The sequence below is a fragment of the Rhodococcus sp. MT28 genome, from assembly GCF_058792695.1.
Genome location: NZ_JBXAFD010000012.1, coordinates 1 through 57,491, shown reverse-complemented (window position 1 = coordinate 57,491; position 57,491 = coordinate 1). Strand labels below are relative to the sequence as shown.

Annotated in this window: 48 protein-coding genes and 2 pseudogenes (1 of these 50 running past the window's edge); 21 read left to right on the top strand and 29 right to left on the bottom strand. The window is 63.6% G+C overall.

The features are described from left to right. The 5 genes from AC1Q6C_RS28970 to AC1Q6C_RS28950 form a co-directional block, all read right to left on the bottom strand. Window positions 1-1,205, bottom strand: the 5' portion of a protein-coding gene (locus tag AC1Q6C_RS28970) for an aldehyde dehydrogenase (protein WP_003945530.1). Its footprint begins 241 nt before the window's first position; the window shows 1,205 of its 1,446 coding nt (coding positions 1-1,205); it begins with the start codon at window positions 1,203-1,205; the stop codon falls past the left edge of the window. Between the two features lie 4 nt (window positions 1,206-1,209). Next, complete coding sequence (locus tag AC1Q6C_RS28965; protein ID WP_208689835.1) at window positions 1,210-2,379, bottom strand: Rv3169 family protein; 1,170 nt, start codon at window positions 2,377-2,379, stop codon at window positions 1,210-1,212. Between the two features lies 1 nt (window position 2,380). After that, window positions 2,381-3,568 (bottom strand): phosphotransferase family protein, encoded by a 1,188-nt coding sequence (locus AC1Q6C_RS28960; RefSeq protein ID WP_257237545.1) that lies wholly within the window; start codon window positions 3,566-3,568, stop codon window positions 2,381-2,383. Window positions 3,569-3,707: 139 nt separating this feature from the next. Continuing rightward, entirely contained in the window at window positions 3,708-4,595 is an 888-nt protein-coding gene (locus tag AC1Q6C_RS28955; RefSeq protein ID WP_208689833.1) for an ROK family protein, read from the bottom strand. 4 nt (window positions 4,596-4,599) lie between these two features. Then, window positions 4,600-5,370, bottom strand: a complete 771-nt coding sequence (locus tag AC1Q6C_RS28950; protein ID WP_003945692.1) for a class I SAM-dependent methyltransferase — start codon at window positions 5,368-5,370, stop codon at window positions 4,600-4,602. A 173-nt stretch (window positions 5,371-5,543) separates the two neighbouring features. Here AC1Q6C_RS28950 and AC1Q6C_RS28945 point away from each other — a divergent pair, with 173 nt between their 5' ends. Continuing rightward, window positions 5,544-6,758: a glycosyltransferase family 4 protein gene (locus tag AC1Q6C_RS28945; RefSeq protein ID WP_058227317.1), complete on the top strand. Its 1,215-nt coding sequence runs from the start codon at window positions 5,544-5,546 to the stop codon at window positions 6,756-6,758. Here the strand turns inward: AC1Q6C_RS28945 and AC1Q6C_RS28940 are convergent. After that, window positions 6,705-8,444 (bottom strand): MmpA family trehalose lipid delivery protein, encoded by a 1,740-nt coding sequence (locus tag AC1Q6C_RS28940; RefSeq protein ID WP_208689832.1) that lies wholly within the window; start codon window positions 8,442-8,444, stop codon window positions 6,705-6,707. The two genes, AC1Q6C_RS28945 and AC1Q6C_RS28940, sit on opposite strands and share 54 nt — an antisense overlap. A gap of 33 nt (window positions 8,445-8,477) precedes the next feature. Between AC1Q6C_RS28940 and AC1Q6C_RS28935 the strand changes: the two genes are divergently transcribed. Then, window positions 8,478-9,704: a polysaccharide biosynthesis protein gene (locus AC1Q6C_RS28935; RefSeq protein ID WP_322000328.1), complete on the top strand. Its 1,227-nt coding sequence runs from the start codon at window positions 8,478-8,480 to the stop codon at window positions 9,702-9,704. Here the strand turns inward: AC1Q6C_RS28935 and AC1Q6C_RS28930 are convergent. Further along, complete coding sequence (locus AC1Q6C_RS28930) at window positions 9,685-10,641, bottom strand: ABC transporter substrate-binding protein (RefSeq protein WP_064074119.1); 957 nt, start codon at window positions 10,639-10,641, stop codon at window positions 9,685-9,687. The genes AC1Q6C_RS28935 and AC1Q6C_RS28930 overlap by 20 nt on opposite strands. Window positions 10,642-10,810: 169 nt before the next feature. Beyond that, a complete protein-coding gene (gene pgfA / locus AC1Q6C_RS28925; RefSeq protein ID WP_064443181.1) occupies window positions 10,811-11,944 on the bottom strand; it encodes a cell envelope lipid trafficking protein PgfA in 1,134 nt (377 codons plus the stop codon). Window positions 11,945-12,160: 216 nt separating this feature from the next. Between pgfA and AC1Q6C_RS28920 the strand changes: the two are divergent. Continuing rightward, a pseudogene (locus AC1Q6C_RS28920) lies at window positions 12,161-13,210 on the top strand (acyltransferase family protein); the annotation flags it as partial. Window positions 13,211-13,233: 23 nt separating this feature from the next. Here the strand turns inward: AC1Q6C_RS28920 and AC1Q6C_RS28915 are convergent. The 4 genes from AC1Q6C_RS28915 to AC1Q6C_RS28900 form a co-directional block, all read right to left on the bottom strand. Continuing rightward, the gene (locus AC1Q6C_RS28915; protein ID WP_492666942.1) at window positions 13,234-17,568 is read right to left on the bottom strand and encodes an alpha-(1->3)-arabinofuranosyltransferase; all 4,335 of its coding nucleotides are present in this window, start codon (window positions 17,566-17,568) and stop codon (window positions 13,234-13,236) included. 43 nt (window positions 17,569-17,611) lie between these two features. Further along, window positions 17,612-17,785 (bottom strand): DUF2613 domain-containing protein, encoded by a 174-nt coding sequence (locus AC1Q6C_RS28910; protein WP_003945488.1) that lies wholly within the window; start codon window positions 17,783-17,785, stop codon window positions 17,612-17,614. Between the two features lie 129 nt (window positions 17,786-17,914). Then, complete coding sequence (locus AC1Q6C_RS28905; protein ID WP_492666941.1) at window positions 17,915-19,003, bottom strand: isochorismate synthase; 1,089 nt, start codon at window positions 19,001-19,003, stop codon at window positions 17,915-17,917. Between the two features lie 45 nt (window positions 19,004-19,048). Then, window positions 19,049-19,516, bottom strand: coding sequence for a universal stress protein (locus AC1Q6C_RS28900; RefSeq protein WP_003945900.1), 468 nt, complete (start codon window positions 19,514-19,516; stop codon window positions 19,049-19,051). Between the two features lie 101 nt (window positions 19,517-19,617). Between AC1Q6C_RS28900 and AC1Q6C_RS28895 the strand changes: the two genes are divergently transcribed. Together AC1Q6C_RS28895 and AC1Q6C_RS28890 are read left to right on the top strand one after the other, a co-directional pair. Beyond that, a complete protein-coding gene (locus AC1Q6C_RS28895; protein ID WP_492666940.1) occupies window positions 19,618-20,796 on the top strand; it encodes a glycoside hydrolase family 3 N-terminal domain-containing protein in 1,179 nt (392 codons plus the stop codon). 72 nt (window positions 20,797-20,868) lie between these two features. Then, window positions 20,869-21,468 carry a TetR/AcrR family transcriptional regulator gene (locus tag AC1Q6C_RS28890; protein WP_003945885.1) on the top strand — a complete coding sequence of 200 codons (600 nt, stop codon included), beginning with the start codon at window positions 20,869-20,871 and terminating at the stop codon, window positions 21,466-21,468. A 100-nt stretch (window positions 21,469-21,568) separates the two neighbouring features. On the opposite strand, the gene AC1Q6C_RS28885 is transcribed toward AC1Q6C_RS28890, so the two are convergent. Next, window positions 21,569-22,432, bottom strand: a complete 864-nt coding sequence (locus tag AC1Q6C_RS28885) for a MaoC/PaaZ C-terminal domain-containing protein (RefSeq protein WP_099696980.1) — start codon at window positions 22,430-22,432, stop codon at window positions 21,569-21,571. Then, entirely contained in the window at window positions 22,432-23,778 is a 1,347-nt protein-coding gene (locus AC1Q6C_RS28880) for a 3-oxoacyl-ACP reductase (RefSeq protein ID WP_003945596.1), read from the bottom strand. The genes AC1Q6C_RS28885 and AC1Q6C_RS28880 overlap by 1 nt, the downstream gene beginning before the upstream one ends. A 130-nt stretch (window positions 23,779-23,908) precedes the next feature. Between AC1Q6C_RS28880 and AC1Q6C_RS28875 the strand changes: the two genes are divergently transcribed. Together AC1Q6C_RS28875 and AC1Q6C_RS28870 are read left to right on the top strand one after the other, a co-directional pair. Beyond that, entirely contained in the window at window positions 23,909-25,264 is a 1,356-nt protein-coding gene (locus AC1Q6C_RS28875) for an acetyl-CoA C-acetyltransferase (protein WP_003945465.1), read from the top strand. A gap of 294 nt (window positions 25,265-25,558) precedes the next feature. Next, window positions 25,559-27,781 (top strand): VanW family protein, encoded by a 2,223-nt coding sequence (locus AC1Q6C_RS28870; protein WP_492666939.1) that lies wholly within the window; start codon window positions 25,559-25,561, stop codon window positions 27,779-27,781. A 4-nt stretch (window positions 27,782-27,785) separates the two neighbouring features. On the opposite strand, the gene AC1Q6C_RS28865 is transcribed toward AC1Q6C_RS28870, so the two are convergent. Both AC1Q6C_RS28865 and AC1Q6C_RS28860 read right to left on the bottom strand, forming a co-directional pair. Then, on the bottom strand, window positions 27,786-28,604 hold the full coding sequence (locus AC1Q6C_RS28865; protein WP_492666947.1) for an LLM class flavin-dependent oxidoreductase: 819 nt from the start codon (window positions 28,602-28,604) through the stop codon (window positions 27,786-27,788). Between the two features lie 59 nt (window positions 28,605-28,663). After that, window positions 28,664-29,386: an ATP-binding cassette domain-containing protein gene (locus AC1Q6C_RS28860; RefSeq protein ID WP_007734574.1), complete on the bottom strand. Its 723-nt coding sequence runs from the start codon at window positions 29,384-29,386 to the stop codon at window positions 28,664-28,666. Window positions 29,387-29,565: 179 nt separating this feature from the next. Here AC1Q6C_RS28860 and AC1Q6C_RS28855 point away from each other — a divergent pair, with 179 nt between their 5' ends. Further along, complete coding sequence (locus AC1Q6C_RS28855) at window positions 29,566-30,198, top strand: hypothetical protein (RefSeq protein ID WP_230359540.1); 633 nt, start codon at window positions 29,566-29,568, stop codon at window positions 30,196-30,198. A gap of 85 nt (window positions 30,199-30,283) precedes the next feature. Here AC1Q6C_RS28855 and AC1Q6C_RS28850 read toward each other — a convergent pair whose 3' ends face one another. The 4 genes from AC1Q6C_RS28850 to AC1Q6C_RS28835 all read right to left on the bottom strand — a co-directional run bounded on the left by AC1Q6C_RS28850 (window position 30,284) and on the right by AC1Q6C_RS28835 (window position 36,128). Continuing rightward, the gene (locus AC1Q6C_RS28850; protein ID WP_007734578.1) at window positions 30,284-32,119 is read right to left on the bottom strand and encodes an acyl-CoA dehydrogenase; all 1,836 of its coding nucleotides are present in this window, start codon (window positions 32,117-32,119) and stop codon (window positions 30,284-30,286) included. Between the two features lie 89 nt (window positions 32,120-32,208). Further along, window positions 32,209-32,841 carry a class I SAM-dependent methyltransferase gene (locus AC1Q6C_RS28845; RefSeq protein ID WP_058039137.1) on the bottom strand — a complete coding sequence of 211 codons (633 nt, stop codon included), beginning with the start codon at window positions 32,839-32,841 and terminating at the stop codon, window positions 32,209-32,211. A 21-nt stretch (window positions 32,842-32,862) separates the two neighbouring features. Then, window positions 32,863-35,346, bottom strand: a complete 2,484-nt coding sequence (locus AC1Q6C_RS28840; RefSeq protein WP_492666938.1) for an FtsX-like permease family protein — start codon at window positions 35,344-35,346, stop codon at window positions 32,863-32,865. Continuing rightward, on the bottom strand, window positions 35,346-36,128 hold the full coding sequence (locus AC1Q6C_RS28835) for an ABC transporter ATP-binding protein (RefSeq protein ID WP_492666937.1): 783 nt from the start codon (window positions 36,126-36,128) through the stop codon (window positions 35,346-35,348). Before AC1Q6C_RS28835 ends, AC1Q6C_RS28840 begins: the two co-directional genes overlap by 1 nt. Before the next feature lie 109 nt (window positions 36,129-36,237). On the opposite strand from AC1Q6C_RS28835, the gene AC1Q6C_RS28830 reads away from it, so the two are divergent. The 4 genes from AC1Q6C_RS28830 (at window position 36,238) to murJ (ending at window position 41,021) form a co-directional block, all read left to right on the top strand. Beyond that, window positions 36,238-37,476 carry a sensor histidine kinase gene (locus AC1Q6C_RS28830; protein ID WP_231917215.1) on the top strand — a complete coding sequence of 413 codons (1,239 nt, stop codon included), beginning with the start codon at window positions 36,238-36,240 and terminating at the stop codon, window positions 37,474-37,476. After that, window positions 37,464-38,105, top strand: a complete 642-nt coding sequence (locus tag AC1Q6C_RS28825) for a response regulator transcription factor (RefSeq protein WP_042452561.1) — start codon at window positions 37,464-37,466, stop codon at window positions 38,103-38,105. Before AC1Q6C_RS28830 ends, AC1Q6C_RS28825 begins: the two co-directional genes overlap by 13 nt. A 161-nt stretch (window positions 38,106-38,266) precedes the next feature. Further along, complete coding sequence (locus AC1Q6C_RS28820; protein WP_003945837.1) at window positions 38,267-39,295, top strand: beta-ketoacyl-ACP synthase III; 1,029 nt, start codon at window positions 38,267-38,269, stop codon at window positions 39,293-39,295. Window positions 39,296-39,392: 97 nt separating this feature from the next. Then, window positions 39,393-41,021 (top strand): murein biosynthesis integral membrane protein MurJ, encoded by a 1,629-nt coding sequence (murJ, locus tag AC1Q6C_RS28815; protein ID WP_492666936.1) that lies wholly within the window; start codon window positions 39,393-39,395, stop codon window positions 41,019-41,021. On the opposite strand, the gene AC1Q6C_RS28810 is transcribed toward murJ, so the two are convergent. The 3 genes from AC1Q6C_RS28810 to AC1Q6C_RS28800 all read right to left on the bottom strand — a co-directional run bounded on the left by AC1Q6C_RS28810 (window position 41,007) and on the right by AC1Q6C_RS28800 (window position 44,277). Next, complete coding sequence (locus tag AC1Q6C_RS28810) at window positions 41,007-42,161, bottom strand: alkaline phosphatase family protein (protein WP_042452555.1); 1,155 nt, start codon at window positions 42,159-42,161, stop codon at window positions 41,007-41,009. The genes murJ and AC1Q6C_RS28810 overlap by 15 nt on opposite strands. A 135-nt stretch (window positions 42,162-42,296) precedes the next feature. Next, window positions 42,297-43,070 (bottom strand): VOC family protein, encoded by a 774-nt coding sequence (locus tag AC1Q6C_RS28805; RefSeq protein WP_042920224.1) that lies wholly within the window; start codon window positions 43,068-43,070, stop codon window positions 42,297-42,299. 262 nt (window positions 43,071-43,332) lie between these two features. Continuing rightward, window positions 43,333-44,277 (bottom strand): alpha/beta fold hydrolase, encoded by a 945-nt coding sequence (locus tag AC1Q6C_RS28800; protein WP_042452549.1) that lies wholly within the window; start codon window positions 44,275-44,277, stop codon window positions 43,333-43,335. A gap of 219 nt (window positions 44,278-44,496) precedes the next feature. Here AC1Q6C_RS28800 and AC1Q6C_RS28795 point away from each other — a divergent pair, with 219 nt between their 5' ends. After that, a complete protein-coding gene (locus AC1Q6C_RS28795) occupies window positions 44,497-44,634 on the top strand; it encodes a hypothetical protein (RefSeq protein ID WP_003945592.1) in 138 nt (45 codons plus the stop codon). On the opposite strand, the gene AC1Q6C_RS28790 is transcribed toward AC1Q6C_RS28795, so the two are convergent. Continuing rightward, the gene (locus AC1Q6C_RS28790; protein WP_042452547.1) at window positions 44,616-45,377 is read right to left on the bottom strand and encodes an SDR family NAD(P)-dependent oxidoreductase; all 762 of its coding nucleotides are present in this window, start codon (window positions 45,375-45,377) and stop codon (window positions 44,616-44,618) included. The genes AC1Q6C_RS28795 and AC1Q6C_RS28790 overlap by 19 nt on opposite strands. Before the next feature lie 205 nt (window positions 45,378-45,582). Between AC1Q6C_RS28790 and AC1Q6C_RS28785 the strand changes: the two genes are divergently transcribed. Next, complete coding sequence (locus tag AC1Q6C_RS28785) at window positions 45,583-45,741, top strand: hypothetical protein (protein ID WP_156423205.1); 159 nt, start codon at window positions 45,583-45,585, stop codon at window positions 45,739-45,741. 113 nt (window positions 45,742-45,854) lie between these two features. On the opposite strand, the gene AC1Q6C_RS28780 is transcribed toward AC1Q6C_RS28785, so the two are convergent. Beyond that, window positions 45,855-46,700 carry a glycosyltransferase family 92 protein gene (locus tag AC1Q6C_RS28780; RefSeq protein ID WP_042920221.1) on the bottom strand — a complete coding sequence of 282 codons (846 nt, stop codon included), beginning with the start codon at window positions 46,698-46,700 and terminating at the stop codon, window positions 45,855-45,857. Between the two features lie 108 nt (window positions 46,701-46,808). Between AC1Q6C_RS28780 and AC1Q6C_RS28775 the strand changes: the two genes are divergently transcribed. The 3 genes from AC1Q6C_RS28775 to AC1Q6C_RS28765 all read left to right on the top strand — a co-directional run bounded on the left by AC1Q6C_RS28775 (window position 46,809) and on the right by AC1Q6C_RS28765 (window position 50,617). Further along, complete coding sequence (locus tag AC1Q6C_RS28775; protein WP_042920218.1) at window positions 46,809-48,044, top strand: cytochrome P450; 1,236 nt, start codon at window positions 46,809-46,811, stop codon at window positions 48,042-48,044. After that, on the top strand, window positions 48,041-48,604 hold the full coding sequence (locus AC1Q6C_RS28770; protein ID WP_003945891.1) for a TetR/AcrR family transcriptional regulator: 564 nt from the start codon (window positions 48,041-48,043) through the stop codon (window positions 48,602-48,604). The genes AC1Q6C_RS28775 and AC1Q6C_RS28770 overlap by 4 nt, the downstream gene beginning before the upstream one ends. Window positions 48,605-48,703: 99 nt before the next feature. Further along, window positions 48,704-50,617 carry an alkyl/aryl-sulfatase gene (locus AC1Q6C_RS28765; protein ID WP_003945738.1) on the top strand — a complete coding sequence of 638 codons (1,914 nt, stop codon included), beginning with the start codon at window positions 48,704-48,706 and terminating at the stop codon, window positions 50,615-50,617. Window positions 50,618-50,651: 34 nt separating this feature from the next. Here AC1Q6C_RS28765 and AC1Q6C_RS28760 read toward each other — a convergent pair whose 3' ends face one another. The 3 genes from AC1Q6C_RS28760 to AC1Q6C_RS28750 are packed head-to-tail and all read right to left on the bottom strand — an operon-like array spanning window position 50,652 to window position 53,259. Continuing rightward, window positions 50,652-51,272, bottom strand: a complete 621-nt coding sequence (locus AC1Q6C_RS28760; RefSeq protein ID WP_003945756.1) for an L-threonylcarbamoyladenylate synthase — start codon at window positions 51,270-51,272, stop codon at window positions 50,652-50,654. 26 nt (window positions 51,273-51,298) lie between these two features. Continuing rightward, on the bottom strand, window positions 51,299-51,724 hold the full coding sequence (locus AC1Q6C_RS28755; RefSeq protein WP_051649485.1) for a MerR family transcriptional regulator: 426 nt from the start codon (window positions 51,722-51,724) through the stop codon (window positions 51,299-51,301). A 35-nt stretch (window positions 51,725-51,759) separates the two neighbouring features. Continuing rightward, complete coding sequence (locus AC1Q6C_RS28750; protein ID WP_215515674.1) at window positions 51,760-53,259, bottom strand: SulP family inorganic anion transporter; 1,500 nt, start codon at window positions 53,257-53,259, stop codon at window positions 51,760-51,762. Window positions 53,260-53,556: 297 nt separating this feature from the next. Here AC1Q6C_RS28750 and AC1Q6C_RS28745 point away from each other — a divergent pair, with 297 nt between their 5' ends. From AC1Q6C_RS28745 to AC1Q6C_RS28730, 4 genes are all read left to right on the top strand, one after another. Next, window positions 53,557-54,771 (top strand): Ig-like domain-containing protein, encoded by a 1,215-nt coding sequence (locus AC1Q6C_RS28745; protein ID WP_042920340.1) that lies wholly within the window; start codon window positions 53,557-53,559, stop codon window positions 54,769-54,771. 55 nt (window positions 54,772-54,826) lie between these two features. Beyond that, window positions 54,827-55,945, top strand: coding sequence for an Ig-like domain-containing protein (locus tag AC1Q6C_RS28740; protein WP_042452525.1), 1,119 nt, complete (start codon window positions 54,827-54,829; stop codon window positions 55,943-55,945). Window positions 55,946-56,234: 289 nt separating this feature from the next. Then, the gene (locus AC1Q6C_RS28735; RefSeq protein ID WP_029537646.1) at window positions 56,235-56,603 is read left to right on the top strand and encodes an Rv1352/Rv1906c domain-containing protein; all 369 of its coding nucleotides are present in this window, start codon (window positions 56,235-56,237) and stop codon (window positions 56,601-56,603) included. A gap of 353 nt (window positions 56,604-56,956) precedes the next feature. After that, the gene (locus AC1Q6C_RS28730) at window positions 56,957-57,127 is read left to right on the top strand and encodes a hypothetical protein (protein WP_007734610.1); all 171 of its coding nucleotides are present in this window, start codon (window positions 56,957-56,959) and stop codon (window positions 57,125-57,127) included. 16 nt (window positions 57,128-57,143) lie between these two features. On the opposite strand, the pseudogene AC1Q6C_RS28725 reads toward AC1Q6C_RS28730, so the two are convergent. Then, a pseudogene (locus AC1Q6C_RS28725) lies at window positions 57,144-57,416 on the bottom strand (HNH endonuclease family protein); the annotation flags it as partial. Window positions 57,417-57,491 lie beyond the last annotated feature (75 nt).

Below are 57,491 nucleotides of genomic sequence, written 5' to 3'. Positions count from 1 at the left end.
ATCTTGATGGCCTCGTCCTCGGAGTCGTACGGGATCACCGAGAGAACGGGTCCGAAGATCTCCTCGCGTGCGATGGTCATCGAGTTGTCCACGTCGGCGAAGATGGTCGGCTCGACGTACCAGCCCTTGTCCAGGCCGGCGGGGCGTCCACCACCGAGTACGACGCGCGCGCCTTCTTCCTTACCCTTGGCGATGTAACCCTCGACGCGCTCGCGCTGCTTCTCGGAGATCAGCGGGCCGAGTTGTGCTGCGGGATCGGACGGATCGCCGACGGTCATGAAGCCTGCGGCGGTCTTCATTCCCTCGATGACCTCGTCGTAACGCGAACGGGGAGCGAGGATTCGGGTCTGAGCGACACAGGCCTGACCGGTGTTCATCAGGCCGGACATGACGAGCATCGGCATTCCGGCGGCGATGTCGGCGTCCTCGAGGATGATCGCGGCGGACTTGCCACCCAGTTCGAGGGAGCAGCGCTTGAGGTTCTGTGCGGCGATGGCACCGATCTTGCGGCCGACGGCACTGGATCCGGTGAACGTGATCTTGTCGATGCCCGCATGAGAGACCAGATATTCGCCGGTCTCGGCTCCGCCGGGGAGCACGGAGATGACGCCTTCGGGAACGCCTGCCTCGGTGAAGATCTCGGCGATCACGTGGACGGAGAGAGGGGATTCGGGTGCGGGCTTGAGCAGTACGGTGCAGCCGGCGAGCAGTGCGGGGGCCAGCTTGTTGATCGCCAGGAACAGCGGGACGTTCCAGGCCAGCACGGCGGCGACGACGCCGACGGGCTCACGGGTCACCTTGGTCTGCCCGAATGCGCCGGTGCGCTTCTCTTCCCACGCGAACTTGTCGGCCAGCTCGGCGTAGTAGCCCAGCGTCGCCATCGACGGGGTCTGCTGCATCATGCCGACCATGGCGGGCGGCTGGCCCATCTCGTTGGAGATGAGCTGGTTGATCTCCGCGCTGCGCTCTTCGATCAGCTTGGCGGCCTTGGCGAGGATCGCGCCGCGCTCGGCGGGGGTGGTGCGTGACCACGGTCCCTCGAACGCCGCGCGGGCTGCGGACACGGCCGCGTCGATGTCTGCCGGTGCTGCGATGGGACAGCTGCCGACGCGCTCCTCCGTTGCGGGAGAGAACACTTCGAGTACCTGGTCGGTGGCCGGGGCCACCCATGCTCCACCGATGTAGAGCTTGTCGTAGTCAGTCATCAATTCATTCCTCGGTGTTGTCGGTCGCCGCGAGGGCATACGCGTCGTCTGCCTGTGCGGTGTCGGTGAAACTGGTGAATCCGTATTTCTCGTGCGGTCCGATGGCGGCTACCTCGAAAAGACCGGTGCCGGTGTTGGTGTTCGTGCCTTCGGTGAGAGTGAAGGACGCGAGATTGTCGACGGGGGAGAACATGCGTTGGAACGGTTCGATCTCGTGGACCTTGTGGCGGAGCCCTTGTACGACGAGTTCGCCCTGCCACATTCCGTGACGCCAGTCCTGTTCGAGCCCGTAGCCGGTGCCGATTCCGATGTAGTTGGCCAGCAGCAGTTCGCAGGCGACGGTGAGGACTTCACCGCCTGGCCGGTGGAAGGTGATGGTCGCTCCGGTGACGTCGCGGGTGCCGGGGCAGAACGTCAGTTCGTGTTCGGGTCGGCCGAGCCATTCGTTGTCCCTGGCTTCGTCCGGCCACACTCGCATGGCTTCTTCGACGATGCGCCTGCCCTGCTCGTCTTCCTGCATGATCACCGAGATCGTGAACTCGTCGAACTGCATGACCGCGTAGATCCAGAAGAAGTTCTGGATTCCGTCGACGGCGCGTCTGCCTTGCGGTTCGGCTTCACCGACCGGACGCACACCCCACGAGCGGTCGCGGTTACCTCGCCACGTCTTCGGGTCGATCGCGAAGTCCTCCCCGTCGACGGTGAGCGATCCGGTCCACGTGCCGGTCTGCAGGAAGCGTGAGGTGTCGAACGTGACTCGTTCGAGTTGACGGCGAAAGTGCTTGGGCTCGAGCGCCGCGGGGATGGTGGCATCGAAGGTGATGTCGAAGGAGAGATCGTATTCGCTGCCCGGTTCGAGTACGACGCGGAGCTTCTGCAGCCCTTCGAGCACTTCGACGCGCAGAGGTCCGACGGTGGTGTCGGTACGGTCGGCACCCAGCGCCTTCGACATGCGAGCAACGATGTGGTCGTCACCGCGGCGAAGGACAGCGAATGCGTCCATGACGCCGAGGTTGGGGTACTGGCCGAGTCCGACGATGAGGAACACGTCGGGGGATTCGGTGGGGTAGCAGTTGAAGTAGTAGCGGTCGTAGAAGTTTCGATCCGAGGTGGCTACGTGACGGATCGGTTCGGCGATCTGGTGAACGGGATAGTCGTCCATCGGTGAGAGCATGTCAGGCCAACCTCTCCCAGTAGGTACCGTCGAGCATCGCGGCGAGCGAAGCGCGGTGCATGATCATGTCGTCGGGGTCTTCGGGTCGCTGTGACTGGCCGAAAGCTATGGCGCGGGCCTGGATTCGCCACATGATGACCGCCTGACGCAGTGCGGCATAGGTAACGTAGAACTCCAGATCGTGCGGGGTGTAGCCGGTGATCTCGGCGTAGGTCTGCGCGAGATCCGGCAGTCGAAGGAAGTCGGGAAGGCCGGGTAGGTTCGCCAGACCGGCGATGTCCTCGAAGAACCTGTGCAGGAATGCCATCCAGCCCAGATCCATCTCCCGCGGGCCGAGAGTTGCCATTTCCCAGTCCAGTACGGCTACCGGCGCGAAGTCCTGGTACATGACGTTGCCGATGCGCGAGTCGCCCCAACAGAGCACGGCCGGGGAATCGTCCGCGGGATTGTTCTCCTCGATCCAGTCGAGGGCACGTTCGATGAGCGGTGATCTGATCCCGTCGGAGACCACCCACTCGTAGTACGCGCGCTGCTCGGCGATGTGCGCCGTGAATGCTTCTCGTGCAGTCGTTCCCGAATTCGGGAGTCGGAGGAAGTCGAAACGCTCACCAGGTTTGTCGATGGCATGCAACTGAGTCAGGACGTCGACCGAGCTGCGCTGCAGGGTCTTTCGCTGCTCGGGAGACGCTTCGGTGACCCACGATCCGAAGTTGTACGGCATGACGTCCGGTGGCACGTCGCCGGAGATGCGTTCCATCACGAAGAACGGCGCACCCAACGCGTCCGGGTCGGATTCCGACCAGTACACCGCGGGTACGGGCACTGCCGAGTGCTCGCGCACCTGAGCCATGGTGCGGAACTGGGATTCGAGGTCGTAGGCAGGAAAGACCGGCATGGTCGATTCCGTCGGCGCCACCCGAGCGACCAAGGGATGATGTTCGCCGTCCCAGGTGGCGTCGAAGAGGATGGTTTCGCTGGACATGCCGTTGGCTGCGGGCAAGGTGACGTCGGCGACGGTCACAGTGGATCCGCTCGGCACCTTGCCGGCCATCCACCGTTCCAGGCGCTCACGGAGGTCTTCGGTGTCGCGGAGGGAATCGCTTGGTCGGGCGACCTGGGCGTGATGCTCGGTTTCATCGGTCGAAGAAGCAGTCGAGGCAACGTCAGATGAGGAAGCGTCTGGGCTCACGGTCACCTCCTTCCCGTAGGCGTCACGTGCAATGCCCGTAACGGTGTGAGTCAGAACACTAAAACACGTTACAGAAATTGGGAACAGGTGGCACCCGTTTAGTGGGACTCCCTGCGGATTTATCGGGGAAGAACGCGTGTCAGATAACGGCGGTGAGCGCGAGCAAGCCCGCACCGGTCAGAGTTCCGGCGCCACCCAGCTCGGCGGGAACGATCCGGAGCCCGGCGATGAACGACAAACGGGCATGTCGGGCAGCCGCGTCGAGCATCGGTTCCCACAGCGGTGTACCCGACTGGGCGAAACCGCCGCCGATCACCGCGAGGTCCACGTCCAGGAGGGCAGCCGCCGAGGCGATGGCACCACCGAGCGCCGTGCCTGCACGGTGAAGCGCGTCCACGGCGATCGCGTCGCCGCTGCGTGCACCCTCGGCTAGTTCACGGCCGGTGTTCCCCGACCAGCCCTGGCTACGAGCCCATCGCACCGCGGACGGTCCACTTGCCACCGTCTCGAGGCAGCCGACGCCCCCGCAGCTGCACGGTTCGGCAGATCCTGGAACGACGAGGTGGCCGATGTGACCGGCGTTCCCCGTGCGACCCCGAGCAATCTCACCGCCGAGAACGATTCCTCCGCCGATTCCCGTCGAGACGACCAGGTTCAGGAGGTTCGGGGTTCCGCGTCCGGCGCCGTGGTGGAACTCCGCCAATGCCGCTGCGGCTCCGTCCATGGCGAGGGCGGTTCCGGCATCGGGAAAGAGGCTGCGGACGCCCGCTACGAGCTCGAATCCCTGTGCCCACTCGGTGATGTTGATGGGAGCGACGACGCCGGCGACGGTGTCCACCGGCCCGGCGCACGCGATGCCGACACCGTCGACCTCTCGGCCGTCTGCGACTCGTTCGAGCAGCGCCGCACAGGATCCCCACGGGTCGGTCTGCGGCGTCGGAACGCTGTCGAACACGGGAACGCGGCCGTCCTCGGACACGACCCCGGCAGCCATCTTGGTACCACCGATGTCGACTGCGAGGCGCATGTCGCTATCGCTTTTCGAGAACCACGACGAGGTTGCTCACCAGGAACTCCCGCAGACCGGGGACTCGGACCATCCACCACGCCCACGACGGGTGGTAGCGCGGGATCGCGGCGAGCAACGTGCCCTGGCTGGTTCCACGGGCCCAGCGTAAGCCGTCCGTGGCGCCGACTTTGAACAACGACACCCCGAATCTGTTCTTCGGTTCGCGTCCGGTCTTGCGTAGGTACCGCTTGGCTGCGTACTCGCCACCCAGCGCGTGCCACGGTCCGGTTTCGTGGCCGCCGAACGGACCCCACCACAGGGTGTACGAGAGAACCATCAAGCCGCCGGGCTTGGTCACGCGCAGCATTTCCTCGGCCATCAGCCAGGGCTCGCTGACGTGTTCGGCCACGTTGGAGGAGAAGCAGATGTCCACGGACGAGTCCAGGAACGGCAGTGCCAAACCGGATCCACGCACCGCGCCGCCCACCGTCAGACCTGCTGCGTGCATCTCCGACGGATCGGGTTCGACGGGAATGTAGCGGGCACCTGCGGCCTGGAAGACCTCCGCGAAATAGCCCGGACCGCCGCCCACGTCGAGGACGGTGAGACCGTCGAGGGAGCGCCCGGTGTGACCTTCGTGCAGGTCCGAGATCAATTCGACGGAGTCGCGCGCGAGCGCGCCGTAGAAGATGTCGGGCGCGGACTGCTCGTGGCGGAAGTCGCTGAGCAGGCCGAACGAGCGTTTCAGGGTTGCCCGTCGGCCGAAAATGCGGGTCACTGCGGGCTTGGTCACGGGTAGCAACTTTAGCCACTGGGGCACCCGGTCCACGAACACCGTCAGGAGCGCGGCAATACGGACGCTCGAACAGTTAGGGTGTTCGGCAGGGTTACCGGCCGGTCAGGCGGGGCATCCCGCAGGATCGCCCGAACCGGGGTGGCCACCGACCAACTCAGGGAGTAACGCACGTGCGCGAGGTTCTGTTGCTCTGCTGGCGCGATACCGGGCATCCCCAGGGCGGTGGAAGCGAGCGTTACCTCGAGCAGGTCGGATCCCAGTTGGCCGAGCGCGGTATCAAGGTGACGCTGCGGACGGCGTCGTATCCCGGGGCGCCCGCGTCGGAGGTTCGAGACGGCATCACCATCAGCCGGGCCGGTGGACGTTTCAGCGTGTACCCCCGCGCTCTGGCCGCCATTGCCGCCGGACGTCTGGGTTTCGGATCGCTCAAGGGCATCCGCCCCGACGCGGTGATCGACACCCAGAACGGCATCCCCTTCTTCTCGAAGACCGTGGCGGGTGCACCGGTCACGCTTCTGGTCCATCACTGCCATCGCGAACAGTGGCCGGTGGCAGGCAAGCTCGTCGGCCGGATCGGCTGGTGGGTCGAATCGCGATTGTCACCGCGCACCCATCGACGTAGTCAGTATCTGACGGTGTCGCTTCCCTCAGCGGAAGAATTGGTGGACCTCGGTGTCGAGCGCGAACGAATTGCCGTGGTGCGTAACGGTGCCGATCGGCTCCCCGTCGGCGTCGACGCGGGCGGATCGATCACCAGGGCCGAGCGTCCCACCATCTCGGTTCTCTCACGGCTGGTGCCGCACAAGCAGATCGAGGACGCACTCGAAGCGGTCGCAGCCCTGCGGCCGACGCTTCCGGACATCCATCTCGACGTCATCGGTGGTGGTTGGTGGGAGCAGAACCTGCGCGATCGCGCCGCCGAGTTGGGGATCGGTGACGCCGTCTCGTTCTACGGCCACGTCGACGAGGCTCGCAAACACGAACTGCTGGCGCAATCGTGGATCCACCTCATGCCTTCGCGGAAGGAAGGGTGGGGCCTGGCGGTCATCGAGGCTGCGCAGCACGGTGTTCCGACGATCGGTTACCGCAGTTCGAAGGGTCTGACCGATTCGATCGTCGACGGAGTGACGGGCCTTCTGGTCGGGGGCGAGAACGCCGCCGACGGCGACATCGCCGATCTGACGCAGGCTGCCGGCACTCTGCTCCGCGACCACGAACTTCGCATGGTGCTCGGTGAGAAAGCTCGGGTGTGGTCGGGCGAGTTCTCCTGGGAGCAGACCGGCACCGGAGTGCTCGAGGTGCTGACCGCGCACAAGGACGGTCGGTGGGTCTCAGGACTGGCCGCGCCTCGCGAGTCGAATTCGGTTCTGGTTCAGTCCGACTGAGATCAGCGCGATCACGCCCATCAGTATCCACGCGAGATGCGCAGCGATGACGGCAGTTCGGGCACCGGTCGACGCTTCCTGCGCGGCAACATCTCCGGGTACCCGGTAGAGCTCGAGATCGTTGTCGGCAAAGACCTGTTCCAATCCGTCGAGTGTGGTTGCCGAGTTGCCGAGTTGACCTGGTGTCCCGCGCTCGATCAGTACCCATCCGACTCCGAGATCGGCCAACTGCGTAGGACTTCCGCCGGCCAGCAGTAGGTCCTCGACCTGGGTTGCCCGAGTCCCCTCGCCGCCGACCGCACCACCGGCAACCACCAGTTGGCCGGTCTGCAGAACGTCGAGGGGCAGGAAGCGTGGTGCGGGGTCGAGTACCGGCGCATCACCGCTGTAGGGGAACGCGCGGAACATTCCGGCGGGAAGCACTGCAACGTCACCGGTTTCGTCTCGCAGTTGCTCGGCCACCACGGTCCAGGAACCGGGGTAGTGCACGGGCTTCAACGCGCCGCCGACACCCCACACCAGATCCGGCAGTGCCACGATCGTCACCACGACGGCGGCAACCGAGAATGCCGGGCGGGGGAGGGAGAACCGATTGCCTGCCCACATCACCGCGGCGGCCGCAGCAAGTGCGTAGAACGGGACGGCCAGCGCGACCCACTTCTGGGCGTCACGCAGTAGACCGGCGCCGGTGAACACCTCGACCGACCATCGGCCGGCGTCGAGACCCCACGGGGTAGCGCCCATGGTCGGAGCCAGCACCGCGAACAGGGCCAGTAGTCCGAGTCCACTGACAACAGGATTCCGGCGTCGGCGCCACAGAGCGGGCATACCGGCGAACACCACGACAAGCAGAAGAACTGTTCCGACCAATGCGAAGAGTGTTGTGCGCGTGGGCGGTACCGCTGCCGAGTTCCAGATACCGCCGAGACCGGCGAGGCTGCCCAGCGTCGCGAGTCCCGGTTCTGCTCGGGCGGCAAAGGCGGCGACTCCCGCCGGATCGGAACCGTCGCCTGCTGCTCCGGATACGAAGGTGGCGACCAACCACGGCGAGGCGGCGACGAGGAACAGCCCGATAGTGCCGCAGACACGCCGCATGGCCGAGGTTCGGCCTCCGGGGGTGGCAACTACCACCAGCGCGGCCGTCAGAGCGAGCAGAGCGCCGGTAGGTGTCAGGCCCGCGAATGCCAGTGACGCGGCCGACGCCCACCAGGACCCGGGCGTGGCTCGGCGAACTCCGATTCCGGCACACACGATCCACGGCAGTGCGGCATAACCGGTCAGCAGGCTCCAATGTCCTTGCAACAGGCGCTCGGCCACGTAGGGGTTCCAGAGCATCACCGTCGACGCGACCAGTTGTGGACCGAGACCGGCCGTCGGCAGCAGGACGGCGACCATGCGCGCCGCACCCCAACCGGCGAGCCAGAGCGCCACGAGCAGGATGAACTTGACCACCAGTCCGCCGTCGATCACGGTGCTCAATGCTGCGATCAGTGCGTCCTGGGGAACGGCGCGGGCTGCGGCGTCGGTGAGTCCGAGGGCGGAGTCGGTCAGGTACGAGCGCGGCGTGCTGACGGCGTCGCGCAGCAGGAGGTAGCCGGGGCCGAGCAGCGGTCCGAGGATCAACAGTGCCAGCGCCAGGCTGTACGCCGCAGGCAGGTAACGGCGGTATCCGGCTTGCACTGTCATGACGCGCACGATACGTGGTGCATCATTACTGCCATGCCTCGCCAACCACTCGATCGCGCCGCCGCGGCCGGGGTCGGCATGGTTTTGGTGGGATCGATGACGGCCAATGTCGCGTCGTACCTGTTGGCATGGTTGGCCAGCCGATGGTTGGGTCCGGTCGGCTACGGCGAGTTCGCGAGTCTGCTTGCCGCCCAGTTGGTGCTTGCGGTTCCGGCATTGGCGTTGCAGACGGTGGTCGCCCGCGAGGCGGTGCGTGGCAAGAGCACAGATGCGTTGCGGTCGTTGGGGTATCGATGCACCGCGATCGTCGCCGTCCTCGCGGTTGCGCTCGCTCCGGCGATGGCGTGGCTGCTCGACACCGGAATCGTGGCGTCGTTCTCGGCATTGGTGACCGCGCCCATGTTGGTTCTGCTGGCAACGGAGCAGGGATTGTTGCAAGGACACGGTCGATTCGGCACTCTCAGTGCCGTACTGGCCGGAGCCGGGGTAATGAAAGTCCTTCCGGCAGTGATCGTTCTGGCTTTCGGCGGCGGGGCAGGCGCGGCATTGGTCGCGGGCGCGGCCGGAACTGCGTTGCTGGTGGCGATAGTTCGAGTGGTCGACCGAACCGTCTCGGTGAGCGAGGACCGTCCGGTGCGTATCGGCGTCGTCTCCGTGCTCGCGGCGTCTCAGGTTCAGCTCGCGCTGATCGCGTTGTCTTCGCTGGACCTGCTGATCGTCCGTGTCGTTCTCAGCGAATACGACGCCGGTGTCTACGCACTCGGCGCCGTCGCGACGAAGGTGGCGTTCTGGCTGCCACAGGCAGTGGGCGTCGTGCTGTACCCGAAGATGGCGAACCCGGCGCACTCGGCGCAGGCAGTTCGCTCGGCGTTGGCGGTGCTCGTCGGTATCGGCGCCGTCCTGGTTCTGGGGGCCGCAGTTGCCGGCCCGCTGGTGCCGATGCTCGTGGGCGACGCGTACGCCGCCGTGGCTCCGATGCTGTGGGCCTTCGCCCTGCACGGTGCAGCGCTGGCGGTACTCCAGGGTGCTTTGCTGTCCGCAATCGCGTCAGAACGCACACGAGTGGCCCTTCTGGCGTGGGCAGGACTGGCCGTGGAGGCGACGGTGATGCTGGTGTGGGCGAAGACGCCGGGAGAGTTGATCGGCGTCGCCGTGGTGGTTGCGTCGACGACGGCGTTGGCGGTGTCCGTCGCCGCAGTGCGAAGTGCCGACCGCGCCCGGCCGGCACCTCACACCGGCGTCAGTTCTCCAGACGCGTGAACAGATCGTCGAAGTAGTCGAGCGTACGCATCGCGGTGTAGACGGATCCGTAGTTGATGTTCCCACCCGTGTAGACGACGTTGTCGCCTTGTACTGCGCGGATACGGTTCCACATCGCGCGGTCGTCGCTGACGGGATCCACGCCGGGCGCGGTGGTGACGATCATTCCGTCGGCCGAGTCGAGAGCAGTCACGAGGTTTTCGGTAGAGATCTCCTTCTGTCCCTCGACCGGCCACTGGAGCTGGACGCCGAGGTCTTCGGCCACCTGCGTGGAGATGCCCTTGCGGTTGACGCCGTTGACCTTCTGATTCACGTAGTTCAGCAGCACGATCTGCTTGCTCGCCAAGCTCGGGGCGTGACGTTCCTTCAATCCGGCTGCCTTGTCCTCGTACGCTCCGATGACCTGACGGACGTCGGGGTTCTCGGTGCGATTCAGCCAACTCGCCAGCTGATCGATGTTCTCGCGCCACGGGCGCGTGAAGTCCATCGGAAGCACAGGCGCTGTCTGGCTCAACTGCTGTAGCGGCCACATGTCGGAGGCCTCACCGATGTCGGTGCAGATGATCAGGTCCGGTTCCAGCGCGAGAATTGCCTCGACGTTGACCGGTGCCTCGAACACCTGTGCCGTGGGATCGGCCGGTACCCACGGCTCGGCGGCGTCGAAGCTGTACGCGATGACCGGCAGGCCCATCGCAACGGCTGGTTCGAGGTCGAGTCGGGAGTCGATGGCGACGACGCGCTTCGGGGTGACCGGAATGTCGTAGGTTCCGAGCGAGGTCGTGACCGTGCGCATCCCGGCCGAATCGCCCTCGGTACCGGCGGACCTCGCGCAACCGGCGGCGAACAGCCCGGAGAATGCAGCCGTGCCGACAACAAATCTCCGACGTGTCAGATCGCTGACACAGATGTGCGAACCCAGAACTGTTGATGCGGGCATGTGGCTCCTCGTGTTCGGGGTGGTCTGGACTTCCAGAAAACGCTAAGCCCGCGACCACGCGGAGGGAACGACCCGTTGCGCCAATCCGTACGCCGATCCGGCAACAAAGCCCCGAAACGCAGCAGAGCGCCCCTTCCGTGTGGAAGGGGCGCTCTGCTTACTGTCTGAATCAGTCCTTGCGCAGATCCGGACGCGGGATCACCTGAGTGTCGTCCGAGGTCCAGTCGTGCTCACCCGGAGCCGGCTCGGGCGAGCCCTGGCCGCTGGGATTCTGGTTCGTTCCGCCGTGTGCAGCGCGGGCCGGAGTTCCGCCCTTGCCGCCGCGAATGCCGAGGAAGATACCGGCGATCAGCGCGATGACGCCGAGCACACCTGCCACGATCGGGACTGTGCGGCCGAACAGCGAGAGCTTGTCCATGCCGTCACGTGCCTGCTGGACCTGGTACTCGATGGTTGCTTCGTCGAAGGGCAGCGTGACCTTGAGAACCTCGACGTCGACCGAGTCCTTGTTGCGTCCGTAGTACTGGTGCAACTGCTCCTGGCCCTTGACGACGACGCCGGTCTTGGGCTCGACCCACAGGTCACGGACGTTGGTGTACCAACGCGTCATCGTGATCGGAGTAGCGCCACCGGGAACGCCCCAGGTGTCGGCGGGCAGGCTCAGCTTGTTGGTGGGGGAGTTGACGACCTTCGACAGGTCGACGGGATCGATCGTCTGCTGGAAGTGGTACACCTTCAGACCGTTGATCTCGGTCTCTTCGACGAAGTCGATGTCCTTCGTGGCGCGAGCGTTCAGGTCGAAGTAGGGGTAGCTCTTCTGTTCCGTGTTGAACGGGAACTTGTACTGCAGACCGTCGCGGGAAACTTCTTCGGCGGGCTGGTCGCTGGACGTCTGGACGGTTCCGACCGGATCGTTGGTCGGCATCGAGCTGACGCGATCGAGCGTGACGCGGTCCAGGGTTGCGGTCAGCAGTCCGGTGTCACCCTGCTTGTCGGTACGACGGACGGTCTGGCCGGCTTCGACGGTGATGATGTCGGCGTCGGACGGGTCCTGCGTGGTGACGTAGCGCTGAGCGACGATCGGCACGTTGTTGTCGACCTGCGCCTTACCGGCGAGGAGGGCCGCCGAGTTGAGGACGCTACCGGTGCCTGTGGCGACGGTGGTCACCTCGAGGTCGAGTGGCGTCTTCTCCAGCTTGCCTACCGTGTAGGTAGGAATGAGGATGGCGATGGCCAAAAGGAAGGCACCGAGGCCCACCAGAATGCAAGGAAGTATCCGGCTCGGCCCTGAGCGTTCCGCCATGCTGTGACTCCTAACCCGTTAAGTCTTTCGAGGTTCCCCAACCGGCACAATATGAGCTGCGCAGATCGCATGGGGCCCCCGATGGACACCATGTGTGGCAGAACACTAACAGTCCACCGGCCCGGTTTGTCGCATGAGGGCATGAATTGGCCAGGCATTTTGTTGTGAGTCCCTGGTGGTTTCCCTCAATCGGCCTGGGGTGCACACTTATCCGTGATGATCAGTTCCACGAATTCCCCTCAGACGGTCCCGCCACAGGCTCGGGGCTTCGTTCCGGCTTTGGACGGTATGCGTGGATTGGCCGCGCTCGGCGTCCTCGTCACCCATGTCGCGTTCCAAACCGGTGAAGCGCAGTCCGGCGCGATCGGGCGGGCGTTCGGTCGACTCGACCTCGCCGTAGCGGTGTTCTTTGCCTTGTCCGGATTTCTCCTGTGGCGCCCCCACGCGGCAAAGGCCCGCGGAATCGGGCAACCGCAGCCGACGGTCCGATATTGGATCTCCCGCGCGACGCGAATCCTGCCGGCGTACTGGGTGGCGGTGGTGCTGATCCTGCTGTTCCTGCCCGGTGCCGGCGGAGGCTACCAAGTGTGGTTGGCGAATCTCGGGTTGGCGCAGGTCTTCGTGCCGTTGACACTCACCGAGGGCCTCACGCAGATGTGGAGCCTGTCGGTCGAGGTTGCGTTCTATGTTCTGCTGCCGCTGTTCGCGTATCTGATGGTGCGACTACGCGGAAACTCGGCCCGGTTCCGGCTACCGCTTCTGCTCGGAGTGTCAGTGTTGGCGCTGACGTGGGCTTTCATTCCGATCCCGACTCCGGACGCCATTCACCACGACAACTGGCTGCCGGGCTACCTGCCGTGGTTCGGCGCCGGCATGGTGCTGGCCGAGTTGGCCGTGGGCCCGTCGACGTGGATACATCGCCTCGCGCACCGGCGGGTGCTCCTGACTTTTGTTGCGTTTGTGGCCTTCGTTCTCTCGTGCACCGATCTGGCCGGGCCCGAAGGTCTGGTGCGGCCGGAGCCGTGGCAGTACGCGATCAAGATTGCACTCGGCGCGATCATCAGTTTTTCGTTGATCGCGCCATTGGTGTTGCGCGATCAATCGCAGCATCGATTCCTGGCGAGCCCGCTTGCGCTGGCAATCGGACGCTGGTCCTACGGCCTGTTCATCTGGCACCTGGCCGTACTGAACGCTGTGTTCCCCGTGTTCGGCATAGTTCCGTTCTCGGGCAGCTTCTTCTACGTCCTGGCGTTGACGGTCGTCCTGAGCGTCGCTGTGGCCTCGGCCAGTTACGCCTTGGTGGAGGAACCGGCGCGCGTCGCGGTGACGCGCTGGGAGAAGCGCCGCCATATCGGTGAACCGGCAAAGGGCAACGCGGCCAACCCGGTCACGACCAAGGCCACCAACATCGAGAACTGAATCGCGAACGAGTCGCCCACATAGCCGCCCGGTGCTCGCCACGGTCCGGTCGAGAGCAGCGTGATGCCGATCATCGCGGCCACGCCGGCGGTGCCGACGAGAATGCGTGCGGTCCGAGCCGGGCCGAAGATTCGCAGCGCGGCAAGTCCGAGGATCGAGCACACAACTGCGATCGCCGCTCCCACTCCGCCGCCGATGACGGTGGCCGCCGCGAGCACGCCCACCCATCCTGCCGCGACGCTGCGCCACGGACGGGGTGGTGTGAGGGACTTGGGCTCTCGGCGCGTAGGGACAAGTGCCGCGAACAGCAGCGGGATCAGCAACACGAGCCCGCCGAATATGCCGAGGCGGTACCAACGGTCGCTGGGGAAGTCGATGGTGACGGTTCCCGCGGTGCCTGCCGGCACGATCCAGCCCTGCTGCCAACCGTTCACGACCACCGGCGTCAGCTCGGAACCGTCCGGCGCGGTGGCGATCCAACCGATGCTGGTGCTCTCGGGATTGACGATCAGCTGATCGATGGACGAGTTCGTGACGGAGAGTTCGCGGTGATTCGCCGTCCACGCGGTCGATTCGAGCGGTGTATTCCGTTGCGCGGCTGAAGGACCGACCGTCGTCAGGTCGAGATTGTCGACCGAGAATGCGGGGCCTGGTTCGACGACCACTTCAGGCTGTCCCGCCGGCAACGTCGCCGACGCGTCCAGATCGCACACACGTGCCTCGACGGGTGCGCCGGTCCGGAGTTGCATCGCCGTCGCCGTGATCGAGGTGGGGAACTGCTGTCCGGCAACCGAAATGGTCGGTCCGTCGCCACAGGTGACGGTGACGGTGCGGTTGTCGAATGAGTCTGTGCCCTGTACTCCGGAACCGGCGATCGGGGTTCCGTCGGCACCGACGACGCCGACCTCGGCGAGGCCGGTGGGCTGCGCCTGGGCGAAGCCGAGCGCCGTCTGATCGAGGACCGGTTCCCAATCGGTGATGCTCAGGACGATCTTGTCGGTGACGAAGGGGGAGAGGGTAACTCGACTGGTTTGAGGCGTGTCGTCCGAGGGCCCGGGCAGCTCTCGAACCTGCGGCCCGTTGCCGAGATTCACCGCGACACTGGTCGGCAGCGACGGCAGGGTGCCGAGTCCCCGCGTGATGTCCAGGCCGGTGACCAGGGTGGGCTCGGGAAGATTGAGAGTCAGCGTCGGTTTCGGGCCGCCCGGTTCGGTGGTGCGCTGCGGGGCCGACCACGTGGTGCGTGCGTCGCCGTCGGTGGCGGCGAAGGCAGATCCGCGAGTGTCGCCGATGTCGCTCGAACCCGAAGCCGTGATTCGGCCGGGGACGGAAAGGAGGTCTTCGAGGGCGTTGCCCTGACGCGCTCGGACAGTCAGTGCCGGTGTAACCACGGTGTTTTCGGGAACCGAGAGCGTGCGCTGGAAACGGCTCGGCTCTTCGGGTATCGCCATGAACGCATTGCTGCATCGCACGCGGTCGGTTGAGTCCGCGCACGCATTGCGGCCGGGGAACTCTTGGCTCAGATTCCAGGCGTTCACGGATGCGCCTGACGGCGTACTCGGCAGGACCGTGTCGAAACGGATCGGTACGGCCTTCGGCGCATTACGGTCGGAGAAATCCTCGACGGAGAGTTCGCTGATGCCGAACTGTGTTCCGGGTGAACCATTTTCGGTGTGAGTCGCCGTGATGCGCACCCACGGCGTATTGCCGCCCGGGATCGAGACGGTGATGGGCTCGCCCGGACGCTCCACCTTCACCGCCGTGCTGCCGTTCGGTGTCGAGACCTCGAGCCATTTGACGGGAGCACCGATTGCCGCGGCACTGGTTGTCAGATGAAGCAACCCACTGGAAATCGGTGTGTCGAAGTCGATCTGCAACCACTGACCCAGGGCTCGTTCGATGCCGTTGCTGAACCAGCCGGTGGCCGGATCGCTGTCGACCGTCGACGCGGGACTGCTCGACGGTGAAGTGCCGCCCAGCTGGGTGGCATCCGAGGCGGCGCTGGAAACGGTGATCGAAGCTCCGCTCCAACGGCCTTCCACGAGAGGCGTGTTCGCAACCGGGTAGTCGGGCACCAGATTGTAGGTACGACGAGCGTCGTCGGGGGTGCGCAGGGCGGAACTGTGGTTGTCGACCTGACCGAAATCGGTTTCCCGATCGCGCGGTGTGTCGGTGACGGTGACCGAATCGACGGGCAGTCCAGCAGCTTCGGCGTCGGCGGCAAGAATCATCGGCCCGGTCCCCGGAACCAGCCCGCTTTCGTGAAGTCGCACAGACGATTCCGGCCCACCTTGTACGCGCGGAACCTGGTTCAGGTCGACGGAGTACGGGCCGCTGACCGCCGTGGTGCCGTCGGTCGGGGTGACCTCGAAGATCTCGATGGCTGGGTAACCGGGCCGCAGATCGCTGTCCGCGACCAGCCCTTCGATCGGTTCGGGGCTGTCGTCTTCACCGAAGTGGGCGACTCGCTTGATCCCCGGCGAGCCTTCGACCGCCTGGTGCACGAGTATCGGCCTGGCCGAGCGCGACGTTTCGCCGTCGAGGTCGTTGCGCATCACCAGGTAGTGGATGCCCTGCCCCAGCAAGGTCTGTGCGAGGCCGTCCGACGGACGTCCGTCGGCGATGAGACGTTGCACCGAATCGAGCGCTCGGATGGCGCCGGGAGGGGTCAGCGGGACCGAGTCACGCACCGCCCACGGCGTACTCGCCAACGCCTGAAGCGGTTCGTCGCGCGTCAGACCCCAGACTTGGCTGCCGAAGGGCGCTCCCGGGACGACCAGGGCACGTTCGGCTTCCGATCCGGGGGAGGTGTTGTCCTCGAGCCACTGCGCCGCCTCGTTCCAGTACGAGGGGACGTCCGGATACGCACCGCGGGGAGCGAGCTTTCCCGTCCAGGCCAAGGCGGTCGAGAGGGTGAGGGCAACGAGGATCAGGCTGGTCAGTGCGACCATCGGTTCGCGCTCGGGATGGGCGAACGCACGCCGCCATCGGGCGAGTGGAACCGATCCCGGCAGCGGCACTTTGGCCAGCAGGTGTGCGAGTCCGAGCACCAGCGGCAGACGGACCAACGGCTCGAGCTTGTGGACGTTGCGCAGCGGCGCGCCTGCCGAGTCGAGGAACAGGCGCACCGACTCCGACACCGGCGAGCTGAGTTCACCCACGTAACCCGCGGCCAGGCCGGTGATACCGACGAACAGGATGAGCGTCAGCCGGCCGCGAGCAGGCATGGACCGCATACAGAGCCCGGCGAGGCCGGCGGCGGCAACCAGGCCGGTGGCGACGACTGCTGCGGGTTGGGTGACCAGGACGGCGCCGGCAATGCGTTCGGGAGAGACGAACGGGGTCCAACTGTCCGTGCCGCGAAGTATCTCGGCGAGCGATGCCCACTGAGTGGTGACACCGGCGGACTCGATGTAGTCGAGAAACGGTGGGCTGATCTTGCCGAGCAGCAGGAGCGGCACGATCCACCAGAGGGTGCCGAGAGCGACGAACAGGGCCCACCAGGCGGTGAACGTCAGCCATGTTCGGTTGGGTTTGTGCGAGAGCCACCAGATGATCGCGACCAGGCAGGCCGCGGCGGTGGCGACGGCGTTGATCGAACCCATGAGTGCGACGGCAAGCGCGGATTGTGCGGCCAACCGCCTCAACCCCCGTGAGCGGTCAGGGAGTCCAGGGACTCCTTTTCCACGCACAGGGCCGAAGGCCAAAACCACCGGCAACAACACCCACGGCGCCAACATCATCGGCAGGGTTTCCGAGGAAATCGAACCGAGAGTGGTCAGCACGCGGGGAGAAAGAACAAAGGCAACCGCTGCGATGACGCGCGAACTACGGCTGCCGATTCCGAGAGCCTCGGCAACGCGGATGATGCCCCAGAAACCCGCGATCAGAAGCAGCGCCCACCAGATGCGCTGGGTGACCCACGGCGGAACGTTCGCCAACTCGCCGAGCGCGAAGAACGGCCCGTGCGGAAAGAAATATCCGTAGGCCTGGTTCTGAACCTGGCCGAGCGGGGCCTGACTACTCCACTGATGCGAGGCGCGTTCGAGAAAACCGAACGGATTCTGCGTCAGGTCGTACTTGGTGTCAGCGGTGATCAGACCCGGCGATTGCAGAAAAGTGAGAAGAAACGCTACGACGGAGGCGCCGAACAGCCACCGCTTCGACAGGGGCTCTGCCGACGGGGCGGTGTCTACCGAAGACACCGCTGCGTCGGCGGAAGAACGGGAACTCGCGAGGCCTGCGCTCTCAGCGGCTGCCGTACTCAACCTGGTTCAGCACGGAAGAATCTGCGTTTCCGCTGCGGTCGATCTCGGGACGAGTGTTGTCCGACGCGGCGGCCGTGACACCGAAGATGACGCCGGCACCCAGAACGGCACCGATGACAGCGCTGGCCACACCGGGGACAAGGAACTTCGTCATCGCGGATCTCCCAATTGGTCGTTAGTCGGTCGTTCGCGGTCGGACGGACTTACCGGCCCGTACGAACTGCTCGGGTCAAGGTATCACCCGCACTCGAGAATCCGGACGATTACCCTCGTGACGTGCTGGTCAGTCGAGGGTTTCGGCGCCAAGCGCGGTCAACAGAGTGCGCAGTTTCGTAGATGTCTCGTCGAGTTCGTCCTGCGGATCCGATTCGGCGACAATTCCACCACCCGCGCTGGCCCAGGCGTTGCGGCCGTCTGCACTGATCTCGGCGCAGCGGATGGCAACCACCCAATCGCCGTCACCGGCCTCGTCGCACCATCCCACGGCGCCGCCGTAGAAACGCCGAGGCTCCTCGGTCTCGCGGATGACCTTCAGTGCCGCGTCGGTGGGTGTTCCGCACAGCGCGGGCGTCGGATGCAGCGCGATGGCGAGGTCGAGCGCAGTGGTGTCGTTTCGCAGTGTGCCGCGGATCGGGCTGGCCAAGTGCCAGACCTCGTGAGTATTGGTCAGTTCGGGAGTTGCCGGCACCGACAGATCACTGCACATCGGTTGCAGGACCTGGCGGATCCACGACGTCACGAAGGCGTGCTCGGCCAGATTCTTCGTCGAATGCAGAAGGCTTTCGCCTGCCTCGCGGTCTTGATCGGCGTCGGCGGATCGCTTGGTGGTCCCGGCCAACGGGCGACACGTCACGACGCGCCCGCGTCGACTGACCAATACTTCGGGCGTCGCGCCGGCCAGGCTGTGGCCCTCGAATTCGGCTCCCGCAGCAGAGAGGTCGACGGCAAAGGTGTTGGCGACGGGATTGAGCGCCGCCATGCGTGCGGCGAGCGCGGTTGGGGAGATCGGGGTCTGCGTGCGAAGTTCCACAGTGCGAGCCGCGACAACCTTGTCGATCTCTCCACTGCGGAGGCGTCCGATCAACTTTTCCACTCGACGAAGATGCTCCGACGACGACGGGATCTCTCGGTCAACCCGGGTCGTGGGCAGGGTCTGGGGATCGCGCGGTTGCCACGGCCGCGACGCGATCGTCGCCTCGGCAGGTTCGTACAACGCCGTTGCGGCAGCCGGGTCGAAGGGGAGCGCTCCGACGATCAGCTTTGTCGTACCTGCCGACAGAGCGTGGGTGGCCGCGTCGGAGCTGTCGAAGCTGCGTCGTACGCCGCGGGTGACCACGCTGTGATCGGGGCGCGAGAGAACAAAACCGTCCATGGTGCTTTCGACACTAGTCGGCCACGGATCAGGAATGCGCGAAGGTCACTTCCCCGGAGGGACGATCAACACCGGCCGATGACTGTGACGCAGAACATGATCCGCGACGCTGCTCTGCAGTAGCGACCGCAAACCCGTAGTGCCACGGGTGCCGGTCACGATGATGTCGACGTCCAATTCGTCTGCGGTTTCGCAGATTGCAGACCAGATCGCGGATCGGCACTCGGCGCTTCTGCCTTCGACGGTCAGGCCTGCGGCCTCGGCCAGTGCGACGCCCTCGGCGAGGGTGACTTTGGCGTCGGTGTAGGCGATGTCCTCGACGTCGTCGTCGGGAACCCACTCCGGTTGCATCACCCCGGACAGGCCGGACATGCGAGCGGCCTGGCGAACCATGGGCTCCCAGGCAGTGACGAGAACAGCACGATTGGCGGAGAGGAAACGCCCCGCATAGTCGACTGCACGCTTGGCGTTGTCGGAACCGTCGTACGCGATGAGCATCAGACCTTGTGGCATCACGACCTCCTCGTCAGCGGGGGAATCGGTTCTCTTCCAGGCTACCGTCCCGATGTGCCCGTGAGGGAGTGTATGGGTACCGGGTCCGTTACGGTCGAGGTATGCGGATCAAGTTTCTGAAGGCTGCGACGACCATTGCTTTGTGCGGAGGGTTGGTTGCGGGATGCTCGGGCGAAAACGGGACCGCCGATCCGGTTTCGAGCGCCCCGACCAGCACCACCTCCGAGATCACGTCGACGCCTGCGGCATCGAGCTCCGCACCCGTCGCCGCGTCGTGCGGTAGTGACCTTCTAGCCTCGCTGTCCTTGCGTCAGAAACTTGCCCAGCTGCTCAACGTCGGCGTCACCGGGACCGACGACGCATTGTCGATAGTGCAGAACGAGGAGATCGGCGGCATATTCGTCGGAAGTTGGACCGATCAGTCGATGCTCACCAATCGTGAAGTGCCGCAGGTTGCTTCGGCGTCGAAGTTGCCGTTGATGGTGACGATCGACGAAGAAGGTGGACGAGTTTCCCGCGTCGCGGACATCCTCGGGCCCGATCCGTCGGCCAGGGAAACGGCGCAGACCATGACAGTGGAACAGACGTACCAGATGGCACTCGAGCGTGGACGCGGTTTGAAGGATCTCGGGATCACCGTCAACTACGCACCCGACGTCGACGTCAGCAGCCAACCCGACGACTCCGTGATCGGGGACCGCTCGTACTCCGACGACCCCCAGACCGTGGTTGCCTACGCCGGTGCGTACGCGCAGGGGATGCGCGACGCCGGAATCTTCCCGGTGATCAAGCACTTTCCGGGGCACGGCAGCGCGTCGGGTGACTCGCACCGGGGTGAGGTGACAACGCCGCCGCTACAGGATCTGATCGCGTCGGACCTGCTTCCCTTCCGTGAACTGTCGGGAACCGGAGTCGGCGTCATGATGGGTCACCTCGAGGTTCCCGGTCTGACCGAGCCCGGTACCCCTGCCAGCATCAGCCCCGCAGCCGTTGCGTTGCTTCGCGACGGAGTGGGTTACGGCGCAGCGCCGTTCACCGGCCCGGTGTTCACCGACGACCTCAGCGGAATGCAGGCGATCACCGACCGATACGATATTGCCGACGCGGTTCAGGCTGCGCTGGTGGCTGGAGTCGATCAGGCATTGTGGCTGACCACCGACGACGTTCCGCGGGTTCTCGATCATCTCGAGCAGGCCGTCGCGTCGGGTGAGCTTCCGCAGACGCGGGTCGATCAGGCTGTGGTCACAGTTGCCGCTGCCAAAGGTGCCGTGACCTGCTGAGTCGAAGTCAGGATTCGACGCGCAATCTTACCGTAGAGTAAGATCGACATTTACCCTGTGGTTGGAGGAAGCATGGCCGGCGGTACCAAGCGACTGCCACGCGCAGTGCGTGAGCAGCAGATGCTCGACGCGGCTGTGGACGTGTTCTCCGACAGGGGGTTTCACGAAACTTCGATGGACACCATCGCAGCCAAAGCCGAGATCTCGAAGCCGATGCTGTACCTGTACTACGGCTCGAAGGAAGAGTTGTTCGCGGCGTGCATTCATCGTGAAGGGCTCCGCTTCCTCGAGGCCCTCGCCCCGGCCGGCGCGCCGAACCTGACTCCGCGTGAACAATTGCGCGCCGCTCTCGAGGGCTTCCTCGGGTTCGTGGGCGCAAACCGCAAGTCGTGGATGGTGCTCTACCGTCAGGCCGTCGGGCAGCAGGCTTTTGCGGGAACCGTGCAGTCCAGCCGCGATCGGTTGATCGAGTTGACCGCGCATCTGCTCGAGTCCAGCACCAAGGATCCTGATGCCGCGCATGATTACGGGATCATCGCCATCGCGCTCGTCGGCGCCGGTGAGGCGGTAGCCGACCGGGTCGCGGGTGGGGAAATCGAAGTGGATGCCGCAGCGGATCTACTCGAATCCCTCGCGTGGCGCGGTCTGTCGGGCAAGAAGAAGTCCGAATAGCTCTCAAACCAATCTGAGCGAACGTACCTTTCAGCGCATCCAAGGCGCCGAAAGGTACGTTCGCTCAATTGGGGCGGGTGGGAACCCGACAAAACTCAGGTCAGCGCAGCGTCGCAGTGACGTGCGGGTAACCCTTCTTCGGGTGGCGCAGTGACAGATCCCAGCCGTCGTCGGTGCGATCAGCGTAGGCATTCAGCGTCGCCGGTAGCAGAATCGGCTTCCCGAAACGCACGCTGTAGGTGACCTTGTCCGCGACGGACCCCTCGACGGTCCGCAGAACTGCCGCGGCACTCCACATTCCGTGAGCAATGGTCTTCGGGAAACCGAAAGCCTTCGCGCCCAGAGACGAGACGTGAATCGGATTGCGGTCGCCGGAGACAGCGGCGTACTTGCTGATCGTGGTCTGGTCGACGCGGATGGTGCTCATCGGCATCGGCGGGACCTCGTCGGCCTTGGGCTCCGGACCGGGCTGGCCGGACAGGGAGGTCTTCTGCTGGTTCAGGAAGCTCGAGGTCTGTCGCCAGACCAGTTCCCGTCCCACCCGAATTTCGGTGACCACGTCGATCAGCAAGCCTTTGCGGTGCTCACGCAGGTTCTCGGCATGTACCGAGAGGTCAAGCGGTTCGCTGACGGAGATGGGCCGCAGTGATTCGATGACGTTCTCGGCGTGAACGGAGCCGACGGCGGCGAAGGGGAAGTCCTTCGACACCATCAGCTTCATCACGGTCGGGAAGGCCAAGGTGAAGGGGTACGTGATCGGCAGAGTGTCGCCGAACCGCAGTCCGGTCACGCGGCAGTACGCCGCCAGATTGTCGGTGTCGACCTTCAGTCCGGTGAGGGTGAAGGTCTGCTGTGGCACCGAGCGCGAGTTGGACTTGTTCCACGGCAACAATCCCAGTACCGCGCGGGAGTAGATGTCGAGGGTCTTCGGCTGCTCGGTGAGCGCGACGGTCTTTGTTGCCATCATGCGCCCAGGAGGCTCTGGCCGCAGACGCGAACGACCTGTCCCGTAACGGCATTGGAGGCCGGGCTGGCGAAGTATGCGACGGTCTCGGCGACGTCGACGGTCTCGCCGCCCTGCAGGAGCGAGCTCATGCGGCGGCCGGCTTCGCGGGTGGCGAAGGGGATGGCTGCGGTCATGGCGGTCTCGATGAAGCCCGGTGCGACGGCGTTGATGGTGATGTTCTTCTTCGCCAGGACGGGAGCTTCGGCGTGTACGAGGCCGATGACGCCGGCCTTGGAGGTGCCGTAGTTGGTCTGCCCGCGGTTGCCCGCGATGCCGGCGATGGAGGAGACGTCGACGACGCGGCCGCCTTCCTTGAGAGCGCCCTTCTCGACGAGGTGCTCGGTGATCTTCTGCGGTGCAAGAAGATTGACGTTCATGACCATGTTCCAGCGGCCCTCGTCCATGTTGGCGAGGGTCTTGTCGCGGGTGATGCCGGCGTTGTGGACGATGATGTCCGCTCCACCGTGACGCTCGAGGAGGTGAGCTGCGAGGACCTCGGCTGCGTCGGCTGCCGTGACGTCGAGGGCGAGGGACGTGCCGCCGACCTTGTTCGCGGTCTCGGACAGCGCTTCGCCGGCGGCCGGGATGTCAGCGCAGACGACGTGCGCGCCGTCGCGGGCCAGGACCTCGGCGATGGTGGCGCCGATACCGCGGGCTGCGCCGGTGACGACGGCAACCTTGCCTTCGAGCGGCTTGTCCCAGCTTGCGGGCGCGACGGAATCTTCAGCGCCGACGACGATGACCTGGCCGTCGACGAAGGCGGACTTTGCCGAAAGGAGAAAGCGCAGAGTCGATTCCACGCCGGAGAGTCCGGTGGATGCCTTGGGGGAGACGTAGACCAGCTGAGCGGTGGAGCCGCGCTTGATCTCCTTGCCGACGCTGCGGGTGAAGCCTTCCAGAGCGCGCTGCGCGACATGCTCGTCGACGCTCGAGGTTTCTTCCGGCGTCGTGCCGAGAACCACGACGCGAGCCGACGGTGCGAGGTTGCGGATCACGGGCTGGAAGAACTCGAACAGCTGCTCGAGCTCACTGACCTGAGTGATTCCGGTTGCGTCGAAAACGAGCCCGCCGAAGCTGCTGTCGTGTGCCTGAGCTGCCGGGTAGTCGGAGAGCAGTACGCGAAGTGGTTCTGCGAGCCGACCCTTGCCGCCGATGAGGACAGGTCCGGCGAGTGCGGGTTCCCCTGCTTTGTATCGACGCAGGTTCTCGGGCCTGGGCAGGCCGGCCTTCGACGCGATGAATGCGCCGGGGGCGGACGAGAGGAACTGTGAATAGAGGTCGGGAGCTCCCTTGCTGGCTGCCACGGTCCTACCTTCTGTTGTGTTTCGGGTTGTCTCTCACCGGGCAATCGAAAGAATGCGGCGATAGACAAGTAACTTACTACTGAGTAAGAATAGTCTTCAACAGGTAATCGCACCATCCTTGGAGACGCAAGTGACAAGCAAAGCCCGTTCAAACGCAAAGCCCGCCGCACCGCGCACTGCACCGGCCGCAGCCGCTGCAAATTCTGCAGGTCAGCGCCGTCCGGTTGCGATCGTCGGCGGAAATCGCATTCCGTTCGCACGCTCGGACAAGGCGTACGCACAGGCGTCCAACCAGGACATGTTCACTGCGACGCTCGACGGTCTGGTGAGCCGATTCAATCTGCAGGGCGAGAAGCTCGGCATGGTCGTCGGCGGTGCGGTGCTCAAGCACAGCCGTGATTTCAATCTCATTCGCGAGTCCGTTCTCGGCAGCGCGCTGAGCCCGTACACGTCGGCGTACGACCTTCAGCAGGCGTGTGGCACGGGACTGCAGTCGATCATCGCCGTCGGCGACGCCATTTCGGCCGGCCGCATCGATTCGGGCATCGGCGGCGGCACGGACACCACGTCCGACGCCCCGATCGGCGTCAACGATCAGGCGCGCGAGTTCCTGCTCTCCCTCAATCGCGCGAAGTCCACGGGCGACCGCATCAAGCTGCTCGGCAACGTCCGTGCGGGCATGCTCGGCCTGGAAATTCCGCGCAACGGCGAGCCTCGCACCGGCAAGTCGATGGGTGACCACGCTGCGATCACCGCCAAGGAATTCGGCATCAAGCGCGAGGACCAGGACGAACTTGCCGCTGCCAGCCACAAGAACATGGCAGCTGCCTACGACCGCGGTTTCTTCGACGACCTCGTCACCCCGTTCCTCGGCCTGACCCGCGACGACAACCTCCGTCCCGGTTCGACCGTCGAGAAGCTGTCGACGCTCAAGCCCGTCTTCGGTACCAAGCTCGGCGACGCGACGATGACGGCAGGCAACTCGACGCCGCTCACCGACGGCGCTTCTGCAGTGCTCCTCTCCACCGACGAGTGGGCAGCCGAGCGCAATCTTCCGGTTCTGGCGCACCTCGTCGATTCCGAAACCGCTGCCGTCGACTACGTCCACGGCAAAGACGGGTTGCTCATGGCTCCCACGTACGCGATCCCGCGTTTGCTGGCCCGCAACGGTCTGACCTTGCAGGACTTCGATTACTACGAGATCCACGAAGCCTTCGCTTCGGTGGTTCTGGCAACCCTGCAGGCCTTCGAGTCGGACGAGTACTGCAAGGAACGCCTCGGCCTCGACGGCGCATTGGGATCGATCGACCGAAGCAAGCTCAATGTCAACGGATCGTCCTTGGCTGCAGGTCACCCGTTCGCGGCAACCGGCGGACGTATTGTGGCTTCCCTCGCAAAGATGCTCGCGGAGAAGGGTTCGGGCCGCGGCCTGATCTCGATCTGTGCGGCCGGTGGCCAGGGTGTCACGGCGATCATCGAGCGGTAACCGCTCCACAATCTCCCCATGCGACTGAAAACTGCGCTCACCTGCAGTGATCGTCGCGAGGGGATGCGTAATCGGGGATCCGGCCACGAGGGGTGGCCGGATCCCCGAACTCTTTGCAAACTTTTTCGCGCAGGCGTGTAACGCTGCAGAATAGCTACCGATATTCATGACAGCCCCGTGTTGCTGCCTGACCCCCGACCTGGCAGCAGCGCGGGGCTCTCGTATGTCCGGATATCCTGTATTGAGTTGTCGGTGAGCGCCGCAGCGACGGTTGATGCAGCGAGGAGCCAACAGGTGAGTGACGAAGAGGGTCCGTCCGTCGAGAAGACGAACAGCGAGGACTCGTCCCTCCCGGAACAGGAACTCGAGTCGGTCGAGGAACCTCAGGCGGTCGAAGAGACCGAGTCGGTCGAGGAACCCCAGCCGGTCGAGGAACCCGAGGCCCCTGAGGACACTGAGGCCGTTGTCGAGGCTGAATCAGTAGAACCTGAACCAGCCGAAGCACCAAGGCCTGTCGACGAAGAAGCAAGCGATTCCACGGAAGCGACAGTCGACGAATCGGCAAACGAGGTCACCACCGTCATCCCTGTCGTCCCCGCGGAGGACGCACCGCCGACGGAAGTAGTCAACTCGGCTCCGGCGACAGAAGCCATCGACGAGCAGACAGAGCAGTTCGAGCCCCCGGCAGTGGTGGTTCCCCCGAAGCCGCCGCGTCCCGAGTTCGTGCAGCAGTACGACACCCAGCAACTCGAACCCATCCAGCAGCAGTACGAGCCTGTTGTCCGAGAAGCAGAGGTAGTTGCACCCCCGGCGCCGCAACAACCGGTGGCGCCCGCTTCGCAGTCTTCCCGCAAGTGGGTCAAACCGGCGATAGCAGTCGGCGCCATCTTTGCCGTCGCAGCGATTGCCTACGGAGTGGACATCTTCACCTCGTCCGGGAAGACACCACGCGGCACTCAGGTCGCCGGGGTGGACATCGGTGATCTCACGCCCGCCGACGCGGAAGCCACGCTGCGCGCCCAACTCGGCCCGAGGCTCGTCGAACCGGTAGCGGTACATGCAGGCGGCGTCGACTCCGAGATCGTTCCCGCGTCTGCGGGTGTGGACGTCGACTGGTCGGCGACGCTGTCGGGCGTGAACGCTCAGCCCATCAACCCGATCACCCGCATCACGTCGTTCTTCGGCTCCCGCGAGGTGCCCGTGGTGTCGGCAATCGACCAGGGTGCGTTGGATGCGTCGATGGCGCAGCTCGCGGCGAACAGCGATCGTGCGCCCGTCGAAGGTGCAGTCGTGTTCGAGAACGGGAAGGCGACTGGTGTTTCGCCCGCTGCCGGTCAGGCGCTCGAAACGCAGCAGGCGGGTTCGACCTTCGCCGCTGAATGGTCCGATGGTGGCGTCGTCGATCTTCCGGTCGACGAGGTTCCGGTGACGGTCACTCAGGCCGGTGTCGATCGTGCGCTGCAGGAGATCGCTATTCCAGCTGTCTCGGGTGACGTCGTGGTCAACGGCCGTGACGGCAAGGTCGCGACACTCGGCGTCGATCAGATCGGCGAGGTTCTGACCTTCACGCCCGACGGCTCGGGTGGGCTGACTCCGCAGTACAACACGGATGCTGCGATCAAGATTCTGACTCCGCAGTTGGCGTCGACGGAAGTACAACCCAAGGACGCGTCGTTCACCTTCGCCGGTGGCAAACCGTCGGTTGTGCCCGGTGTCGTCGGTGATCTGATCAACTGGCCGGACACGGTCAAGGAACTTCCGGTTCTGTTGGGCAGCACGGCTTCTCGGGCAACGCCCGCCGTGTACGGACCGGTCCCGCCGGCATTGACCACCGAAGCCGCGGAGGCACTCGGCATCAACGAGGTGATCGGCGAATTCACTACCGGTGGTTTCGAATACGCGTCTGGTGTGAACATCGGCCTGGCCGCGTCGGAGATCGACGGGGCCGTGATCAAGCCCGGTGACACGTTCTCGCTCAACGAGTACACGGGCCCGCGCGGTGCGGCGCAGGGATACATCGAGTCGGGGATCATCAACAACGGTCGCCCGGACAAGGCTGTCGGCGGCGGTATCAGCCAGCTCGCGACGACGCTCTACAACGCGACGTATTTCGCAGGTATGGAGGACGTCGCGCACACCGAGCACAGTTACTACATCTCGCGGTACCCCGAGGCTCGTGAGGCGACCATCTTCGATGGTGCGATCGACCTGCAGTTCCGTAATCCGGCGAAGACCGGCGTGATGATCGAGACGATTGCGACGTCGTCGAACATCACCGTTCGGATCTGGGGAACCAAAACTGTCGATGTCACGTCGACGACCGGCCCGCGGACGTCGCCGACGTCGCCGAACACCGTGACCTTGCCGGAGGGGCCTGGCTGTGTGGCTTCGAGCGGTGCGCCCGGGTTCACGGTCAGCGACACTCGCGTGATCACCGACCACGCGAGTGGCGCCGAGATTTCCTCGAACACCCGAACCGTCAAGTACGACCCGGTGCCGATCGTGAAGTGCGAGTAGGGAACTACTTGCCGACGAGTGGGCCGAGGGTGCGGCCCGCGAGGTCGACGATGCCTGGCTCTTCGCCGTTGGTGATCAGGTTGATCACGACGCCGTCGATGCCGTGGTCGAGGATGCGCGTCTGAACCTGCTCGGCGACGTCGTCCGGGCTGCCGACGAAATGGCGTTCGGTGGCCTTGGCGACCACGTCTTCCGGCGCCGTGGTGATGTCGAGGCCACGCTCCGCGAGAAACGTTCGCTGATGGGCGCGAGCCTTGTCGCCGTCCTCGTCGATCATCATGAACGTGAGGAAGCTGGTCTCGAGGGTTGCGGGATCGCGACCGGCTTCGTCGCAGCGTGCCGCAAGTGCTTCCATCTTGCGCGGCAATTCCGACGGGTCGCAGATGATGTTGAGGTGATCCGCGAAGCGAGCGGCGAGGCCGAACGTCTTTTTCTCACCGCCACCGCCGAGCAGGATCGGCAGGTCGTCGCGGACGCGAGGCTCGTTGATGGCGTCCTTGACGTGGTACCACTTGCCGTCGAAGGTGGGGCGATCACCGCGGAGCATCGGCGCGATGATCTGCAGTGCTTCGTCGAGTTTCTGGAAGCGCTCGGTGAACGTTCCGAACTCGTATCCGAACGAATTGTGTTCGAGTTCGAACCAACCGGCGCCGATGCCCAGGATGGCCCGACCGCCGCTCACAACGTCGAGGGTTGTGACGGTCTTGGCGAGCATGGGCGGATTGCGGTAGGTGTTTCCCGTGACCAGTGCAGACAACTGGATGGTCTCGGTGGCTGTCGCCAGCGCGGAGAGCGCGGAGTAGACGAGTGCGATCCTGGGCATCGCGCCGCGGGAGAACCGCTTGAGTTCGGTTCCGAGAGACATTCCAGCGAGCATCGCGGTTACCTCGCCCCTTCTTGGTCGGGATTGGTGACTTCTTGGAGCAGGGTGACGGCATCGATGGGTGATCCGTCTGGCAGCGGGTTGACGGTCGACGCGATGATGGTCTGGTAGCTCCCCATCTCGACGAGTCGCTCGACGAGGTACGCACGTTCGGAGTCGCGCCGCACTTGTTCGAGATCGTCGACGACAAGCAGGGCCGGCTTTTTCGTGTTCGCGACGGCGATACGCAGCAGGATCGCCTCGAGTTCCCCGAGATCGCTGACGTACCGGCCGAGCGCAGGTAACGGATGATCGCCGAAGACGGGAGCGCACACCGCTTCGAGTTCGCGGTCTCCGGCGCGTCCGATGAGCTTGTACCAGGGCGCATCCCAGCGAATTTGTTCGGTGATCAGATCGCGGACGGTGACGGATTCGGCAAGCTCGTCGATGTCCTCGAACCCGGCGACCCCGGCGATCTCGAAGATCTCGCGGGGACGCGTTCGACCGAAGACGGACAGTGAGCCGGAACTGGCTTTCATTCGTCCGCTGAGTGTCAGAAGTAAGGACGTACGTCCTGAACCGGCCGAGCCTTCGAGGATGGTCACACCGCCCGCACGAATCTCGAGATTGACGGGTCCGAACACCGGCCCCCATGGGCCGTCGAGCGCCAAGTCCGTGGCGGTCAATGCCAGGTCAGGGGCGTAATCGGGTTGTGCGTGCTCTGGTGCGACCACGATGATCACCTGTCTGTTGATCTACTCGGCCTGCGAAAGAACCGAGTGCTGGTTCAGTGGACGTTCGTGCTCACCCAATCACATCGGTAGCGGGCGAGCGGTCCCATGAATGGGATGTGTCGGACACGTTCGACAACTTGAAGACCGAACGGTATGTATTCTGTTGGAAACGGAACGGGGGAGTCGAGGTGCCGGTTCGTAGACGCGGTATGTGTGCGTTACTGGTCATGGCCACCCTGTCGGTTGTCTCCTGTGCCGGTGAGCGCGAGTCGCCCCCGTTCGTGTCGAGCGAGAGGCTTTTCGAGTTCACCGGTCGCAATGTCGGACCCGTGACCGTTCCGCCCTTGCCTTCCGATCGGCACGAGTCCGAAGCAGCGCCGTACGGAGCCATCACCCTGTCCGGTGGGTGGAGCGGCGCAGCCAATGTCTCGCTGCCCGGATCCGTCACGTGTTTCGAGCACAACTGGGCGGATTCGCTGCCCGCCGGTCACCGCCAGTGGGCCTACGAGGTGCACACCAGTTCCTTTTACGAGTACGACGGCGGCGGCGAGTATCCGGGACGTGATTTCCAGTTGCAGGTCTACGTGAACGAAAAACCGGAACCAGGTCAGCACGGGTCGGCGATCATGAAGTTCTCGGATCAGAGCGGACAGTTCGTGTCCTTCGGGGGCGGTGACGACAAGTCCATCGAAATCGTCAGTTCTCCGGACCGCAGGCGCGTGGCGCTTTCCCTGGTGGGAAGGGCGGCACGGCCCGGCGAACAACCGACGACGTCCGTACTGTCCGCACAGATCAGTTGTCCGACCGTCGAGCGCAGATGACCTCGGATTCCATGGACTGCTGAGCATGAAAATGCCGGCCCCGAAACGTTCTCGGGACCGGCACTTTTCATGAATCAGGAACGAATCAGAATGCTGCTTCGTCGATCTCCATGATGTCGTTCTCGGTGTTCGCGATGATCTCGCGTGAAGCGGTGAGCTCGGGCAGGACGTTCTTGGCGAAGAAGGAAGCGATGGCGACCTTGCCCTCGTAGAAGCCCTTGTCCTTGTCGGAAGCGCCGTTGTCGAGTGCTGCGAGAGCGATCTCGGACTGGCGGAGCAGCTGCCAGCCGATGAGCAGGTCGCCGACGGACATCAGGAAGCGGACGGAGCCGAGGCCGACCTTGTACAGCTCGGTGGGCTGCTCCTGAGCTCCCATGAGGAAGCCGGTGAGCGTGGCGGCCATGGCCTGGACGTCTTCGAGTGCGGTGGCGAGCAGTGCGCGCTCCGCCTTCAGACGACCGTTGCCGGCTTCGCTGTCGATGAAGGTCTTGATCTGTCCGGCAACGTGAGCGAGCGCGACGCCGCGGTCACGAGCGATCTTGCGGAAGAAGAAGTCCTGAGCCTGGATGGCCGTCGTGCCTTCGTACAGCGAGTCGATCTTGGAGTCGCGGATGTACTGCTCGATCGGGTAGTCCTGCAGGAAGCCGGAGCCACCGAGGGTCTGCAGGCTGTCCGTCAGGTACTGGTACGCACGCTCGGAGCCGACGCCCTTGACGATCGGGAGCAGCAGGTCGTTGACGCGGAACGCGGTGTCCTTGTCTGCGCCCGAGACGAGCTGGGCGACAACCTCGTCCTGGTGAGCTGCGGTGTAGAGGTACACCGCGCGCAGGCCTTCGGCGTATGCCTTTTGCATTGCCAGGCTACGACGCACGTCGGGGTGGTGCGTGATGGTCACGCGCGGTGCTGCCTTGTTGGTCATCTGGGTCAGGTCTGCGCCCTGCACACGCTGCTTGGCGTAATCGAGAGCGTTGAGGTAACCGGTGGAGAGGGTGGCGATTGCCTTGGTGCCGACCATCATTCGAGCGTGCTCGATGACGTCGAACATCTGGGCGATGCCGTTGTGGACCTCGCCGACCAGCCAGCCCTGTGCGGGGATGCCGTGTCCGCCGAAGGTGACCTCACACGTGGCGGAGACCTTCAGGCCCATCTTGTGCTCGACGTTGGTGACGAAGACACCGTTACGCTCGCCGAACTCTTCGGTCTCGAAGTTGAAGTGCGTCTTCGGGACGAAGAACAGGCTCAGGCCCTTGGTGCCCGGTCCGGCGCCTTCGGGGCGAGCGAGAACGAGGTGGAAGATGTTCTCGAACAGGTCGTCCGAGTCGGCCGAGGTGATGAAGCGCTTGACGCCCTCGATGTGCCAGGAGCCGTCGTCCTGCTTGATCGCCTTGGTGCGTCCGGCACCGACGTCGGAGCCGGCGTCGGGCTCGGTGAGGACCATCGTGGCGCCCCATCCGCGTTCGACGATGGTGGCTGCCCACTTCTTCTGCTCTTCGGTGCCGTTGTTGAACAGCACGTCCGCGAAAGCGGGTCCGGCCTGGTACATGTGCGCTGCAGGCTGTGCGCCCAGGATCAGCTCACCGATGGCCCACACGACGGAGCGGGGAACCGGCACGCCGCCGACCTCTTCGCTCAATCCCATGCGGTACCACTCGGCATCCCACAGAGCCTTGAACGACTTCTTGAAGGATTCCGGAAGTGCAACGGTGTGCGTCTCGGGATCGAAGACAGGGGGGTTGCGGTCCGCATCGGCGAAAGATTCACCAAGCGGTCCCTCGGCCAGGCGTGCGACCTCTGCCAGCATGTTGCGGACAGTGTCGGCATCCAGGTCGCCCCAAGCGCCTTCGCTCAGTGGCTTCTCCAGTCCGAGAACCTCGAAGAGGTTGAACTCCAGGTCCCGAACGTTGCTCTTGTAATGGCCCATGTCTTCTGCTTCTCCCAGTGAGGTGGTGCGGTCCAGCACTCCTAGTACCGCCCGAAGTTTATTACTCGTCGGTAACTTAATACATGTTACTAGCCGTTCTTTGCATTGCCAACACCGGATTTGCGTCCGATGACAAGCGCGTCGACCGCGATTCCCGTTTCGGTGTGCCTGTGGGGATTTCCGGCGATCTCGAACTCGAGCTTTCCGCGGAACTCCTGCATCAATTCTTCTGGTGTGTAAAGGATTTCGGGATCTTGTGGCCCGCCGACGCCGTAGTCGATGTTGCTTCGGTCGTGACCCAAAATCATGAGGATTCCGTCAGGTTTCAGAGAATTTATGGCACGGTTCACAACCAGGGTGCGTTGTGGTGCGGGCAGATGAAGGTAAAGAAGCAGGGCCAAGTCGTATCCCTGCTCGTTCCTCGAGGCGTAATCCGCGACGGTGACGTCGCCGCATCGGTAGTCGAGCCGGTCGAGAACCGATCGGGGTGAGCGGGCCGCGATCGTACGGGCTTTCTCGATCGCGACGGCCGAGTAGTCGATGCCGGTGACCTCCCAACCGCGAGTCGCGAGCCACAACGCGTTACGGCCCTCGCCGCACGCCAGGTCCAGTGCCTGGCCGTGGGGGAGGGCCGTCGCGTATTCCACCAGCAATTCGTTGGGAGGAGCGCCCCAGACGAGCTCGGTTTCTTCGTACTTCTTGTCCCAGGCCGCCGCATCCATAGATGACGACGGTAGTGCCACTCAGTGGTTACGCACTCCGTCCATCGGGTTCTTGCGTAGAGCGGCGCGCGTCGGGATCGCGATGGAGACAAATCCCAGAACAGCGGTCACCGCGACGATGGAACCGTAAATCGCCGGTGAAATCGCCGGGATCGGCTGCCCGGACACCGCTACGGCAATGCCCATCAGAGGCGGCAGGGCGATCAGTGATCCGACCACGACGGCGATTCCCACCACCATCAACGACTCGATGCGCATCATTGCTCGGACCTGCCTCGTCCGCGAGCCCACCAGTTGAAGGAGCGCGAACTCGCGGGAACGCTCGGCAGTGGCGGCGACCAGGGTGTTCACGACTGCGACTGCGAGATAGCCGAGCAGGACGAGGACAGCGAGGATGCTGACCCACGACTGCATACGACGCTGATCTTCGCCCGCGGCCCCGAACTGGTCCTGGTTCATCGCGGCGATCGAGGGGAACGAGCGCAACGACTGCTGGACTTCGGCCGACCGTCCGGGTTCGGCAGCAACCAGAACGGTGTCGATCAGAGCGTCGGTGGAGTGCTGACGCAAAGTCTCGATCGGCATGGTCACGTCCCCGAATCCGAGGCCGCGACCATATTTTGCGACGACCATGGGATGTACCAGTGTTCCGTCTCCCAGATAGAGGTCGACGCGCTGGCCGACCTCGGCTCCGAGTGTGAAGGCCCCGTCTTCGCTGACGGCAACGGTATCGCCGGTCAGAGCGCTGAGGTCGCCCTCGGTCACCGCGAGATCGAGGGTTGCGTCGGCGCCGGCGGCGTCGATGCCCTGGGCCGCGATCGCGCTGTCGGCTGAGCCGCCTTTCTCGCCGCTGGGTACCGGCAGGACTTGACTGCGGACTACCGGGTTTGCCGCACTCACTCCGGGCACCGATGCGATCGAGTCGAGGAGCGAGGGAGCGATACCGGCCGGCGCGCCGACGATCAGGTCGGCGGTGACGCCCTTGATCGACTGGTTGGTCGCCTCGGCGGCGACGGTGCTCTGGCTGAAGAACTGCACCGAGCCCAGGGCGATGGCGAGAGCCAACGGAACAACCGCCGACGAGAGCCGCCTCGAATTGGATTCGGCGTTGGCGGCAGCGAGAACTTTGGACGCCGACCCACTACGGCGCAGTGGACCGCCGATCACCTTGATGATGCCGCGCACCAACAACGGGCCGAGCAGCGCGACAGAGAAGATCAACAACAGTGCGCTCGAACCGGCTCCAGCGGCTGCCACGCTGCCGGGAAGGAAAGCGGGGAGGATGCACGCGCCGAGACCGGCGGCACCGAAAATCAGCCCGGTGACGATGCGTCCGCGGCTCAGTTTCGCCGGGCCGCTTTCGGATTCGCGAAGCGCTTCGACGGGGTCGAGCTTTGCCGGTCGTCGTGCCGCGATCGCCGCTGCCGCGCGGGCAGTGAGTACGCAGATCAGGAAAGCCGCGATCGCCGGAAGCGGGCTGTACGCCAGCGCGAAATCGGTGGGCATGACCCCTGCATCGGCAAACTGTGCACCCAGGAATCGGGCGAGTAGGAATCCGGGCACCGCGCCGATCGCAGCCGCAGTCGCCGCGACGAGCAACACTTCACGCCCGATCATGACGTGGACTTGTCGCGTGGTGGCCCCGATTGCCCGCAACAGAGCGAACTCTCGGCGCCTGGCGTTGATCGAGAGCGACAGCGTGCTGGAAACGACGAACATGCTGACCATCAATGCAAGACCTGCAAACGTGGCACAGAGCACGATCAACTGAGTCCGCGCAGCTCCGGCGTCGAGGAACTCGATGCCTCCGCGTGCGGTGCCGGTCGAGACCTCCGCACCGGTTCCGGCGAGTGCGTCGTGGGCGAGAGCGGCAGCATCCACGCCTTCGGGAGCGATCAATCCGACTGCGGTGACAGAGTTCTGGTGCGGCCACAACCGTTCGGCCTCTGCGTCGTCGAGGAAGACGAGCGCCGGACGGTCGGGTGACGGCACCGAAGCCGAATCAGCTGTGCCGACGACGGTGTACTCGTCCGCTATCGCGCCGTGAGCCAGCGTGATTCGCTCGCCGAGCGCGGCGCCCGAGGTCGAGACCACCTCGTCTCGGCTCTGCGGAGCGCGACCATCGGTCAGCGAATACGGCGCCAATTGTGCTGTGTTCCAAGGATGTGCGTCGAGTACGACGCCCTCGGCGGTGCTGACGGGGACGGAGATGTCGGGAACCACCGTGACATCGAGTGCGTCGAGCTTGCGGACCGTATCGCCGGCGAGGAGAACTCGCTCGGCAAAGGGCTGATCGGCGTCTTCCTTGACCTCGAGCGCCTGTGGTGCACTCACGACGGCGTCGGCACCGGCGTAGAGATGTGGTGAGACACCGCCTCGCACTCCCGATTCCAGCAGCACACCCAGACCGCAGGTGAGGAGCGCTGCGCAGAATACGGAGACGAACACGGCGACGAAACCGGAGCGATGCGCTTTCAGGTGCGCAAAGGTGTGCGCTTTCATCATCACCAGTCCCCGAGGTGTGTCATGCGCTCGGCGATCTGCTGCGGGGTCGGGCGGTCGATGTGCCCGACAAGTTTCCCGTCGGCGAGGAACAGCACACGATCGGCGTACGACGCGGCCACCGGGTCGTGCGTGACCATGACGATGGTCTGGTCGAACTCGGCGGCTGTCCGGCGCAACAACTCCAGAACCTGCTTGGCGCTACGGGAGTCGAGGGCGCCGGTCGGTTCGTCGGCAAAGAGTGCGTCGGGGTGGGTGACGAGGGCGCGTGCGATGGCGACGCGTTGCTGCTGACCGCCGGACAACTCGGAGGGTTTGCGCTTTCGGTGTGATCCGAGTCCGACGGATTCGAGGACGAAGGTCAGGTACTGCTTGTCGGCTCGTCGCCCGGCGAGGAGTAGGGGGAGCGTGACGTTCTGCTCGACGTCGAGAGCGCCGAGCAGGTTGTAGGCCTGGAAGACGAAACCGATGTGATCGCGACGGAAGATGCTGCGGGCCTTCGTCTTCAGCTGTGAAATTTCGGTATCGCCCAGCCACACCGATCCGCTGCTCGGTCGGTCGAGGCCCGCGGCGCAGTGCAGGAAAGTGCTCTTACCTGATCCGGACGGGCCCATCACGGCGGTGAAGGTGCTGCGCGGCAGAGTGAGGCTGATGTTGTCGAGGGCGGTCACGGCGCCGCGGCCGTTGCCGTAGACCTTGCTGACCCCTTCGAGTCGCACGGCAGATGTTCGAGCTCCCGTGGCACCATGAGCCGGCGGGGCGAGGACCGAGTGTCGATTCTTCATGGGAAGAACGCTATGGAGATTCGCCATTCGTCGACATCCAGCAGAGTCCCGAATCAATGGTGTAGCCAGCTGTAGTGGATCGTGCGGTGTGGTGCGGCATGCTGGGGCAGTGAAGAAGAGAACCAGGGCTGCGGTGTACGTGCTCGTCGAGGGTGCGGCAGCTGTTGTTTCCCTGTTCTTGCTGATGGTCGGTCTCATTCTGTTGTCGCTCTCGATTCTGATCGTCGGCTGGTTGCTGTTGCCGTCGTACGTGCGAGTGCTCCGGTGGTGGGCCGGCCTGGCTCGCAAACGCACCGCTGCGTACACCGGACGCCCTGTTCTGCAGCGATACCCACCGATGCCCAGCAATCCGACATTCGGGGACTGGAGCCGGTTCCTCACCGATCAGTCGACGAGGCGCGACGCGGCCTGGTTGTCGATTCATGGTCTGGGTGCTTTCGTCGCGGCGATGCTGACCATTGCTCTGCCACTCGGTGCGCTCAATGCGATTGCCGTCCCGCTGTACTGGCAGCAGATGCCCGCGGGCGAACCCGTCAACAACCCGTACCCCGTGACGTCGTGGCTGGGCGCTGCCGGAATGCCGTTGATCGGCATCCTGTACTTCCTGATCGCGTGGTGGTTGATCCCCGCGATGGCGAAATGGATCAGCTGGTCGACCACGACTTTGCTTGCGCCGGATACGCGTTCGGACCTCTCGAAGCGCGTCACCGCCCTGACGGCCAGCCGCGCTGCGGCGCTCGACGCGCATTCGGCCGAACTCAAGCGCATCGAGCGGGATCTGCACGACGGAGCGCAGAACCGTCTGGTCGCGGTGGTGATGATGTTGGGGATGGCCGAGCGGTCGTTGCAGAACAATCCGGACCAGGCTCTGCCACAACTGCATCGGGCCCAAGATGCGGCCACCGAGGCGTTGAGCGAACTCCGGACGTTGGTGCACGACATCTACCCGCCGATCCTCGACGAGTTGGGTCTGGAGGGCGCGATCTCGGCGCTCGCCGGGCGCTCCGCCGTGCCCTGCGTACTCGAGATCGACGAACTCCGCCGTGCCCCGGCTGCCGTCGAGGCTGCTGCGTACTTCGTCGTCGCCGAGGCCTTGACCAACGTCGCAAAACACAGCGGAGCGCGCAGGGTCACCGTCACGGCACGGACGGAGACGTCGGACGACCCGTCGGGTGAGACGATGCTCATCGACGTGATCGACGACGGTCACGGCGGCGCGAACGAACGCCCGGGCGGCGGCGTGGCGGGTATTCGACGCCGGGTCGAGGCTTTCGAAGGAACCGCAGTATTGGAGAGCCCGGAGGGTGGACCGACAACGATGAGGGTGGAACTACCGTGCGGATTCTGATTGCCGAGGACGACGCTCTTCTGCGAGAGGGGCTGGCCCTGCTGCTCCGTGGAGAGGGCTTCGAGGTGTCTGCCGTCTCCGACGCCGCACAGTTCCTCACGGTGTTCGAGGAGACAACCCCCGACGCCGCGGTGCTCGACGTCCGGATGCCTCCTACTTTCACCAACGAGGGACTTCGAGCGGCGATCGAGGTGCGCAAGCTTCGCCCGGGCTTTCCCGTCCTGGTCCTTTCCGCTTACGTCGAGGATCGCTACGCCGGTGAATTGTTGGCAGGAGGCGCCGGCGGGGTCGGGTACCTGCTCAAGGAACGGGTCGGCAAGGTAGCCGAGTTCGTCGACGCATTGAACCGGGTCGTCGACGGCGGAACCGTGATGGATCCCGAGGTCGTATCCCAACTGATGAGCCGTCGACGCGCCGACGATCCGATCAGATCGCTGACGCCACGCGAGTCCGAGGTTCTCGGACTGATGGCGGAGGGGCTGGGAAATCAGGAAATCGCCAGGAAACTGGTCGTCAGCGACACTGCTGTGAGCAAGCACATAGGAAATATCTTCGCAAAACTCGGCCTGTCGGCTTCCGAAAGCGGGCATCGTCGTGTTTTGGCAGTTCTAGCTCATTTACGCGCCTGATCGTGGATCTGGACTACATACCTGACCGAAGCGTAATGTGAGCCAGCCTCATGTTGTTGCCGTGATCGAACGGTGACCTGAGAGGCAGGGGCTTATGTCCTGTACGTAACGTGTGATGTCGAATGCGCGTCATCACCAGAAACCAACGAGGAGATCGATCAATGGGTAAGCCGATTGCCAGTGTGGCCGGAGGTCGGCAGTCCGTCCTTCTCGGGCTCGGCGTTCACCGCCCGGAGCGAGTCGTGACCAACGACGAGATCTGCGAGCTGATCGATTCCACCGACGAGTGGATCCAGACGCGATCGGGTATCAAGTCGCGCCGGTTCTCCGGCGAAGGTGAAGGCATCCTCGCGATGTCGATCAGCGCGGCGCGTAAAGCACTGGACGTCAGCGGCATTGCCCCTGAGCAGATCGGCGCCGTGATCATCGCGACGTCGACGTGGGACCTGCAGACTCCTCAGGCTGCGTCCATCGTCGCCCACGAGCTCGGCATCAAGGGTCCGGCTGCATTCGACGTCGCGGCAGGCTGCGCCGGTTTCTGTACCGCCCTTGCGGTGGCCAGCGACCTGGTTCGCGGCGGCACGGTTGATCACGTACTCGTCGTCGGCGTCGAGTTGATGAGCGAGGCCACCGAGCCCACCGATCGCAGCGTTCGCTTCATCTTCGGTGACGGCGCAGGCGCAGTTGTCGTCGGCCCGAGCGATACCGTCGGAATCGGCCCGGTCGAGTGGGGTTCGGACGGCAGCCAGTCCGACGCCATCGTTCAGGAGCCCAGCTGGCTCGACTACACCAAGAACCCGACCGGACCTCGTCCGTGGATCAAGATGGCCGGTACCGCGGTGTTCCGCTGGGCTGCCTTCGAGATGGGCAAGGTCGCCACTCGCACCCTGGAGAAGTCGGGGCTGGGTATCGAGGACATCGACGCTTTTGTGCCGCACCAGGCAAACCAGCGCATCAACGAGGTCATCGCTCGCAGCATGAAGCTGCCCGAGGGCTTCCCCGTCTCCAACGACATCGCCGAGACGGGCAACACGTCCGCGGCCTCGATCCCGCTCGCCATGGAGCAGATGCTGCGCGACGGCCAGTGCAAGCCGGGCGACAAGGCATTGCTTCTCGCCTTCGGTGCGGGTCTGTCCTTCGCCGGTCAAGTTGTCGTCATGCCGCCGTTGGCTGGAGCGGAATCCGCCTGATTGTTCCTTACGGAAGGGCGCCTCGAACCCACGGTTCGGGGCGCCCTTCCGTTTCCGTCCGGATCGTCGAACGTCTGCGATGTGGCACTCTGGCGAGATGGTCGAGAACGTGGGGGAGTCCGAACGGGAGTCCGAACGTAATGGTGTGACGGGCGGCAGCTTGGCGAAGATGGGCGGGCAAGTGGCGCTCGCCAGCACGGTCAGTCGGATCACCGGCTTCGTCCGCACCCTTGCCCTTGCCGCGGTCCTGGGCATCGCCCTCGTCAGTGATGCGTACAACGCGGCCAACAGCTTCCCGAACATGGTCTATCAGCTCCTCCTCGGCGGGATTCTCGCCAGCGTCCTGCTTCCGTATCTGACGCGGCAACGGAGCCGTGGGCGGACGCTCGAACGAGAGCAGACGCAGCGCGTTCTCACCGTCGGAGCGCTGGCTCTTGCGCTCGTGACGGTAGTGGCCGTGGTGTGCGCGCCGCCTCTGGTCTCGGCCGTGATCGATGATCCGGCTCAACGAGAGCTCACGACGCTCTTCGCGTACTTGCTTCTTCCGGAGATCTTCTTCTACGGCGTCACGGCGATGATGACGGCTGTGCTCAGCGTTCGATCGGTGTTCGGCGCGCCGGCCTGGGCGCCGGTGATCAACAACGTCGTCCTTCTGGTGACGGTCGCGGTCTTCCTGTGTATCCCGGGGCCGGTGGCTCTGACTCCCGAGTCGATGACCACCGCGCAGGTTCTGGTGATCGGTGTCGGCACTTTGCTCGGGATCGTGGCGCAAACCGCCGTCGTTGCTCGAGCGCTGCACCGCAACGGGTTTCGGTGGCGCCTTCGCGTGCGGGTCGTACCGCACACCTGGCGACCGGTGCGCGTCGGGGCGCCGTTGCTCGGCTGGGTACTTGTGTACGTCGTTGCCGGCCAGATCGGTGTGTGGGTGACGATGAAGGTCACTCTCTCCCGTCACGTCTACTCGATGTACACGCACGCGGATCTGCTGTTTCAAGTGGCGTACGGCATTCTCGGTGTGTCGTTGCTGACGGTGCTGATGCCGCGGATCGCCAGGTCGGTTGCTGCGGGTGACGACGTCGGCGTCGTATCCGATCTCGGCCGGGGAGCCCGGTATTCTGTGGTGGCGCTGATCCCGGTGACTGTGGCGCTCATGGTGTTCGGTCCCTCGTTGACCACCTTGATCTTCTTCGGCCGGGTCGACGGCAGCAGTGCCCGGTTGATCGGGACGGCCGTTGCGGTCAGTGCATTCGGGCTGGTGCCCTTTGCGATGGTCATGCTTCAGCTGCGAGTGTTCTACGCCGACAACAACACCCGAACTCCCGCGCTGATCGCCCTGGTGATGGTGGTCGCCAAGACTGCGCTCGTCCTTCTTGCGTCACTGTCGGCGAGTGACGAAAGGCTGGTCCTGGCCGTCTGTGCCGCCGGCTCGTTCTCCTACGTGTGTGGAGCGGTACTCGGCCACATCCTTCTTCGAAAGCGATACGGGCTGTTGGGATTCCGTCGCGTGCAGGCCACCGTCGGAAGGATTTCGGCGGCGGCAATTCTGGCAGGTGGTTGTGCGCTCGCTTTGGTGGTGGCGGTTCAGAACCGAGTTCCCGAGCCCAGGCTTGCTGCTGTTATTTCATTGTCGGCGGGTGCGGCCGTCGGTGCCGTCGTCCTGTTGGGTGCATGCAAGGTCGTCGGTGTTCCCGAGATTCGCCGGGCGCGAACCCTACTGCTGTCCTGAGGACAAGAGCGGTACCAGCAGTTCGTCCGGAGTGAGGGCGCCGTGCTGTCCACGGAGGCCGGACAGTCCCGATTCGACAGATCGACGTACGACGGCCACGTCCCCGGACGCAATGGCGATGACATCACCGATCCGGCCGTGATACTCGGAATGCACTGCAGGCCCGAACAATCCTGCGACTATGCCCTCGGACCTCGTCCCGATCCACATGCGGTCACCCAGTTCGGCGCGCCAGCGGTCCGCAACATCTTGTGCAGCGCCTTCTCGGGTGTGGATGTGACGACATCTAGGTTCACCGGCAAGAGCGAGTACATCTTTGGACAGAATTGGAGTGTTGTCGAAGTCGATCTTGTTCTCGTCCGACACGTCGACCATTCCGTGGTCTGCCGTCACCAGCAATCTCACGTCCGGGCCGAGAGCCGCGGCGAGTTGCTCGACCAGTCGATCGACCAGCATCAGTTGGAAGATCCACGGCTCGGACTCGGGTCCGTAGACGTGGCCGAGTGCATCGATCTCGCTGATGTAGCAGTACGTGAACGTGCGGTCGGCAGATTTCGACGCCGCCACGGTGCGAGCGAGGAGGTCTCCGTATGCCTGGATTCCGGCGAACTGGGCACCGCGCATCCCGGCACGGGTGAGGCCGCTGCCGTCGAACTTCGACGGTACGACGGTTGTAACGGTGATGCCGGCTGCGGCGGCGCGATCGAACGTCGTGGCCTGCGGCTGCAGGGTTTCCGGGACGATGGAGTCGGTCTGAGATTCCTTCTTGCCCGCGCTGTGCCAACCCAGCCAGTTGAACACCGAATCGGCTTCTTCGACGTAGGACTGGTAGCCGGTGATGCCGTGCGCTCCCGAAGGCAGACCGGTCCCCAGTGAGACGATGCTGGTGGCCGTCGTCGTGGGGAAGCCTGCCCGGATGGGCGTTCCGATCAGTGAATTCAGGAATGGTGCGTGTTCGGCGTTGCGGGCGAGCAAGTTCGCGCCCATCCCGTCTACCAGCAGAATTACGGTCTTCTTGCTGGGCTGTAGATCGAGACGGTTCGCTTCGCCGCTCACTCCGAGAGAAGCGAGTACCGACGGCGCAAGCGTCGACAGAGTCGGCTGCGAGTACACATCGAGGAGAGGGGCGGGGGCGGGCATCCCATGAGATTAGGCGTTGGACGCAGAAAACTGCATACCTTCTGGGCGAGTGTTCAAATCTGTGCGGTCAAATCCGGACTTTCCAGATGATCAGCGCGCAGAGACCGCGGACCGGTGCGGCCTCCGCGCGGAGAGTCATTCCATGATCGTGGAGATCTGGAACTTGGCACCTAGTGGATCGGCCACCGACGCGAGACGACCGAAGGGCGTGTCCTCGGGATCGCGCAAGACGCTGCCGCCGAATTCGACGACCTTGGCGACGGCCGCATCGGTGTCGTCCGCCCCGAAGTACACCTGCCAGAACGACGGCGCCTCTGCCGGGAGGAACGAGCTGGCATCCATCAAACCGGCGACGACGGTGTCGCCCTGCTTGGCCTGTGAGTACCGGAACTCGTCGCTGTCACCGATCGACTCGTAAGTCCAGCCGAACACGTCGGTGTAGAACGGCAGGACCGCGGCGTAGTTCTTGGACAAGGTCTCGTGCCAGACCGGCGCTCCGGCCTCGCCGACCAAACCGAAGCCGTGGTGCTGATCTGCCTGCCAGATGCCGACGACGGCACCGGCCGGATCGCCCACGATCGCCATGCTGCCCTGAGGACCGACCTGCATCGACTGCATCATGATCGTTCCGCCCGAGGCTTGGGCCTTGGACGCCGACGCTGCCGCATCAGTCGAGGAGATGTAGGTGGTCCACACGTTGCCGTAGGGGTTTCCCTCCTGCTGGGGTCCGAGCCCGGCGATGGGCTGCCCGTCTTTGCTGAAGATCGCGTAGCCGCCGTACTGCGGGTCGTCGTTTGTGTCAGCCTGCCAGCCGAACACGTTGGTGTAGAAGGATTTGGCAACCTCGGTGTCGGAGCTGGTGAGGTCGATCCAACAGGGTGTTCCGTCGAGCGCTGTGCGTGCGGGCATCTGAAAACTCTCCTTAACCGAAACGGATACACAAGCAGGGGACGCGGAAATGCTTGGCCGAGGAAGGCCTGAATCTCACGCTACGCGCGTACCCCGACACATTCCCAGGGTTCGAGAGCTTTGGGGTATGTGTCCGTTTCGCGTTCCCCGGTGGGCCGGACCTGCCAACGTAGACGACCGCCGAATCGTTCTTGATACTCCGAAGTTGATGGGGCACTTGCTCGATCGGCAAGGGCGTTCCACCGGGGAGTGTTGGTACGTGTCAGCTCCTGATCAGCCCCGTGCGATCGAGCCACGCGAGCGCATGACGGGTGAACTCGTCCGGAATCTCCAATTGTGGGGTGTGGCCGGTGTCGCCGAGAATGATGGTGGTCCAGTGTGGATGTGCAGCAGCGGCTGCCCGTGCGGCCTCGACCGGGACAAGCCGATCGCGATCGCCGTGCATCAGGAGCGTCGGAGTCGTGATCTCTCGCAATGTCTTTCGATAGGAGGCAGGACGGGCGAGGGTCATCAGCAGTGACCGTGCTGCCTGAAGGAATTCGGCATCCTGGGTAGGTTCGTTGCGGCGAATCGCCGTCAAGGCAGCGCCCGCGTCGAGGACCGCGGGGTCGGCTCGCGTCGGATCGGCAAAACACAATCTGGTCATCTGAGCGGCCAACTGCCGGTCTGACATCTTTCGGCGTCCGAAGCCGAGAACCTGCTCACCGACGTACGGCATCGAGTAGAGCGCGAATTGGGCGGCGACGGTCAGATCGGGAAGTTGGACGGGCAGGGGGAGCGCCGGATCCACCAGCACCAGGCCGGCGACTGATTCGGGACTGGCATGGGTCGACATTGCCGAGACCATTCCGCCCATGGAATTGCCGAACAGGACGGCGGGCTCACCCACCACTGTGTCGAGAAAGCGATTCAGAAGTACTGCGTTGGCGTCGACGCCGGTGTGTCGCCCACGGGCAGAGGTGAGTCCGAATCCGGCGAGGTCAAGTGCGTACACGCGCGTGCGCGCCGCCAGCGCCGGTGCGACCCGCACCCAGTTCAGGTGCGAGCCGCCCAGACCGTGAACGAGCACGATGGGCGGCGCTCCGCTGGGACCGCCGAAGTCGATCCAGTGAACGTCACCGCCGAGATCGGTGATGTTGCTTGTCCCGCCCCACGGGTGTGTGAGGGTGCTTCCGTCGGTGAGTTGGGCCGAAACAGCGGATTCCATACCTGCCAGGATGCACCGAGGTGTCGTCGTAGTCACGCACTCGTTCCGGTTCGGGATCCGAATATGTGTCATCGATCACGGCTTCTCAAGAAGCTCAGGAAACGGGCAAAACGGAATTTGACTGGTGTTCAGCACTTTTCGAGGCTGTCGCCGCTTTCCGGCGGCCGTGGCGCGCGTCCGGCGGAGGTCGGTTCGGGCATACTGAAAACCATGTGGTGGATGGTCGGGCTCATTGTTCTGGCCGCCTTGGTTTTGGCATCCGTTCTGGTCGGTTTCGTTTTCCGCCGCCCGATCGCCGAAGCCAAGTCGGCGGTGCTTGCCTTCGACGACGCCAGCTCTCAGCCCCAGCGCGACTGACCACCGTCGAGCGGAATTGTTGCTCCAGTCAGATACGCGGCATCCGGGCCGACCAGGAAAGCCACCGCGGTTCCGATGTCCGTTTCGCAGTCGCCGATCCTCCGTAGCGGAATCCCGGCAACAAAGGCGGCAGCCTCCTCCGGGCGTGCATCTGCCCACCGCTGCAGCCCCGGCGACGACGCGTGGGGAGCAACCGCGTTGACCCGGATCCCGTCGACGCCCCATTCGCATGCTGCCGCGCGACTGAGGGCTCGGACGGATTCCTTCACGGCCGCGTAGCCGCCGTAGCCGGCAGCGTCCCAGCGGACGGCCACGGAGCTGACCATGTTGATGATTGCCCCGCCGCCGCGCTCCTTCATGAACGGGTAACAGGCTTGCATGGTTCGCAGAGTCGCGACGGGGCCGGACGTCAATCCGTCGGCAAGGCGCTCCGGAGTGAGGTCGAGGACGTTGCCGAGCGGGTTGAGGCTGGCGTTGTTGATCAGAATGTCGACGCCGCCGAACAGTTCCACCGTTCGCGCCACGGCTCCGGTGATGGAATCCGCGTCGGCGATATCCATGAGCACCGGTTCGGCACGGCCTCCGCGTTCGGCGATCTCGTTACATGTGACGACGAGTTTCGACTCAGTGCGGCCCGCGACCGCGACGGAAGCGCCCTCCTTGGCGAGCGCAAACGCAACTCCCTGGCCGACGCCTTGCCCTGCGCCAGTGATCAGGGCCACTTTTCCATCCAACTTGCCCACTGCTGTTCTCCTGCTCGTCATTCAACGGTTCCCGAAGCGTTGTCCGAATCGCGCATTGTTACTCGTGGGTTCCCGCTGGATGAGATGTGAGTTACGTCCCACTCAGCGGCACCGCTTCAAATTTCGGTCGTCTTACGTATATTGTGAGCGCCGTTACATACCGGGCGCGCGGACCGCGTACACATTCCATGATGAGGAGCTAGACATGGCATTCACCACTGGCAGCAGCAAGACGGACCTCGCAACTCTCGGCGACTTCCAGAAGATCATTGCAGGCCTGGGCGGCGTTCTCGTCGGCATCGGCGCAGTTGCAGGTCTTCTCGGCGCAATTGGTGGCGCAGGAAGCTCGCAGCCGAAGGCTTGATTGCTTCGCTGAACCGGATTTACGGCCCCCGGCCCGCATTCTGAAGGTATTGCCTTCGTGGATGCGGGCCGGAGGTTTGTCTGCAGATGAATACCTGTGTCTTGCAGGCACATTCATTTTTGTGATACGTCGATCTTTGCCGGCACATCCGCACCTTCTTCGTGGACCTGGGGTCCGAAGTTCGGCAGCGGAGTGTAGTCGAGCATCGCCTCCGAACCGCGGTAGTGGCGGAAGTAGTAGAGCGATCTGTCCGGTCGTATGAGGGTGTCGGGTCCTGTTGTCTTCCAGGCCCAGTGGACGTCTGCTCGCAAAATCTCCGACAGCCTGACGATGTTCTTGCAACCATGGCTCTGTAGCCCAAGGCATTTCAATTCCTCGACGTCTCGCAATTGCCCGTCGCGCGTCCACCTGGATTCGTAGACCAGAGCATCGAGAACGACGCGGTGCGAACCCGCTTGAGTAACGCCGGCAAGTAGAACCTCCCAGTCCAATCCTGGTGCGTGTTGGAGGTATTCGTCGGCGTCGATGAATGCTGCCCATGCGACGGTGTCGCGGTACCGGCTCACGTAATCGACGTACGCCTCTACCTGTCCGTGCACGATCCGACCGTCCGCGTCGCGCGGTTGCCAGTCGACGATCGTCACCGGAAGGTCGTGCAGTTCTTTGCGGAATGCGACCTGAACTTCACTGTCCGACATCGATCGGGTGAAGGCGCCGTAAGAGTTGCCTCTCTTGTCCTCGCTGCGGCCGTGCCAACGGTTGAGACTGAATGCGCTTGTCTTGCGGGTGGACCCGACGGAACCGGTGTTGTCGTAGAGAACAACCTCCCAGCCTTGCTCGATGTGGTGCAGGCACCAGTCCCTGATGAAGGGGAGATGTTCGCGGGGGAGCAGGACCGCAACCACGGCGCGGCGCCCGGCGTCAGAGCTGTTCGGATGATTCTTCGGATCCGTGATCACCCGACACACGATAGCGCTCTGCGTGGATGCGAGTTACTCAATGCTGCTCGTGGGAACGGTTGATCGTAGAACGTTGACACATTCGGCTATTTGTCTCATAGTCGAGTCATGACAACTTCTGTGTCACATTCGCCACGGTTTGTACCTTCCACCGGGGAGTCCTGGCGTTCGCCCTGGGCCATGTACGACGCATTGCGCGAGAACGACCCGGTGCACAACGTTGTGCCGGAAGCTGCGCCGCAGGACGACTACTGGGTGCTCACCCGTCACGAAGACGTCTACAACGCCGCTCGCGACTACGAGACGTATTCGTCGGCAAAGGGATTGACCACTGTCTACGGTGAACTCGAACAGATTGGGATGCAGGACAATCCGCCGTTCGTGATGCAGGATCCGCCAGTGCAGTCGGAGTTCCGGCGCATGGTGTCGAAGGGTTTCACTCCGCGTCAGGTATCGGCGGTCGAGCCGATGGTTCGCGAATTTGTCGTCGAACGTATCGAGGCGCTGAAAGCGCGTGGCAGCGGCGATATCGTCGTCGAGCTCTTCAAACCGTTGCCGTCTATGGTTGTCGCACACTATCTGGGTGTGCCGGAATCGGACCGTGACCAGTTCGACGGCTGGACCGAAGCCATTGTCGCTGCCAATTCGGCAGGTGGTGTGGCCGCGGCAGCGACGACGGCGCAGGCCGCCACCGGTGAGCTGATGATGTACTTCGCTTCGCTGATCGAACGCCGCAAGGTCGAACCGGGTGACGACACGATTTCGCACCTACTCGCCGCTGGACTCGGTGAAGACGGCGACATGTCCGGCCTGCTGTCGATTCTGGGCTTCGCCTTCACCATGGTGGCCGGTGGAAACGACACCACGACAGGAATGCTGGGTGGTTCGGTGGCGATGCTGACCGAACGCCTCGACCAGCGTCAGATCCTGCTGGACGATCCCGCATTGATCACCGACGCGGTCGACGAGTTGCTTCGACTCACCTCGCCGGTCCAAGGACTGGCACGCACCACGACGCGAGATGTGGCCTTGGGTGGCAAAGTGATTCCGGCAGGACGTAAGGTTCTGCTGATGTACGGTGCGGCCAATCGTGATCCCGAGAAGTACGGACCCGACGCGGCGGAGTTGGACGTCTTGCGTCGACCGCAGAAGATTCTCACCTTCAGTCATGGCGCCCACCACTGTCTGGGGGCGTCGGCAGCTCGGATGCAGGCTCGAGTTGCGTTGGAAGAGTTACTCTCCCGGATTCCCGACTTCCATGTCGACATCGACGCGATGCAATACGCGCCGGGCAACTACGTGCGCCGTCCGCTCTCGGCTCCGATGTCGGTGACTCGGCCATGAGCAACGACTGGCTCGGCGAGGGGCGCGCCTTGGCGGCAGCCGAGAAGATCCTCGACAGCGCGGCACAATTGTTCGTCGCGAAAGGCGTCAATGCGGTCGGTATGGCGGAGATAGCCTCTGCTGCAGGATGTTCCCGGGCCACCTTGTATCGGTACTTCGAGAATCGGCAGGCTCTTCACATTGCGTTCGTTCACCGCGAAGCTCGCAGGCTGGGAACTTCGATCGCGGAATCGGTAGCGACCATCGACGATCCGAGTGAGCGTCTGGAGACGGCCATACTCACTGCAGTGTCCGCGGTGCGTAGCACTCCGACGTTGGCTGCATGGTTCACCCCGGGTGATGCGAGTCTTGCCGGTGAACTTGCCAATTCATCCGACGTCATCAACGGACTTGGTGTCGCGATGCTCGGTGAACTCGGAGCAGGCACAGCGTCGCGGGCGCGCTGGATCGTGCGAGTGATTCTCTCGCTGCTCATGGTGCCGGGGGCGGACGAGAACGACGAGCGGACGTTGGTGCGTGAGTTCGTCGTTGCGCTGTTGATTGCTGGACGGGCCACCTGATCATCCCTTCCGGGTGATGCGCGAGGGCTGCGTGGGAATCGAGGATGAACCGATATCCCGACACAGGTCACCGCGAGTTCCCGAGGAGCGTAAGAGAAGATGACTACACCGTCCGAACTCGACCCCAAGCCCGCCACCGAAGCGACTCGCCTGGCAAATGCCCAGGTTCTCCGTGACCTTCCTTTCGACGACACCTTCGACTTCGAACTGATTTCTCGAGGTCTCGTGGCACCGCTCATCGATGGCGGACTGGTCAAAGGTGACAAAGGGCAGTTCATCTTCTCGTACGACGCCTACGGGTTCGCCGACGGCGATGCACCGGATACCGTCAACCCGAGTCTGTGGCGCCAAGCCACTTTGATGGGAAAGGGCGGTGGACTGTTCAAGCTGGCTGATCGTCTGTACCAGGTGATCGGCCAGGACTTGTCCAACACGACGATCATCGAGGGCGACACCGGGTTGATCATCGGTGACACTCTGATGTCCGCGGAAACAGCCGCTCTCGCGCTGGAGTTATACTACCAGCACCGCCCGAAGGTTCCGGTCAAGGCAATCATCTTCACGCACTCCCACGGCGATCACTTCGGCGGTGTCAAAGGATTTGTCACCGACGAAGAGATCGAGTCCGGTGCCGTAAAGGTCTACGCACCAGACAGTTTCACGGAGGAAGCGATTTCCGAGAACGTACTTGCCGGCACGGCGATGACACGTCGCGGAATGTACATGTATGGATCGTTCCTGCGTCCGGGGCCACAAGGGCAGGTATCCGGTGGTCTCGGCCTGTCCACTTCGCACGGCACTTCGACGTTCGCCGTGCCTACCGACGTCATCACCGAACCGGTGCACGAAGAGGTCATCGACGGTGTGCGCGTGACGTTCATGCTCGCGCCGGGAACCGAAGCGCCATCCGAAATGCTCTTCTATTTACCAGATTTCAAGGCGCTCGGGTCAGCTGAGGACGTCACGCACACGATGCACAATCTATACACGTTGCGCGGCGCCAAGACTCGCGACGCCAAAGCGTGGTCGCACTACGTGCGTCTGGCAATGGAACTGTTCCCCGACGTCGAAATCATCTTTGCGCAGCATCATTGGCCCACGTGGGGCAACGACAAGATCTTGAAGCTGATGTCGGATCAGGCAGATCTGTACAAGTATCTGCACGATCAGACGTTGCGCCTTGCCAACAAGGGACTGACACCGGTAGAGATTGCCGACCAGATCGAGGTACCCGACGCGATCGGAAAGCAGTGGTACAACCGTGGGTACTACGGCTCGCTCAGTCACAACGTCAAAGCGATCTACACCTTCTATCTCGGTTGGTTCGACGGCGTTCCCGCTCATCTCAATCCCCATCCGCCGGTGGAGAACGGCAAGCGCTACGTCGAAGCCGTCGGCGGGCCGGACGCACTTCTGACCAAGGGCAAGCAGGCGTTCGACGACGGCGACTACCGCTGGGCCGCGGAGTTGGTGAACCATCTGGTGTTCGCCGATCCGAGTAATCAGAAAGCGCGAGAGTTGTTGGCGGACACGTACGAACAACTCGGCTACCAAGCCGAGAACGGTACGTGGCGCAACTTCTACCTGGTCGGAGCGATGGAATTGCGGCATCCGCTGGCGCCGATGCCGTCCAACAACCCCACTGGCCCGGCCGTGGTCGCAGTGATGCCGCTCGAGCAGATGCTGGACTTCTGGGCAGTTCGCCTCGATGGCCCGAAGGCCGCCGACGTCGACCTGTCGTTGCGATTCGTGTTGTCGGACACCGCGGACAACGTCCTGGTCACAGTGCGCAACGGCGTGCTGAACTACGACATGGACAAGGCAGATGCTTCGGCCGCTCTGACTCTGACCTTGACCCGTGCCGTGTTCAACGAGGTGTATCTGGGAACGACCTCGCTCACCGAATCCATCAAGGCCGGAACGGCAAAAGCTGTGGGAGATCAGTCCGAACTGGAGACGTTCATCTCGCTGCTGGAGGACTTCGATCTGTGGTTCGATATCGTCACGCCGTGACTGGTCGACTCCATAATGTGGCCCGGGCGGGGGATCATTCGAAACGAGAAGGATCTCCCGCGCCGACGCGCACGATTTCGGGAACACCGGACGAATAGTCGACGACTGTGGTGGGTTCGGTTCCGCAGTCACCCGAGTCGATGACGGCGTCGAGTTGGTGGTCGAGTTCTTCCTTGATCTGCCAGCCGTCCGTCATCGGTTCCTCGGCGCCGGGCAGGAGAAGGGTGCTGGAGAGGATGGGTTCACCCAACTCTTGCAAGAGTGCCCGCACTACCGGGTGGCTGGGGATACGCACTCCGACGGTCTTCTTCTTGGCGTGTGCCAGCCTACGCGGAACTTCCTTCGTGGCGGGAAGGATGAACGTGTACTGCCCAGGCGTAGCCGCTTTCACCGCGCGGAACGCCGAGTTGGTGACGTGGACGAAGTGCCCGAGCTGCGCGAAATCGGCACAGACCAGCGTGAAGTGATGGTCCGAACGCAGATGACGGATCTCGCGGATCCGATCGGTGCCCGAGTGATTGTCCATTCGGGCGCCCAGGGCGTAGCAGGAGTCGGTGGGGTAGGCGATGACCGCGTCGTTGCGCAGCATTTCGACGATCTGGCTGATCGCGCGCGGCTGCGGGTTTTCCGGGTGAACGTCGAAGTATCGGGCCATCAACTCAGCTTAGTTCAGCTTGCAGATCACGAATGCCGTTCACCCTTGAGACTGTGGTCGGCGAGCAAACCCGTCAGCTCTTCGGCGTAGGCGAGTTGCTTACGTAAGTGTGTGCAGCTTTCTTCCGCCCGGGTGTGGCAGTCGGTGACGAATTCGGTTGCAGCGGTGCGCGTTGACGCGTCCGAAGCTTCGTCGCCGAGCACTGCCAGAGAATCGAGAAGTTGTTTCATTTCTTCGAGACTGAATCCGAGCGGCTTCATTCGTCGGATTACCAGTAGCCGTTGGACATCGGCCTCGGTATAGAGGCGGAATCCTCCGGCGCTCCGCTCGGACGGAGTAACCAGACCGACCTCGTCGTAATGACGGATCGTCTTGATCGACAGTTCGGTGCGTTCGGCAACCTGTCCGATCTGCATGTTCGGCCCTTGGCCCGCATGTTCCGGCTCAGACATCACTCCCACTTTCCTCGCGCTGGGCCTCCATACTCTCAGTGACCGTCACCCAGGCGACCGGACAGGCGCAGGTGGCGCTCGGCCGATGCGTCGCCGAGCCCCACGATCTCGACATTCTTGCCTCTGGCCGCGTACTTGGTGGTGATGGCGTCCAGTGTCGCGACGGTCGACGCGTCCCAGACATGAGACTCGGACAGATCGATGACAATGTTCTTCGGGTCGCCGGCGTAGTCGAATTGGTAGATCAGATCGTTGCTGGATGCGAAGAACAGTTCGCCTCGAACCGCATAGACACGGGTGTCCTCGTCCGGATGCGCGACGTCGATCACTTCGGTGAGATGCGCGACGCGGCGAGCGAAGATGACCATCGCGGTGATCACTCCGATGATCACGCCGTAGGCAAGATTGTGGGTCGCGACGGTGACTACCACGGTGACCAACATGACCACTGTCTCGCCGATCGGCATGCGGCGCAGGGTCTTCGGATTGATGCTGTGCCAATCGAAAGTGCCGACCGAGACCATGATCATGACGGCCACCAATGCGGCCATGGGAATCAACGCCACCACATCGCCGAGGCCGACGACGAGTATCAGCAAGAACACGCCCGCCAGGAAAGTCGAGATTCGAGTGCGAGCGCCGGAGACCTTGACGTTGATCATGGTCTGGCCGATCATCGCGCACCCTCCCATGCCCCCGAAGAAGCCGGTGACGATGTTCGCGACGCCTTGGCCCCACCCTTCTCGGGTCTTGTTCGAGTGAGTATCCGTGACGTCGTCGACGAGCTTGGCCGTCATCAACGATTCGAGGAGTCCGACGAGCGCCATGGCCAATGCGTACGGCGCAATGATCGACAGTGTGTGCATGTCCAGGGGGACGTCGGGGAACAGTAGCGTCGGTAGGCTCGACGGAAGCTCGCCCTCGTCGCCGACGTTGGGGACATCGAACGCGAAAACGACTGTGGCGGTTGTCAGTAGCACGATTGCCACCAGTGGAGCCGGGACGGAGTTCGTCAGTTTCGGCAGGAATACGAGTATCAGAAGTGCGACTGCAAGGAGTGGGTAGACGAGCCACGGAACATCGATCAGGTGGGGGAGTTGGGCGATGAAGATCAAGATGGCGAGTGCGTTGACGAATCCCACCATGACGCTGCGCGGAATGAAGCGCATCAACCTTGCGACGCCCAGGAGGCTCAGCACGATCTGGAGAAGGCCGGCCAGAAGGACTGTCGCAATCAGGTAGTCGATTCCGTACTCGCGCGTCAGTGGAGCGACGACCAGTGCGACGGCGCCGGTAGCTGCGGAGATCATTGCGGGTCGTCCGCCGACGACGGCGATGGTCACTGCCATCGTGAACGACGCGAACAGTCCTACCCGCGGATCGACGCCGGCGATGATCGAGAACGAGATCGCCTCGGGAATCAGTGCCAACGCCACGACCAGTCCGGCCAAAACCTCCGTTTTGAGACGGTGAGGTGACCGGAGCGCGGCGCGAACCGAATTGTCGTTGGTGGATGAAGCGATGGTTACTGCCATGAGATTCCGTCCTGACGAGGTTCTCATACTCTACCCTCCTGTAAGGGTAGAGTATGAACGGAGTTCTCACTACGGCGCGGATTTCTGTCGAATTGTGTTTCCCCGCAATGGATCTCGAATCGCGAGATTGATCGAGAGGGGTAACGCTCGCGGTGGCGGTCAGATGTGACGACCAGTAACCCTTACCAAGTATTTACCTACTGTGTGGTTTTTGTTTATTGAAAAAGGGTCAACTCGGGCGCTGGCTCCGTTACAGTTCGGCGGCAAACGTCAATCAGGTTGTTCCGAGAGGACATCATGTCAAAACGCCTACTGAATGCTGCGCTCCTTACCGGCCTCCTTGCCGGTGGAACCGCTGTGGCCGTGATTCCGGCGACCGCGGCGCCCGTTGCAGAAACCACGTCGACAACGTTCCAGGTCACGTGCCGCGCAGTTCCGAGTGCGTTCTCCGGTCCTTCGTCAGACGGAAAGCCTGCCACGGTGCGGGTTTCGGCTCCGACGGTAGTCGCGCCAGGTCAGGTCTTCGACATCGACGTGGATCCGGGTAGCGTCCAGATCCCGAACGATGTGAGCGGCGCAAGCGTCAAGAAGATCTCGCGTCTGAAGATTGATCTGCCGATTCCGACCAACGCGGAGTTCGTTTCGGCGACGGTCACCGATCCGGGCAATGTTATTGCCGGGAAACCTGCTTCGGTGATTCGTGTCAACGAAGACGGCACTCCCGCAGCGGACGGTCCGATACTCCGGTTGTCCGGCGCAAACGAAGCGATCGGCAACAGCCCGTCATCGTCGTCGGGTGCGCACGGTGGGCTGGCGATCAATGCTCAGTCCGGAGTCGAGACCAACATCGTCTTTCCGAAGATCAGAATCACCGTAAAGGCCGGGCCGTCCGGCGCAGTCGAAACCAATGTCCGGACTTCGGGTGCTGCAGGTACTTTCGGCGGGCCCGAGTCATTTTTGACCTTCCTCCCTCAGGTCAGTCACTGGCTCGCGGGAACCATCTGGGCGCCCACATCCTGCTCGCCGCGCGACGCTGAGGCCGGCCCCCTCAATGCCGGTGCCGGCGCCCTGGCATCCACGAAGATCGACGGGGACCTGGGGCCCGTTGATCCTGAGCCAGGCGCGGACATCGTGACTAAGCTCGAAGGACCGGCTACCGCCGCGACCGGTACCAAGGTGTCTTTTGCTTCTCACGTCGATCCGGAAAACACAACGGGAACAGTACAGTTCATGGTCGACGGCAAACCCGTCGGTGACCCGCGGCCGGTGGTTCGCGGTATTGCGCGCCTGGATCTCACCTTCGGTAAGGCGGGTACCAAGTCCGTGACTGCAGTATTCACCGCTACCGGAGACGAGGCGAAGTACACGTCGGCGGCACACGTACTCACGGTGACCGGTGACACCACAGGTCCGGTCGATCCCGACCCGACCGATCCGGGCACTCCGGGCGGTCTCGGCAGCCTCGAGTCCGTTCTGCCGCAGCTGCCAACGGGTTCGCTCGGTGGCAAGTGATCACGGTCCTACCTCACTGAACTTTCAATGGCCGAGTTCTTCTGAAAGGCAACACATGAACCCCCGCACTCTGGCAGTTTGCGCTGTCGTACCAGCACTCGCGGCCGGACTCCTCGCTGTGTCCGCGCCGGTGGCAGCGGCTTCCGATACCGTGACGCGGACAGTTTCCTTCGAACACAAGTGCCGGGTCGACGGCGCCACCGATTGGGATTCGTCGTTCTCCGACAACATGGAGGTAACGGCGCCCACGTCCGTGCGTCCCGGCGAACAGTTCACAGTGAAATTGCATCCAGGCACCATGCGTAGTTCGGATTCGGACACCGGTCGTATCAAGTACGACATCGCACTACCGCAAGGGGCAACCCTGGTTTCGTACTCCCTCGTCGGTGATTCGTCGTCCAACTTGACCGGCGAGACTGCGGTGCTGCTCCGGGTGGGCGCAGACGGAAACGCGAACCCGGCGGGTGAGTACCTGCGAATTACCGGTACCGGCAACAAGACAGTCAACGACGGTCCGAGCGCGAACGACAACAAGCCCAAGGAAGGGCTGCAAGTCAAGGCCAACACGGACTTTCGTTTACCGGCAGTCGAATTGAAACTCGAAGCTCGGTCCGACGAGGGAAACGCGACGACGCACCTGCGCGCCGGGGCGACGAGCCCGAGCATCAAGATCAAAGACACGAGCATGAGTTTCGGTGAGTCCCGGTGGGTCAATGCCGCTGGGTATTGTGTTGCTGCGGGGGAAGGACGCAACGCCCTCTCGACTACCGAGGTTTTCACGACCAACCAGACCGAGACGATGGTCGCTGTCGCACTGGAGGCACTGACGGGCGAAGACGTCAAGATTGCGGCGAGTATCGACCCGAACCCGGGTGAGGGAACGGTCGAGTTCTTCGACGGCGATACGAAGATCGGCAGCGCCACAGTCGATTCCAATGGCCATGCAGAACTGGTCTGGCCGTTCCGCGACCAGGGCGAGCATCGCATCACCGCAAAGTTCTTGGGTACCAAGAAGTTCAGTTCTTCGGAATCTGCGGACAAGACCGTGACCGTCACCGTGCCTGGTGTCATCGTCGTCGAGCCGGTGGATCCGACGGAACCGGAAACTCCTGGTGGAACCGGAAGCCTCGGGGACATCTTCTCGAAGCTGCCGACGGGCTCACTCGGAGGCTGAGTCACCCAAACGGCAGGGGAGCGTCGACGTTTCGGCTCGAAGACGGGTGTGTGATCGAATACTGGAATGACAGGTTCGAATCATGCCGAGAGCCGCAACGCCGGCGTTCTCTGATCTTCTCAATGGGAGTCTCCGTCACGGAAATCGGGCCAGAACCACAAAAAGGTAGCTCACCAAAACTCGTGCCCTTTTACTACCGTTAGTTGAAGAACTGCGCGAACCGCGGGTTCTTACATCAACAAGCCTTCGAACTCGCCGCTGCGGTTCAGGTATGAACAAGGTAGGGAAAATGCGCAAGGTTAGTTTGCTCGCGTCCGCTGCAGCAGTAGCTGTCGGTGTGGCAATGATCGGGACGTCTGCGGCCTCAGCAGCGCCGGGAACGATTCCTGGTCACGGACTGTTCGACGTGCCGTGGGAGGTGTTGCCGGGAACGTACACGACGTCTGGGCCCGTATCAGCTGACATGCCGTGCATATACGGCCGAGCGAAAGTCGACGGCGATGGTGAATTGAATGTCCTCGAGTTCGAAAGCACCCTCGAACCGGCGACAGTCACGATTCTCTTGACGGATTCTCGCTTCACCACCGCATATTGCGCTGATTGGAAGCGAGTGTCGTCAGTCGGATCGTTGGATCTCGGATCACTTTTCGGGTCATAGACGTCGCCGCTCTGATTCCAGATGGGCCTCTGGCCGTGGCCACGGACCTCTGCTATCTCGGCTAACGCTCGCCTCGCGGATGTGCTCGTTCGTCTCGAGTTTCCGACCACTCGTCGCATGAGTCCATGACCAGGGACTTTAGCCCTCGGTAATTACCTACCAATCGGTATATTCTGCGAAGGTACGGACTTCGTGAACCGATGTGAGTTGGCTCCGGGGGACGTGCCGGCCTCGCAGGACCGCCCGCAAAGTCAGCCCGGTGAGGCCACCGGAGTTCGCGCATTTCGACAGATTGCCGCTGGGTCCGTCCGCTACGAGGGGAGCGGACGGACCTGACAGCACGAGAGAGTGCCATGCCTGAACGTGGTCAAAGCAGAGTGGACGCGGGGATCATTGCCGTCGTCGCAGTCATCACCGGTGTGTTCGTCGCACTGACCGGTCACGGTCTGGTTGCAGCGCTCGCCACCGTAGTGGGCCTCGCGCTCGGAATGGCGATTGTGCGGTATCTGATCAAGGGCCGCTGATCACCGCAAGAGTTCAGCAGGTCGCGAGAATGTCTGCGATGGTGTCGTGTTCGGCTTGGGTGACCCACAAACCGTATGCCGCTTTGACTTCCACTTGAGCAGTCACGTACTGGCAGCGGTAGGCCTTGTTGGGTGGCAGCCAGGTCGCCGCGTCGGAATCCGACTTCTTCTGGTTCGTGGGCCCGTCGACAGCGCGCAGGTTTCGAGGGTCGTTGGCCAGATTGGTTCGCGTCTGTGTATCGAGCTGTTGTGCGCCCTTCTGCCAGGCGTCCGAGAGTGCGACTACATGTAATCCGTAGCTAGTAGGTAGTGCCGTTGACATCATCCTGGGCTTCCTTCCACGGATTCGGGATATGTGGGCGAC

Bases quoted from the DNA above. Each gene is read 5' to 3' on its own strand.
- AC1Q6C_RS28775 (WP_042920218.1), top strand. From the start codon at position 46,809: ATGACAACTTCTGTGTCACATTCGCCACGGTTTGTACCTTCCACCGGG.
- AC1Q6C_RS28895 (WP_492666940.1), top strand. From the start codon at position 19,618: ATGCGGATCAAGTTTCTGAAGGCTGCGACGACCATTGCTTTGTGCGGA.
- AC1Q6C_RS28930 (WP_064074119.1), bottom strand. From the start codon at position 10,641: ATGCCCGCATCAACAGTTCTGGGTTCGCACATCTGTGTCAGCGATCTG.
- pgfA (WP_064443181.1), bottom strand. From the start codon at position 11,944: ATGGCGGAACGCTCAGGGCCGAGCCGGATACTTCCTTGCATTCTGGTG.
- AC1Q6C_RS28840 (WP_492666938.1), bottom strand. From the start codon at position 35,346: ATGATGAAAGCGCACACCTTTGCGCACCTGAAAGCGCATCGCTCCGGT.
- AC1Q6C_RS28835 (WP_492666937.1), bottom strand. From the start codon at position 36,128: ATGAAGAATCGACACTCGGTCCTCGCCCCGCCGGCTCATGGTGCCACG.
- AC1Q6C_RS28935 (WP_322000328.1), top strand. From the start codon at position 8,478: ATGCCTCGCCAACCACTCGATCGCGCCGCCGCGGCCGGGGTCGGCATG.
- AC1Q6C_RS28845 (WP_058039137.1), bottom strand. From the start codon at position 32,841: ATGGATGCGGCGGCCTGGGACAAGAAGTACGAAGAAACCGAGCTCGTC.
- AC1Q6C_RS28865 (WP_492666947.1), bottom strand. From the start codon at position 28,604: ATGCCCAGGATCGCACTCGTCTACTCCGCGCTCTCCGCGCTGGCGACA.
- AC1Q6C_RS28850 (WP_007734578.1), bottom strand. From the start codon at position 32,119: ATGGGCCATTACAAGAGCAACGTTCGGGACCTGGAGTTCAACCTCTTC.
- AC1Q6C_RS28820 (WP_003945837.1), top strand. From the start codon at position 38,267: ATGGGTAAGCCGATTGCCAGTGTGGCCGGAGGTCGGCAGTCCGTCCTT.
- AC1Q6C_RS28885 (WP_099696980.1), bottom strand. From the start codon at position 22,432: ATGGCAACAAAGACCGTCGCGCTCACCGAGCAGCCGAAGACCCTCGAC.
- AC1Q6C_RS28755 (WP_051649485.1), bottom strand. From the start codon at position 51,724: ATGTCTGAGCCGGAACATGCGGGCCAAGGGCCGAACATGCAGATCGGA.
- AC1Q6C_RS28810 (WP_042452555.1), bottom strand. From the start codon at position 42,161: ATGCCCGCCCCCGCCCCTCTCCTCGATGTGTACTCGCAGCCGACTCTG.
- AC1Q6C_RS28730 (WP_007734610.1), top strand. From the start codon at position 56,957: ATGCCTGAACGTGGTCAAAGCAGAGTGGACGCGGGGATCATTGCCGTC.
- AC1Q6C_RS28955 (WP_208689833.1), bottom strand. From the start codon at position 4,595: ATGCGCCTCGCAGTCGACATCGGTGGTACCAAGATGGCTGCCGGGGTC.
- AC1Q6C_RS28910 (WP_003945488.1), bottom strand. From the start codon at position 17,785: ATGACGAAGTTCCTTGTCCCCGGTGTGGCCAGCGCTGTCATCGGTGCC.
- AC1Q6C_RS28905 (WP_492666941.1), bottom strand. From the start codon at position 19,003: ATGGACGGTTTTGTTCTCTCGCGCCCCGATCACAGCGTGGTCACCCGC.
- AC1Q6C_RS28765 (WP_003945738.1), top strand. From the start codon at position 48,704: ATGACTACACCGTCCGAACTCGACCCCAAGCCCGCCACCGAAGCGACT.
- AC1Q6C_RS28805 (WP_042920224.1), bottom strand. From the start codon at position 43,070: ATGCCCGCACGCACAGCGCTCGACGGAACACCCTGTTGGATCGACCTC.
- AC1Q6C_RS28800 (WP_042452549.1), bottom strand. From the start codon at position 44,277: ATGGAATCCGCTGTTTCGGCCCAACTCACCGACGGAAGCACCCTCACA.
- murJ (WP_492666936.1), top strand. From the start codon at position 39,393: ATGGTCGAGAACGTGGGGGAGTCCGAACGGGAGTCCGAACGTAATGGT.
- AC1Q6C_RS28795 (WP_003945592.1), top strand. From the start codon at position 44,497: ATGGTCGGGCTCATTGTTCTGGCCGCCTTGGTTTTGGCATCCGTTCTG.
- AC1Q6C_RS28750 (WP_215515674.1), bottom strand. From the start codon at position 53,259: ATGGCAGTAACCATCGCTTCATCCACCAACGACAATTCGGTTCGCGCC.
- AC1Q6C_RS28740 (WP_042452525.1), top strand. From the start codon at position 54,827: ATGAACCCCCGCACTCTGGCAGTTTGCGCTGTCGTACCAGCACTCGCG.
- AC1Q6C_RS28940 (WP_208689832.1), bottom strand. From the start codon at position 8,444: ATGACAGTGCAAGCCGGATACCGCCGTTACCTGCCTGCGGCGTACAGC.
- AC1Q6C_RS28735 (WP_029537646.1), top strand. From the start codon at position 56,235: ATGCGCAAGGTTAGTTTGCTCGCGTCCGCTGCAGCAGTAGCTGTCGGT.
- AC1Q6C_RS28760 (WP_003945756.1), bottom strand. From the start codon at position 51,272: ATGGCCCGATACTTCGACGTTCACCCGGAAAACCCGCAGCCGCGCGCG.
- AC1Q6C_RS28900 (WP_003945900.1), bottom strand. From the start codon at position 19,516: ATGCCACAAGGTCTGATGCTCATCGCGTACGACGGTTCCGACAACGCC.
- AC1Q6C_RS28770 (WP_003945891.1), top strand. From the start codon at position 48,041: ATGAGCAACGACTGGCTCGGCGAGGGGCGCGCCTTGGCGGCAGCCGAG.
- AC1Q6C_RS28785 (WP_156423205.1), top strand. From the start codon at position 45,583: ATGGCATTCACCACTGGCAGCAGCAAGACGGACCTCGCAACTCTCGGC.
- AC1Q6C_RS28745 (WP_042920340.1), top strand. From the start codon at position 53,557: ATGTCAAAACGCCTACTGAATGCTGCGCTCCTTACCGGCCTCCTTGCC.
- AC1Q6C_RS28965 (WP_208689835.1), bottom strand. From the start codon at position 2,379: ATGCTCTCACCGATGGACGACTATCCCGTTCACCAGATCGCCGAACCG.
- AC1Q6C_RS28890 (WP_003945885.1), top strand. From the start codon at position 20,869: ATGGCCGGCGGTACCAAGCGACTGCCACGCGCAGTGCGTGAGCAGCAG.